General features: G+C 58.2%; 55 protein-coding genes, 2 tRNA genes, 1 rRNA gene and 1 pseudogene (2 of these 59 only partly in view). 22 read left to right on the forward strand and 37 right to left on the reverse strand.

The window, feature by feature from the left end; all coding sequences use genetic code 11:
• Positions 1-177 (reverse strand): 16S ribosomal RNA (locus tag ACR3E7_RS10520) (it extends 1,282 nt beyond the left edge of the window).
• Between the two features lie 834 nt (positions 178-1,011).
• Here ACR3E7_RS10520 and ACR3E7_RS10525 point away from each other — a divergent pair.
• The 4 genes from ACR3E7_RS10525 to ACR3E7_RS10540 all read left to right on the forward strand — a co-directional run bounded on the left by ACR3E7_RS10525 (position 1,012) and on the right by ACR3E7_RS10540 (position 4,935).
• Entirely contained in the window at positions 1,012-1,767 is a 756-nt protein-coding gene (locus ACR3E7_RS10525) for a 5-oxoprolinase subunit B family protein (protein WP_480505844.1), read from the forward strand.
• Positions 1,764-2,762, forward strand: a complete 999-nt coding sequence (locus ACR3E7_RS10530) for a 5-oxoprolinase subunit C family protein (protein ID WP_480505842.1) — start codon at positions 1,764-1,766, stop codon at positions 2,760-2,762. The genes ACR3E7_RS10525 and ACR3E7_RS10530 overlap by 4 nt, the downstream gene beginning before the upstream one ends.
• A 13-nt stretch (positions 2,763-2,775) precedes the next feature.
• A complete protein-coding gene (locus tag ACR3E7_RS10535) occupies positions 2,776-3,537 on the forward strand; it encodes a LamB/YcsF family protein (RefSeq protein WP_480505840.1) in 762 nt (253 codons plus the stop codon).
• A 150-nt stretch (positions 3,538-3,687) separates the two neighbouring features.
• Positions 3,688-4,935: a hypothetical protein gene (locus ACR3E7_RS10540; protein ID WP_480505839.1), complete on the forward strand. Its 1,248-nt coding sequence runs from the start codon at positions 3,688-3,690 to the stop codon at positions 4,933-4,935.
• 85 nt (positions 4,936-5,020) lie between these two features.
• Here ACR3E7_RS10540 and ACR3E7_RS10545 read toward each other — a convergent pair whose 3' ends face one another.
• Both ACR3E7_RS10545 and ACR3E7_RS10550 read right to left on the reverse strand, forming a co-directional pair.
• Positions 5,021-6,400 (reverse strand): D-alanyl-D-alanine carboxypeptidase family protein, encoded by a 1,380-nt coding sequence (locus ACR3E7_RS10545; protein WP_480505838.1) that lies wholly within the window; start codon positions 6,398-6,400, stop codon positions 5,021-5,023.
• A 281-nt stretch (positions 6,401-6,681) separates the two neighbouring features.
• Complete coding sequence (locus ACR3E7_RS10550; RefSeq protein ID WP_170775800.1) at positions 6,682-7,383, reverse strand: HAD family hydrolase; 702 nt, start codon at positions 7,381-7,383, stop codon at positions 6,682-6,684.
• 94 nt (positions 7,384-7,477) lie between these two features.
• Between ACR3E7_RS10550 and clpS the strand changes: the two genes are divergently transcribed.
• Genes clpS through hemF form a run of 4 tightly spaced genes read left to right on the forward strand, consistent with a single transcriptional unit; the run spans position 7,478 to position 10,533 of the window.
• The gene (gene clpS, locus ACR3E7_RS10555) at positions 7,478-7,819 is read left to right on the forward strand and encodes an ATP-dependent Clp protease adapter ClpS (RefSeq protein ID WP_170789805.1); all 342 of its coding nucleotides are present in this window, start codon (positions 7,478-7,480) and stop codon (positions 7,817-7,819) included.
• 24 nt (positions 7,820-7,843) lie between these two features.
• Entirely contained in the window at positions 7,844-8,809 is a 966-nt protein-coding gene (locus ACR3E7_RS10560; protein ID WP_480505837.1) for a class I SAM-dependent methyltransferase, read from the forward strand.
• A 37-nt stretch (positions 8,810-8,846) separates the two neighbouring features.
• Positions 8,847-9,644: an SDR family NAD(P)-dependent oxidoreductase gene (locus ACR3E7_RS10565; RefSeq protein ID WP_170775794.1), complete on the forward strand. Its 798-nt coding sequence runs from the start codon at positions 8,847-8,849 to the stop codon at positions 9,642-9,644.
• Positions 9,645-9,648: 4 nt separating this feature from the next.
• Positions 9,649-10,533 (forward strand): oxygen-dependent coproporphyrinogen oxidase, encoded by an 885-nt coding sequence (gene hemF, locus ACR3E7_RS10570; RefSeq protein WP_480505836.1) that lies wholly within the window; start codon positions 9,649-9,651, stop codon positions 10,531-10,533.
• Between the two features lie 2 nt (positions 10,534-10,535).
• Here hemF and ACR3E7_RS10575 read toward each other — a convergent pair whose 3' ends face one another.
• The 5 genes from ACR3E7_RS10575 to modA form a co-directional block, all read right to left on the reverse strand.
• Complete coding sequence (locus ACR3E7_RS10575; RefSeq protein WP_170775791.1) at positions 10,536-10,943, reverse strand: hypothetical protein; 408 nt, start codon at positions 10,941-10,943, stop codon at positions 10,536-10,538.
• 31 nt (positions 10,944-10,974) lie between these two features.
• A complete protein-coding gene (locus tag ACR3E7_RS10580; protein WP_480505835.1) occupies positions 10,975-11,313 on the reverse strand; it encodes a hypothetical protein in 339 nt (112 codons plus the stop codon).
• A 201-nt stretch (positions 11,314-11,514) separates the two neighbouring features.
• Positions 11,515-12,612 (reverse strand): molybdenum ABC transporter ATP-binding protein, encoded by a 1,098-nt coding sequence (modC, locus tag ACR3E7_RS10585; RefSeq protein WP_480505834.1) that lies wholly within the window; start codon positions 12,610-12,612, stop codon positions 11,515-11,517.
• Positions 12,609-13,301 (reverse strand): molybdate ABC transporter permease subunit, encoded by a 693-nt coding sequence (modB, locus tag ACR3E7_RS10590; RefSeq protein WP_480505833.1) that lies wholly within the window; start codon positions 13,299-13,301, stop codon positions 12,609-12,611. The genes modC and modB overlap by 4 nt, the downstream gene beginning before the upstream one ends.
• A gap of 3 nt (positions 13,302-13,304) precedes the next feature.
• Entirely contained in the window at positions 13,305-14,282 is a 978-nt protein-coding gene (modA, locus tag ACR3E7_RS10595) for a molybdate ABC transporter substrate-binding protein (protein WP_480505832.1), read from the reverse strand.
• Here modA and ACR3E7_RS10600 point away from each other — a divergent pair.
• On the forward strand, positions 14,281-15,534 hold the full coding sequence (locus ACR3E7_RS10600; RefSeq protein WP_480505831.1) for an aminotransferase class V-fold PLP-dependent enzyme: 1,254 nt from the start codon (positions 14,281-14,283) through the stop codon (positions 15,532-15,534). The genes modA and ACR3E7_RS10600 overlap by 2 nt on opposite strands.
• Positions 15,535-15,596: 62 nt before the next feature.
• Positions 15,597-15,672 (forward strand) — tRNA-Val (locus tag ACR3E7_RS10605).
• Between the two features lie 450 nt (positions 15,673-16,122).
• On the opposite strand, the gene ACR3E7_RS10610 is transcribed toward ACR3E7_RS10605, so the two are convergent.
• From ACR3E7_RS10610 to ACR3E7_RS10625, 4 genes are all read right to left on the reverse strand, one after another.
• A complete protein-coding gene (locus tag ACR3E7_RS10610) occupies positions 16,123-18,006 on the reverse strand; it encodes an amidohydrolase family protein (RefSeq protein ID WP_480505830.1) in 1,884 nt (627 codons plus the stop codon).
• A gap of 70 nt (positions 18,007-18,076) precedes the next feature.
• Entirely contained in the window at positions 18,077-19,255 is a 1,179-nt protein-coding gene (locus tag ACR3E7_RS10615; protein ID WP_480505829.1) for a carbohydrate porin, read from the reverse strand.
• The gene (locus ACR3E7_RS10620; RefSeq protein WP_480505827.1) at positions 19,252-20,016 is read right to left on the reverse strand and encodes a DUF3299 domain-containing protein; all 765 of its coding nucleotides are present in this window, start codon (positions 20,014-20,016) and stop codon (positions 19,252-19,254) included. Before ACR3E7_RS10620 ends, ACR3E7_RS10615 begins: the two co-directional genes overlap by 4 nt.
• 26 nt (positions 20,017-20,042) lie before the next feature.
• A complete protein-coding gene (locus ACR3E7_RS10625) occupies positions 20,043-21,440 on the reverse strand; it encodes an amidohydrolase family protein (protein ID WP_480505825.1) in 1,398 nt (465 codons plus the stop codon).
• Between the two features lie 143 nt (positions 21,441-21,583).
• Between ACR3E7_RS10625 and ACR3E7_RS10630 the strand changes: the two genes are divergently transcribed.
• Together ACR3E7_RS10630 and ACR3E7_RS10635 are read left to right on the forward strand one after the other, a co-directional pair.
• Positions 21,584-22,588 carry an AraC family transcriptional regulator gene (locus tag ACR3E7_RS10630; RefSeq protein ID WP_480505823.1) on the forward strand — a complete coding sequence of 335 codons (1,005 nt, stop codon included), beginning with the start codon at positions 21,584-21,586 and terminating at the stop codon, positions 22,586-22,588.
• A 505-nt stretch (positions 22,589-23,093) separates the two neighbouring features.
• Positions 23,094-24,092, forward strand: coding sequence for a LacI family DNA-binding transcriptional regulator (locus tag ACR3E7_RS10635; protein WP_170784741.1), 999 nt, complete (start codon positions 23,094-23,096; stop codon positions 24,090-24,092).
• Here ACR3E7_RS10635 and ACR3E7_RS10640 read toward each other — a convergent pair whose 3' ends face one another.
• Positions 24,093-25,226 (reverse strand): Gfo/Idh/MocA family protein, encoded by a 1,134-nt coding sequence (locus ACR3E7_RS10640; protein WP_170772348.1) that lies wholly within the window; start codon positions 25,224-25,226, stop codon positions 24,093-24,095.
• A 36-nt stretch (positions 25,227-25,262) separates the two neighbouring features.
• Positions 25,263-26,366 (reverse strand): Gfo/Idh/MocA family protein, encoded by a 1,104-nt coding sequence (locus tag ACR3E7_RS10645; RefSeq protein WP_480505821.1) that lies wholly within the window; start codon positions 26,364-26,366, stop codon positions 25,263-25,265.
• Between the two features lie 127 nt (positions 26,367-26,493).
• Here ACR3E7_RS10645 and ACR3E7_RS10650 point away from each other — a divergent pair, with 127 nt between their 5' ends.
• The 3 genes from ACR3E7_RS10650 to ACR3E7_RS10660 are packed head-to-tail and all read left to right on the forward strand — an operon-like array spanning position 26,494 to position 29,143.
• Positions 26,494-27,462, forward strand: a complete 969-nt coding sequence (locus tag ACR3E7_RS10650; protein ID WP_480505848.1) for a PfkB family carbohydrate kinase — start codon at positions 26,494-26,496, stop codon at positions 27,460-27,462.
• A gap of 8 nt (positions 27,463-27,470) precedes the next feature.
• Positions 27,471-28,307 carry a 5-deoxy-glucuronate isomerase gene (locus ACR3E7_RS10655; protein WP_170789793.1) on the forward strand — a complete coding sequence of 279 codons (837 nt, stop codon included), beginning with the start codon at positions 27,471-27,473 and terminating at the stop codon, positions 28,305-28,307.
• The gene (locus ACR3E7_RS10660) at positions 28,304-29,143 is read left to right on the forward strand and encodes a class II fructose-bisphosphate aldolase (RefSeq protein WP_480505819.1); all 840 of its coding nucleotides are present in this window, start codon (positions 28,304-28,306) and stop codon (positions 29,141-29,143) included. Before ACR3E7_RS10655 ends, ACR3E7_RS10660 begins: the two co-directional genes overlap by 4 nt.
• A 2-nt stretch (positions 29,144-29,145) precedes the next feature.
• On the opposite strand, the gene iolB is transcribed toward ACR3E7_RS10660, so the two are convergent.
• The 8 genes from iolB to iolG form a co-directional block, all read right to left on the reverse strand.
• Entirely contained in the window at positions 29,146-29,952 is an 807-nt protein-coding gene (iolB, locus tag ACR3E7_RS10665; protein ID WP_480505817.1) for a 5-deoxy-glucuronate isomerase, read from the reverse strand.
• A 48-nt stretch (positions 29,953-30,000) separates the two neighbouring features.
• A complete protein-coding gene (locus ACR3E7_RS10670) occupies positions 30,001-31,182 on the reverse strand; it encodes a phytanoyl-CoA dioxygenase family protein (RefSeq protein WP_480505815.1) in 1,182 nt (393 codons plus the stop codon).
• 47 nt (positions 31,183-31,229) lie between these two features.
• Positions 31,230-32,129 carry a myo-inosose-2 dehydratase gene (gene iolE / locus ACR3E7_RS10675; RefSeq protein WP_480505814.1) on the reverse strand — a complete coding sequence of 300 codons (900 nt, stop codon included), beginning with the start codon at positions 32,127-32,129 and terminating at the stop codon, positions 31,230-31,232.
• The gene (gene iolD, locus ACR3E7_RS10680; protein WP_480505812.1) at positions 32,126-33,958 is read right to left on the reverse strand and encodes a 3D-(3,5/4)-trihydroxycyclohexane-1,2-dione acylhydrolase (decyclizing); all 1,833 of its coding nucleotides are present in this window, start codon (positions 33,956-33,958) and stop codon (positions 32,126-32,128) included. The genes iolE and iolD overlap by 4 nt, the downstream gene beginning before the upstream one ends.
• Before the next feature lie 79 nt (positions 33,959-34,037).
• The gene (locus ACR3E7_RS10685) at positions 34,038-34,856 is read right to left on the reverse strand and encodes an ATP-binding cassette domain-containing protein (RefSeq protein WP_170789788.1); all 819 of its coding nucleotides are present in this window, start codon (positions 34,854-34,856) and stop codon (positions 34,038-34,040) included.
• 1 nt (position 34,857) lies between these two features.
• Entirely contained in the window at positions 34,858-35,982 is a 1,125-nt protein-coding gene (locus ACR3E7_RS10690) for an ABC transporter permease (RefSeq protein ID WP_480505810.1), read from the reverse strand.
• Between the two features lie 84 nt (positions 35,983-36,066).
• Positions 36,067-36,981, reverse strand: a complete 915-nt coding sequence (locus ACR3E7_RS10695; RefSeq protein WP_237215832.1) for a sugar ABC transporter substrate-binding protein — start codon at positions 36,979-36,981, stop codon at positions 36,067-36,069.
• A 163-nt stretch (positions 36,982-37,144) separates the two neighbouring features.
• On the reverse strand, positions 37,145-38,143 hold the full coding sequence (gene iolG, locus ACR3E7_RS10700; protein ID WP_480505808.1) for an inositol 2-dehydrogenase: 999 nt from the start codon (positions 38,141-38,143) through the stop codon (positions 37,145-37,147).
• A gap of 173 nt (positions 38,144-38,316) precedes the next feature.
• On the opposite strand from iolG, the gene ACR3E7_RS10705 reads away from it, so the two are divergent.
• Positions 38,317-38,508, forward strand: coding sequence for a hypothetical protein (locus ACR3E7_RS10705; protein WP_170772373.1), 192 nt, complete (start codon positions 38,317-38,319; stop codon positions 38,506-38,508).
• Positions 38,509-38,549: 41 nt separating this feature from the next.
• Here the strand turns inward: ACR3E7_RS10705 and ACR3E7_RS10710 are convergent.
• The 3 genes from ACR3E7_RS10710 to ACR3E7_RS10720 form a co-directional block, all read right to left on the reverse strand.
• Positions 38,550-38,626: transfer RNA gene (locus ACR3E7_RS10710), tRNA-Arg, on the reverse strand.
• Between the two features lie 21 nt (positions 38,627-38,647).
• Positions 38,648-39,172: a GNAT family N-acetyltransferase gene (locus ACR3E7_RS10715; protein ID WP_480505806.1), complete on the reverse strand. Its 525-nt coding sequence runs from the start codon at positions 39,170-39,172 to the stop codon at positions 38,648-38,650.
• Entirely contained in the window at positions 39,126-39,437 is a 312-nt protein-coding gene (locus ACR3E7_RS10720; RefSeq protein WP_480505804.1) for an ETC complex I subunit, read from the reverse strand. The genes ACR3E7_RS10715 and ACR3E7_RS10720 overlap by 47 nt, the downstream gene beginning before the upstream one ends.
• A 153-nt stretch (positions 39,438-39,590) precedes the next feature.
• Here ACR3E7_RS10720 and uvrB point away from each other — a divergent pair, with 153 nt between their 5' ends.
• Together uvrB and ACR3E7_RS10730 are read left to right on the forward strand one after the other, a co-directional pair.
• Positions 39,591-41,777: an excinuclease ABC subunit UvrB gene (gene uvrB / locus ACR3E7_RS10725; RefSeq protein WP_480505802.1), complete on the forward strand. Its 2,187-nt coding sequence runs from the start codon at positions 39,591-39,593 to the stop codon at positions 41,775-41,777.
• Positions 41,778-41,867: 90 nt separating this feature from the next.
• Complete coding sequence (locus ACR3E7_RS10730) at positions 41,868-42,296, forward strand: hypothetical protein (protein WP_480505800.1); 429 nt, start codon at positions 41,868-41,870, stop codon at positions 42,294-42,296.
• A gap of 121 nt (positions 42,297-42,417) precedes the next feature.
• On the opposite strand, the gene ACR3E7_RS10735 is transcribed toward ACR3E7_RS10730, so the two are convergent.
• The 5 genes from ACR3E7_RS10735 to ACR3E7_RS10755 all read right to left on the reverse strand — a co-directional run bounded on the left by ACR3E7_RS10735 (position 42,418) and on the right by ACR3E7_RS10755 (position 44,643).
• Positions 42,418-42,708: an antibiotic biosynthesis monooxygenase family protein gene (locus ACR3E7_RS10735; RefSeq protein ID WP_170772381.1), complete on the reverse strand. Its 291-nt coding sequence runs from the start codon at positions 42,706-42,708 to the stop codon at positions 42,418-42,420.
• Positions 42,709-42,918: 210 nt separating this feature from the next.
• Entirely contained in the window at positions 42,919-43,272 is a 354-nt protein-coding gene (locus ACR3E7_RS10740; RefSeq protein ID WP_170785470.1) for an MmcQ/YjbR family DNA-binding protein, read from the reverse strand.
• A gap of 14 nt (positions 43,273-43,286) precedes the next feature.
• Positions 43,287-43,712, reverse strand: a complete 426-nt coding sequence (locus ACR3E7_RS10745) for an excalibur calcium-binding domain-containing protein (RefSeq protein ID WP_237215804.1) — start codon at positions 43,710-43,712, stop codon at positions 43,287-43,289.
• Positions 43,713-43,842: 130 nt separating this feature from the next.
• Complete coding sequence (locus ACR3E7_RS10750; RefSeq protein ID WP_480505798.1) at positions 43,843-44,250, reverse strand: universal stress protein; 408 nt, start codon at positions 44,248-44,250, stop codon at positions 43,843-43,845.
• A gap of 66 nt (positions 44,251-44,316) precedes the next feature.
• The gene (locus ACR3E7_RS10755; protein WP_170772389.1) at positions 44,317-44,643 is read right to left on the reverse strand and encodes an antibiotic biosynthesis monooxygenase family protein; all 327 of its coding nucleotides are present in this window, start codon (positions 44,641-44,643) and stop codon (positions 44,317-44,319) included.
• Between the two features lie 123 nt (positions 44,644-44,766).
• Between ACR3E7_RS10755 and ACR3E7_RS10760 the strand changes: the two genes are divergently transcribed.
• Positions 44,767-45,450, forward strand: coding sequence for a hypothetical protein (locus tag ACR3E7_RS10760; protein ID WP_480505796.1), 684 nt, complete (start codon positions 44,767-44,769; stop codon positions 45,448-45,450).
• A gap of 9 nt (positions 45,451-45,459) precedes the next feature.
• Here ACR3E7_RS10760 and ACR3E7_RS10765 read toward each other — a convergent pair whose 3' ends face one another.
• The 4 genes and pseudogenes from ACR3E7_RS10765 to phhA all read right to left on the reverse strand — a co-directional run.
• Positions 45,460-47,748, reverse strand: a complete 2,289-nt coding sequence (locus ACR3E7_RS10765; protein WP_480505794.1) for a glycosyl hydrolase family 28-related protein — start codon at positions 47,746-47,748, stop codon at positions 45,460-45,462.
• A gap of 129 nt (positions 47,749-47,877) precedes the next feature.
• Positions 47,878-48,279, reverse strand: a complete 402-nt coding sequence (locus ACR3E7_RS10770) for a DUF4864 domain-containing protein (RefSeq protein WP_480505792.1) — start codon at positions 48,277-48,279, stop codon at positions 47,878-47,880.
• A 48-nt stretch (positions 48,280-48,327) separates the two neighbouring features.
• Positions 48,328-49,902 (reverse strand): lysine--tRNA ligase, encoded by a 1,575-nt coding sequence (locus ACR3E7_RS10775; RefSeq protein WP_170772396.1) that lies wholly within the window; start codon positions 49,900-49,902, stop codon positions 48,328-48,330.
• Positions 49,903-50,033: 131 nt separating this feature from the next.
• Positions 50,034-50,840 (reverse strand): annotated as a pseudogene (gene phhA, locus ACR3E7_RS10780) (phenylalanine 4-monooxygenase); the annotation flags it as partial.
• Between the two features lie 102 nt (positions 50,841-50,942).
• Between phhA and ACR3E7_RS10785 the strand changes: the two are divergent.
• Together ACR3E7_RS10785 and ACR3E7_RS10790 are read left to right on the forward strand one after the other, a co-directional pair.
• Positions 50,943-51,410, forward strand: coding sequence for an Lrp/AsnC family transcriptional regulator (locus tag ACR3E7_RS10785; RefSeq protein ID WP_170789778.1), 468 nt, complete (start codon positions 50,943-50,945; stop codon positions 51,408-51,410).
• Positions 51,411-51,493: 83 nt separating this feature from the next.
• Complete coding sequence (locus ACR3E7_RS10790) at positions 51,494-51,916, forward strand: tellurite resistance TerB family protein (RefSeq protein ID WP_170772402.1); 423 nt, start codon at positions 51,494-51,496, stop codon at positions 51,914-51,916.
• 2 nt (positions 51,917-51,918) lie between these two features.
• Here ACR3E7_RS10790 and dacB read toward each other — a convergent pair whose 3' ends face one another.
• The 3 genes from dacB to ACR3E7_RS10805 form a co-directional block, all read right to left on the reverse strand.
• Entirely contained in the window at positions 51,919-53,397 is a 1,479-nt protein-coding gene (gene dacB, locus ACR3E7_RS10795; RefSeq protein ID WP_480505789.1) for a D-alanyl-D-alanine carboxypeptidase/D-alanyl-D-alanine endopeptidase, read from the reverse strand.
• 66 nt (positions 53,398-53,463) lie between these two features.
• Positions 53,464-54,084, reverse strand: coding sequence for a nicotinate-nucleotide adenylyltransferase (locus tag ACR3E7_RS10800; protein WP_170772406.1), 621 nt, complete (start codon positions 54,082-54,084; stop codon positions 53,464-53,466).
• 32 nt (positions 54,085-54,116) lie between these two features.
• A complete protein-coding gene (locus ACR3E7_RS10805; protein ID WP_480505787.1) occupies positions 54,117-54,587 on the reverse strand; it encodes an MOSC domain-containing protein in 471 nt (156 codons plus the stop codon).
• 137 nt (positions 54,588-54,724) lie between these two features.
• Between ACR3E7_RS10805 and ettA the strand changes: the two genes are divergently transcribed.
• Positions 54,725-55,382: the 5' end (the start) of an energy-dependent translational throttle protein EttA gene (gene ettA / locus ACR3E7_RS10810; protein WP_170789775.1), read on the forward strand. 998 nt of this gene lie beyond the right edge of the window; 658 of the gene's 1,656 nt are visible here — the first part of the coding sequence; it begins with the start codon at positions 54,725-54,727; the stop codon falls past the right edge of the window.

The raw sequence follows: 55,382 nt of genomic DNA on the forward strand, positions 1-55,382 counted from the left end.
TCCCCCGAAGGGCACATACGGTATTACTCTCCGTTTCCAGAGGCTATTCCGTACCAAAGGGTATATTCCCACGCGTTACTAACCCGTCCGCCGCTCACCCCGAAGGGCGCGCTCGACTTGCATGTGTTAGGCCTGCCGCCAGCGTTCGTTCTGAGCCAGGATCAAACTCTCAAGTTGAAAGGCATTACTGCCTATCCTTGACGTTCGAACCTCTGCACATCTTTAGTGCGCTACCGCCTATTCGGCTACTTGAGCGCGAATAAGCTTCCCTCAACCCGGCTAGGCCAAGGAACGCACCAAAAGTCATCTGTTTGTGTGCCTCTGGTTTCATCAGAAACCGAAAGCCGTACAAACAGTGAAGCTGACACTGGATCATCGGCCGAAGCCTACCAGCGCGATATACAGACATTCAATCCGTCGAAACGAACCAAACCGCCCACATATCTCTTCAGTTATCCATCAATGTCAAAGAACAAACACCCAGAGCCAAAAACCAGACCGTTGCGCCAATCCCTCAGCGCGCCCGCCTAAACCTCAACCTCAGATGCCCCCAGTCTATCCTGAGCGTCTCAACCGTCTTTCCAGTCCGTCAGCACCGTCTCCAGCGCCCCAGCACCGCCTCAGCAGCGCCGGTGAAGGGGGTTCTAAGGTTTACCGATGGCCTCTGCAACAGCAAAATGACAAAAAGCGAAATTTTTTTGCGAAACTCTTTTTCTTTTATATTTCTCAAATACTTAGGCTGCACTTCGATGACGGAAACCTGCGTCCACCCATCGCAATCACCTAAGTACGCAAACGGCGAACCTCCAATCCAGTCTATATATAGTGGATGATACCTGTTTGGCCACAATAACCCCCGAGTCGAAGGGTGGATTCGACTCGGAATCCGCCCACCCAAAACCAAGTGGACCGCGCCAAAAAAACCAATTTCAACCGAACAGCCCCAGCTTAACCTTGCGCAATCTGACCTAATGGGGTCAGGTCGCAGTCAGGATAAGCGCGCATCATGAAATGACCTCTAAATACGCTGACACTTTTCCCTGTATTCGCACCGTTGGCCTCGACGGGCTGCTGATCTCATTTGCAGATACCATGGCTGAACCTTCCAACAGGGCGGCATTGGCATTTCGGGGGGCAATCGATGCGTTAAACTGGGCCGGCGTTCTTGAGACATCGGCCTCATTGGCGTCGACCTATGTTCGTTTTGATCCGGCCGTGCTGCCGCATTTTGACATCAAGGACCGGTTGACACACCTGTTAGCACAACAGGACTGGTACAAAGCGGCGATGCCTGCGGGTCGCAGGCTTTGGACCGTCCCTACTGTTTATGGTGGTGAGCTTGCGCCGCAGTTGGATGACGCCGCCCAGGCCGCTGGTCTGGAACCGGCCGAGGCTGTGCAGCGCCTCAGTGCCACGCGGGTGCGGGTACTGACCATTGGTTTTGCCCCTGGGCAACCTTACCTCGGGCCGCTTGGGCCGGAATTCAACATTCCGCGCCTCAAGGATCTGACCCCTATGGTGCCTGAAGGTGCCCTGGTTCTAGCCATATCGCAATTCGTTCTGTTTTCGGGGCCTACACCCACGGGCTGGCGGCATGTGGGGCAAACGGCGTTCCGATGCTTCCGTCCAGATGCGCCCGACAGCTTTGCCCTAAGACCCGGTGACGAGATGCAATTCGTTCCCATATCTGCCGATGAGTTGAACGCCATCCGCGCAGACAATGGAGACGGGATGGGCGGCGCGACGTGTCAGGAGATCGAAGGATGAGCCTGTCAGTTCTGCGCATCGGTCCCGCCTGCACCATTCAGGATCAAGGCCGCACCGGATATCTGGATCAGGGCCTGTCGCGTTCGGGGGCTGCGGATATCACCGCCCTTCACGAAGGCGCAGCGCTGTTGGCGCAAAGCCCGGACTTGGCTGCGTTGGAAATGGCTGGAATGGGTGGCGAATTCGAAGCTACTCTGGGCACTGATATCGCCCTGACCGGTGCACCGATGCAGGCCAGCATTGATGGCAGTCCGGCCATGTGGAACGCCTCGCACAGGTTGGAGCCAGGTCAACGTCTGTCCATTGGGGCGGCCACGCATGGCACGTATGGCTACCTCCACCTGAGCGGCGGGATTGATACGCCTCTGTTTCTGGGGTCTCGCGCGGCCCATCTGACCGCCAAAGTCGGGCGGGCCGTTCAGGCCGGTGATCAGTTGCCTGCCAAAGGCGGGGCTGGACGAGCGGGTATGAAGCTGCGGCCCGATGATAGGTTTTCCGGGGGGCGTCTTCGCGTTTTGGCCAGCTTCCAGACTTCTCTGTTCGATCAGGACACGCTGGATCGGTTCGCGCTGACCAGTTTCCAGCGGGGCGCGCGAGCGAACCGGATGGGGATGCAGCTTGAAAGCGCGGGCGAGGGCTTTGCCGCCAATGGGCAGCTCAATATCCTGTCCGAGGTTATCACTCCCGGAGACATTCAGATGACCGGCACGGGCAATCCTTTCATCCTGCTCCCCGAATGTCAGACAACGGGCGGCTATCCCCGCATCGCAACCGTGCTGCCCTGCGACATCGCCCGCGCGGCGCAAACCCCGGCTGGGGGAGAGATACGGTTCGAGTTTGTGTCTCTGGAAGAGGCTATCACCCTGCACGCCGCCTATTTGGCCGACCTGGAGCGGCTACCCGGCCGTGTTGAGCCGATGATTCGCGATCCACACTACATCCCGGACCTTCTGTCTTACCAGTTAATCGGCGGAGTGATCTCAGCCACCGAATAAAGGAGAATTGCCGATGCCCAGCGTCGATCTGAATGCGGATATGGGGGAAAGCTTTGGCCCCTGGAAGATGGGCGATGATGACAGCCTGCTGAAGATCATCACCTCGGCCAATATCGCCTGCGGCTTTCATGCCGGCGACTGGGACGTGATGGCGCAGACGATGACGCTGGCCGCAGAAAACGGCGTTGGGATCGGTGCGCATCCCGGCTTTCCCGATCTACAGGGCTTTGGTCGCCGCAACATGAAAATACCACATGCGTCCCTGCGCAATCTGGTGCGCTATCAACTGGGGGCCGCGTTGGGTATGGCGCAGGCGGTTGGTACCAAAGTCCGGCATCTGAAATTGCACGGCGCGTTGGCCAATATGTGCTCGGTTGATGTGGATATGGCGCGCGCCTGCTATCAGGGTGCGTTGGACGTGGACCCCGATATCATCATCATGGTGCTGGCCGTCACCAAACAGGAAGAAGCTGTACGCGACCTTGGCTGCAAATGGGTCGGAGAGATTTTTGCCGACCGCGCCTATAATGACGACGGAACGCTGGTGGATCGCAGCCTGCCCGGAGCGGTTATTCACGACCCAGAACTTGCCGGGCCACGCATCCTGAACATGGTGCGCGAAGGAGCCATCATCACTGAATCCGGCAAACGGCTTGAAACTTCGATCGACACCATCTGCCTGCACGGAGATGGCCCAACGGCAGTGCAAATCGCAGCCTCGGTGCGCGAAAACCTGATTGCAGGTGGGGTCGAGGTGACGAAGTTCATTCGCTGATCAGATTGGCTTAAGACGAAGCGGCTACACCCTTGGTGTTGCCGGGGTCAGTTTCAGCCCCTAGCATGACCACAAGTCCATGTTCTGAATACCACAATCCCGGCAACACCCTGTGCCAGCTGCAAGGCGCAGGAGCAAGGAGATAGCTTAATGTCTTTCGATCTGATGTCTTACCAACCGCGTGGCGACAAGAAAAACTCGAATTTTTTCACCGAGTATCTGCCCAAAATCTACGAACGCCGCACCAGCTCGGGCGTTGCCGATCTGGTCGGGGCGATGAAGGCAATCGTGATACAGGTGGAAACTGATGCGCTGTTTGACACTCTGGTCGAGCTCTACGTGATGACACCCTATCGCCACACGGCCAGCTATCTGGGGCACACACATAAATTCTCGGTTCTGCACTCGCATCCCGACTATCCGGCGCTGGTTGTGATGGCGCCACTCAATCCATCGTTCGAAGACTTTATACCCCGCATCAACCGTATGTATCCGCTGGCGCGGAAGACCCCGCAGACCCGCTATGTCGGAGAGGTTTTTGCCGCTTCCGACCTGACTGCGCTGACCCAAACGCTGCAAGATCAGAATATTCGATTCGAATATTCTGGGGACGCCGAAAACCCGTTCTACACGCTGGATGGCCTGCGCTTCACAACCCCGTCGGATTTCACCTGCAACCGGGTGGGCTATTCGACGCTGGATTTCAACGACACCGACAGCCTGGGCCTAGGCGACCGGATTTTGCTGAGCGACGACAAAAAAGCCCGTCTGGATCAGGCCGCCGCATTTGGTGCGGACAGCAAGATTGCACCGCTGATGCTGGGCATTGACCACCTCGCCACGCGGGTTCTGGCCGGCGAGCGTGAGGACGCGATCCTCGAATTTCTGACCATGGTGCCCTACTATTTCTGGGGGGCGTACAACATCTCTGAGATGAATTCGTCCACCAATGTGAACCGAAACCCAAACGTAGATGACGACAAGAAATCGCCTGCCAAAGTGTTCACCGCCAACAACACGCCGTCCTTCGTGAATTCCTTCGCCAAGCTGCCGATGCCGACCGAGGATTTTGTCCGCAATTTCGGCCGTCGCCTGCATCACATGGCGGTCGAAGTTCAGGATGGCGATCACGGCGCGGGTGAAAAGAACGTGGATTTCGTGGTGAATACGCTCAAGGACAAGGGCGTGCCATTTCTGGCCCATGTGGTGGGTGAATGTAAGGATGATCCGAACCTTAAGCAGATCTTCTCGAAACACTCGAAAAACACGCTGCTGATCACCGAATATATCGAACGTTGCCACAAATATGATGGCTTTTTCACCAAGGATAATGTCGCCGCGCTGACCGCCGCGGCCGGGCAGGATGAGCAATATCAGCACGGCCATGTGTTCGACTGAAGCGCTGATGTCCTGTATAAAGCGCCAAAAAAAGGCTGCGAGTTTCCTCGCAGCCAAATCCAACCAGGAGAGAGAATGTCGGGTCTTATGACGGCCCGATCATGAAACAGGTGACGTTGCGGGCCTGCAGCCTGCGGCACGCCAGATCGGCCTGTTCGCGGGTCATGCCCTGAAACGTCGCATCGAAGCCGCGCGCGCTTTGGTTCACTTTGCGCAACGTGCCTTCCAGAGTGGTCATTTCCGCCAGAGCGGTTTTCAACAGCACCTTCTCGGCCTCGTATCGCGTTGTGTAGCGACCCACATTCACACCCCACAAATGTCCACCCGACGTCGACAGACGGGTGACGATTTCGGGCTCGGGTTCTGGCTGCACATTCGGGTCGGTCGAGGCCAGAACCAGGCTATCCGGGCGCGCTGCGGGGCGCGGTGTGTCCCCCGTTGGAGCCTGCACATCCGCCTGCGCGATGGCTGCGGCGATCCCATTCTGTATGCGTGTATCATGCTGCGCAGCCGTGGCCGCGACGGCCCCGGCCAACTGCACAGTCGCCGCGCTTGGGCGCAAAACCGGACGCAGGCTGGTGGTCGGGGCACCGACCAGTCGCGCAATCTGCACATTCAGCCCTGCATTGCCCGCATAAGCCGGACGCGAAGGCTTGCGAATGGGCGCGCGCGACGGAGCGCGGCGGAAGCCCATATCCAGCAATTCTGCCACTTTGGCATTGCGCGATGCACCCGATTTGCCGCCAAAGACGGTAGCGATGATCCGTTCATCCTTGCGCTTGGCCGAGGCCACAAGGTTGAAACCCGCAGCCCGTGTGTAGCCGGTCTTGATCCCGTCCGCGCCTTTATACGCGGCCAGCAAGCGTCGGTTCGTATTGGGAACTGTCTTGATCCCGGCATCGGTCGAACGACGCGAGAACAGGTTGTAATATTGCGGGTAATCATACAGCAGATGCCGCCCCAGCGTGGTCATGTCTCGCGCCGTGGACAGGTGGCCCGACTCGGTCAGGCCATGGGCGTTCTTGAAGGTCGTGCGGCTCATACCCATTGCTTTGGCAGTGCGGGTCATGCGGCGGGCAAAAGCTGCCTCGGACCCGCTGATGGCGATCCCGATGGCCGTCGCCGCGTCATTGGCAGACTTCACCGCCGCTGCGCGGATCAGATACCGGAACGCTATCCGCTGCCCCGAGCGCAAACCCAACTTGGACGGAGGTTCCGCCGCCGCGGCCTTGGTGATGCGAACTTGCGTGTCCAGCTCGATCTCGCCATTCCGAACGGCCTCGAAAGCTATATAGAGCGTCATCATCTTGGTCAGTGACGCAGGGTGCAGCCGAGTGTCAGCATTGCGCGAATGCAGCACCTCGCCCGTACGTGCGTCAATCACCATCGCTGCGTAAGGCGCGGCAACCGATTGCATCGGCACCAAGGAAAGCAGCCATACGAATGCTATAAGAAATAAGCCCATTCGGGCCGGAACTGTCCGCCGAACCTGCACGATCTTTGCCTCTGTCTACCTCGGGCCGCCGGGTTTTCCCGGTCAGCAAATCATTTATTTTATTGCCCACCAGCGTAACACAGAGGTCGCGCGAAAGAAACCGAAAGCTGGCTAAATCGTCGTTTGTTTCAAGGCGTGTCGCACCACAATATGTAGAACAGAACCACCGCGCACCCACTAGATCAGCGCCTGACGCAGCGCCTCCACGCCCCTTGGCATCATTTTTTTGTAACTGGGGCCATTCGGCAACATCAGGAAAACGTGTTGATGAACCCCGACAACTCCCCAAGATCCCGCAGCTCTTTGTAGCGCTGTGAGGTGGATGGGACCTCGGCTTCTTCGATCTCCCATATCAGCCCGTGGGGTACATAGACGCCCCAACACCCAGCCTGAATCGGGGCGACCACATCGGACCGCATCGAATTGCCAACCATCATCGCATGTTCCGGCCCATCCCCGTGACGCGCGAAAATTTCGGTGTATGTCCCCGCGGTCTTTTCCGAAACGATCTCGACCTCATCAAACAACTCGCCCAAACCTGATTGGGCCAGCTTACGCTCTTGGTCGATCAGATCACCTTTGGTGATCAAAACAACCTTGTGAGTCGTCGCGACAGCCTCGATCGCTTCGCGGGCATGGGGCAGCAATTCGATAGGGTGGGCTAACATCTCTTGCCCAGCTTCGATCAATTGGCGAATGACCGAGGCAGGCACTCGGTCTTCCGTCACCTCAATGGCTGTCTCGATCATCGATAAGGTGAAGCCTTTGATTCCATAACCATAATGGCGGATATTACGCTTTTCAGCGGCCAGAAGGCGGTCCATCAGATGATCCCGCTCGGCGTGATCTACCAGAAGGTCGGCGAAATGCGCCTGTGTCAGTTGAAAGAAACGCTCATTGTGCCACAACGTGTCATCTGCATCGAACCCGACGATGGTCAGCTTGTTTTCCATTGCATTTGCGTCCCGCTGGCTCTTTTCTCTGGCCCCTTGGACGTTATATAACCGCTCAGATAAACCGAAGCCTGAATCGGTATAGGTGCGCGCAATGTTTGAAAACCAATGGACAATGTCCGACAAATCGGATGACGAGGGTGACTCGTCTGTCCTGGTCGAGACGCGCCCAAAGACCAAACGCCCGCCGCTGTACAAAGTCCTTCTGCTGAATGATGACTACACCCCGATGGAGTTCGTGGTTCATGTGCTTGAACGTTTCTTCGGCATGACCCACGCGCAGGCGTTCGAGATCATGCTGACCGTGCATAAGAAAGGCGTCGCCGTCGTTGGCGTCTTCAGCCATGAGATTGCCGAAACCAAGGTGGGTCAGGTGATGGATTTCGCCCGCAGGCACCAGCACCCCCTGCAATGCACCATGGAACGCGAAGAGTAACCCTACTCTTCCCGTAAATCGCTGATGTCCCCTCGTCTTGATCTTGCCTTGAACAGCGGCCTTGCGCTGTCACAGCCGCTGACAGTGATCGGTCCGACACCAACCCACGACCTGTCCGCGATGCCGCGCGAGGCGCAGGTGGTGCAGTCGTTCAAACCATTCCACGACCATTTTGAAGCGCAGGGGTTTGACGTCACACCCGAGGCCAGAGAGGCGTGTCAGGACGCAGTGATCTTTCTGCCCCGCGCCAAGGCGCTGGCCCGCAGCCTTGTGCATCAGGTTTGCTTGCGGGCTAAAGGCTTAGTCGTTGTGGACGGAGCCAAAACCGACGGGGTGGACAGCCTGCTGAAGGACATTCGCAAACGCGTTCCAGTCGAAGGGCCGATTTCCAAGGCGCATGGCAAGATATTCTGGTTCACCTCGGATCCTGCGGCGTTCGCCGATTGGGCTGCGCCCAAGTCGCAAGTGGTGGACGGGTTTACAACGGCCCCTGGTGTGTTCTCGGCGGACGGAGTTGACCCGGCCTCAGCCCTGTTGCTGGACGCATTGCCCGCTAAACTAGGCGCGAGGGTGGCTGATCTGGGCGCGGGCTGGGGTTTCCTGTCTGCAAACCTGCTGCAAAAACAAGGGCTGCGCAGTCTGTATCTGGTTGAGGCAGACCACATCGCCCTGACCTGCGCCAAGACAAACGTCACCGACGAAAAGGTATCGTTCCATTGGGCGGACGCCGTGACGTGGCGTGCGCCCGAGGGGCTGGACGCGGTTGTTATGAACCCGCCCTTTCACACTTCGCGCAGCGCAGACCCCGCGCTGGGTCAGGGCTTTATTCAATCCGCTGCGCGCAATCTGGCGAAGCACGGAGAGCTGTGGATGGTGGCCAATCGCCACCTGCCTTACGAAACAACTCTGAACGACACATTCGCGCGTGTCGAAGAAGTGACCGGAGACAATCGGTTCAAGGTGTTCCACGCCTCTCGCCCTCGGCGATGATCCCGGTTAACCTGCGCGCAACTCAGGGAGGTTCCGCATGTCCTTTTCCATAACAGGCAAGACCGCCATCGTGACCGGCGGCGCCAATGGCGTTGGCCTGGCAATCGGTCGGCATTTTGCGGATGCAGGCGCCAATGTGATGTTCGCTGACATGGACGAGAAGCGCCTGGCCGAGGAACTGGGCGAACAGGCCGATGACAGCAACATCCGCTTCTTCGCGGGCGATCTGCGTGAAAAACTGACCATTGCAAACCTACTTTCGGCCACGATAGACGCCTTCGACCAAGTGGATATCCTGATCAATGGCTCACGGCAGGTGATCCCGTCGGACCCGCTGGATACCGATGATGACTCGGTCAAAACCTTGCTGAATCAGAACCTGATGCCTGCTCTGCGTCTCAGCCAGGTTGTGGCCAAGCGCATGATCAAACAGGCCGGTGACGGCGACGCGCCCGCCGGATCGATCATCAACCTTTCCTCGATTGCCGCACGCCGTACGCACCCGGACCTGATGGCCTATTCGGTCTCGACCGCCGCGTTGGATCAGATGACGCGATCGTTGGCCGTGGCCTTCGCCCCGCATCGCATCCGCGTAAACTCGATCGCGTTGGGGTCGGTGATGAGCGCCTCGTTGCAGTCCACGCTCAAGGAAAACCGCGATTTCCGCGATGATATCGAGAAACACACGCCGCTGGCACGCATTGCCGCCCCGACCGAATTGACCGAGACGGCGCAGTTCCTGGCCTCGGACGCGGCAGGGTTCATCACCGGACAAATCCTTACCATTGACGGCGGTCGCACCCTGCTAGACCCCGTCGCAGCCCCGGCCCACTAAGCTTATGTTCGAGATCGAAAAATCCACCGCCTCTGCCTGGTTCCGCCAACTGCGCGACGACATTGTAGTCGCGTTTGAAGCGCTGGAAGACAGCCACGACACCGGCCCCTTTGCCGCAGATCAACCCGGCCGGTTCGAGGTCAAGGAAACCAAGCGCCATTCGGATGATGGGTCAGACGCGGGCGGAGGATTGATGTCGGTCATGCGCGGCGGTCGTGTGTTCGAGAAAGTGGGCGTCAACGTCTCGACCGTTTACGGCACGCTGGGCGAGCGAGCGCAGCACGCTATGGCAGCGCGCAAGGGCATTCCGGGCATGACCGAGGACCCGCGGTTCTGGGCTTCGGGCATTTCGTTGGTGGCGCATATGCAAAACCCACATGTCCCGGCGGTTCACATGAATACCCGAATGTTCTGGACCCCGCATGCCTGGTGGTTCGGCGGCGGGTCGGACCTGAACCCGTGTATCGAATATGAAGACGACACCGCCCATTTCCACTCCGTCCAAAAGGCGCATCTGGACCCGCATGGGCCGGGACATTACCCGCGCCTCAAAGAGTGGGCGGATGAGTATTTCTATATCCCCCACCGCAAACGCGCACGCGGTGTGGGCGGGATATTCATGGATGACTATTGCACCGGCGACTGGACGGCGGACTTTGCGTTGACTCAGGATATCGGCCGCGCGTTTTTGCCTGCCTTCCTACCGCTTGTTGAAAAGCGCCGGGTGCAGGGGTTTGATGACGCAGACAAAAACACCCAGTTGGTGCATCGCGGACTCTATGCGGAATACAACCTAGTCTATGATCGGGGCACCAAGTTCGGGCTGGAAACCGGCCACGATCCCGATGCTGTGCTGATGAGCCTGCCACCTTTGGCAAAGTGGGTTTGAGGTCAGAACCCAAACTCCAGGAAATTGTCAAAGCAATACCCCTGCGCCGAGGCTGCCGACAGATTTTCGCCCACACGTTTGACGGTGACGGAATAACTCGTGCTGGTATCCGCGCCCTCCGGCGGCGTTAGGGAGAACTGCACGGTGCGGGTCTGTTTTTCGTAGGCGCGGTAGATATAGATGCGCTGTGTCGCCTTGGTTCTGAGCGTCCGAATAGCATAATCGCCAATACCACACCAATAGGCCACCGGCGCCGACGTTCCCCGCGTCGAGACTTCGTAAACGCCATTGCCCTTGTCTGCCACATTGATCCGAATGGCCGGGTTCAACCTGAACCCCACCCCAACAGCCTGTGCCAGGCCCGGCACTACAATAGCGATTGCCACAATCGCCGCTTTCCATGATGTCATCTGCGTCCTTAATCGGGCCGAATTGGCCGCGCTATTTCTTCCTTCGGAAATCAATAACGCTATCATAGCACAGGTTTTCGGCCCGCGACGCAGATAAGTTTTCCCCCACGCGGTTAACAGTGAGCGAATAGCCAGGGGTCGTGTCGATGTCCGCCGGAGGATCGAACGAGAATTTGACGGTGCGCGCACCCGGCACATAGGCTTCGGCGATGTAGATACGCTGAGTTCTTGCCTTGCCCAAGGTCTGAACCGCGTAGTCCCCAATACCACACCAATAGACCGGGGCCGACGAAATGCCGACCGGTTCCACCCTGTAGACGCCACCCTTCTCAGGCGTGACAATCACTTGGAACGTGGGGAAAATCCCCACCCCCGGTCTGTTTGACTGCGCGGTCGCGGACCCTGCGACGACGACCAGAAAAATCGCGGCCAGAATAGCTTTTACGAAAATACCTCCGTCCTAAAGGCCTGATGCCACTGGGCTTAGGTCCATAAGACGAATTGAATTATTTAGTTACAAGCGCACGCTCGACCACGATTGCGTTACCCGATTGATAACAAAAGCCAGAGGTTAGCTTTGATTCACTCGTCCGCCCACGTCATGCGGGGCAAGCGCAACTGTCTTGATGACCGCATAACATTGCATCCCGGTTTGCAGACCCAGCGCATCGACCGAACGGCGCGTGATGCGGGCCAGAACCGGACCGGCAGTGGTTTGCAGCGACACGATAGCGCCCGGCCCGTCGCCTGCGCGGATCGTGTCGACCGTGCCAGACAGCACGTTCAGGGCCGAAAGCCCCTCGGGCGGTTTGTTCGACAGGATGACCTCTTGTGCTGGGATGCGGATACGCAGGGTCTCGCCAATTTGATGCGGAATACGCGGCAGAAACAGGCTGGCCCCACCCGCATCCAATTCCGTGAGGCCATCCACATGGTGCTTCGACACCCGAACCTGCAACACCGCGCCAACCGCCCGGATACCCGCAGGCGCAACCGACGGGTCGGCCAGAACCTCGGAGGCTGGTCCGTGGCGCACCGCCTTGCCGTCCTGCAAAGCAACGACCGACGTTGCCAGCCGCGCGACCTCAGCCGCAGAGTGGGTGACGTAGAGGATTGGGACCGAGACCTCATCCCTGAGCCGTTCGAAATAGGGCAGAATCTCACCCTTGCGCGCATCATCCAGAGCGGCCAGAGGCTCGTCGGCCAGAATAAGGCGCGGGCTGGCCAGCAAGGCCCGGCCAATCGCCACGCGCTGTTTCTCACCCCCCGACAGACCCGCAGGGCGGCGGTCCAGCAGATGGCCGATACCCAGCATCTCGATCACTTTGTCCGGGTGTTCACGCCGCGCGCCCTTGGGTGCGAACCAACGCCCGTAGGACAGGTTCTGGCGCACGGTCAGGTGGGGGAACAAGCGCCCTTCCTGAAACACATAGCCCAGGCGGCGTTTATGCGGCGGCAGCCACAAGCCCTGTTCGGTGTCAAACAACTCCCATCCGTCCACGGCCACGCGGCCCGAGGCAGGTTTCAGCAACCCGGCTACGGCATTGACGACAGTGGTTTTGCCCGAGCCAGACCGCCCGAACAGCACCGTCACGCCCGAAGGTGCATCAAAGCTGAGATCCAGTTTGATATGAGGTAGATCGTGCTGCAACCGGACGGAAAGGCTCATGACCCGGCCACCCTTGCCGCAACTCGGCGGCCAATGAATTCCGACAACAAAAGCGCGCCCATGGCGATGATAATCGAGATCACGACCAGTCGGGTCGCCGCCGCCTCACCGCCCGGCACCTGGAGAAAGGCATAGACTGCCGACGGCAACGTCTGGGTTTGTCCAGGGATGTTCGAGACGAAAGTGATCGTGGCACCAAATTCGCCCATCGCCTTGGCAAAAGCCAGAATAGCGCCCGCTATCACGCCCGGCAGGATCATCGGCAGAGTGACGGTTGCGAAGACCATCAGGCGCGAGGCCCCAAGCGTCGCCCCCGCCTGCTCCAGCTTTGGGTCAACCGCCTCGATCGACAGACGGATCGCGCGCACCATCAGCGGAAAGGCCATGATGCCGGCGGCCAGCGCAGCGCCGGTCCAACGGAATGCGAAAACGATGCCGACCTCCGCCAGCACGCGTCCTAGCGGCCCATGCAGCCCAAAGGTCAGCAACAGCAAATACCCGGTGACAACCGGAGGCAAGATCAAGGGTAGATGCACCAGCCCGTTCAATACCTGCCGCCCCGGAAACCGCCAACGTGCCAGCGCAAAGGCCACGAATATCCCAAACGGCAGCGTCACCAGCGTCGCCCAGAATGAAACGCGCAGCGACAGTCGCAACGCCTCAAGCTCATCTGGTCCCAGCCAACCCATGCGTTACTGGCCCGGCAGGGAAAATCCCTGCCTCTCGAAAATCGCCTGCGCGGTCGGGGATTGCAAGTGATCCAGAAAAGCTTTGGCCTTTGATCCCGCTTTTGCGGTCAACGCGGCTGGATAGATGATAGGAGGATGCAAGTCGTCCGGAAAAGTCGCCATGACGCGGGCCCGGTCCTCGACCGTAGCATCCGACCGATAGACGACACCCAAAGGCACCGCACCTGCCGCGACAAGGGCCAGAGCCGCGCGCACATTGTCAGTCTGCGCCACCTTGCCCTGCACATCGTCCCACAGGCCCAAATTGGTCAGAGCCGCTTTGCCGTAAATCCCGGCGGGCACCGCATCGACCAGCGCCATGGCCAGATGCCCGTCTTCTAATGCCGCCAGCAGATCAGTCTCGACCGCGAACCCGTTCAGCCCTGGGACCGTTGGGCCACCAATCAGAACCAACCTATTGCCCAGCAGATCAACCCGTGATCCGGGCGCAATCAGGCTGCCCTCCTGCAACACATCCATCCACTCGGCATTCGCCGAGATGAACAGGTCTGCCGGAGCGCCCTGCTGAATCTGGCGCGCTAGAACCGAAGAGGCCGCGTAGGACACCGTGACCTCTTGCCCGGTCGCGTCCTCGTACTGGATGGCGATTTCGTCCAACGCGTTTTTCAGGCTGGCGGCAGCAAAGACCAGAACGCCGTCGGCCCCCGCACGCATCGGGGTCAGCATCAGGACGCAGAAAGTGAAAACCGTGACCAGCGCCCGGCGCAGATGTGACAGGATCATTCCCAGCCCGCCCGTTAGATCAACATCCCCTCGGGGATATCTGAGGCAACAGGGCGCACGCAAGTACCGATGCACTTCGACCCCGTCCAGACGCCCGAAATTACGCACAAAAAAGGCGGTGCCGTGTCGCAAAGAGGATTGATCTGCCCGACCGCTGGAAGGATGCTGCGCTGAGCCACAGAACAGGACCACCGTCATGCTGCACACTACTCCCGGTCTGATTGATGCGATCCGCGCGCGCTTTGCCCATGTTGAAACCTGCCCGTTTCAAGGGCCCCGCATCTTCTTTGAAAACGCCGGCGGCGCGCTGACGCTCAATTCGGTGGTACAGACCTCGGCCAAATTCGCCGCGATCCCCGACAATCAGGGCCGCGACAACGTGGCTAGCCATGCGCTGGTCGATATCATCAACACAGCCAAGGCCGATTTGTCGGTGTTCATGAATGCGTCTTCGGGTCAGTTCTTTGTAGGCGAAAGCGGGACCGAACTGCTGTTTCGGATGATCCGCACCGCCTGCGTGAACGCGCCCAAAGGCAGCAAATTGATCGGCAGCTCGATCGAGCATCCCGCTAGCCGCAGCGCCGCCCGACGCTGGGCCGATATTGCGGGGCTGGATTATGTCAACGTCCAGCACGATGACGAAACGGGGCTGGTCACCGCCGATGCCTACCGCGCCGCAATGACCCCAGACGTCCGTGTGGCCACGATCGTTCACGCGTCGCCCGTGACCGGTATGGGTATGGACGTTGCCGCCATCGCGCAGGCCATCCGCGACGTTTCGCCTGACTGTTTCATCATTGTCGACGGTATCCAGCACGCAGCCCATGGGCAGTTGGATATCGACAGCTACAACGTCGACGGCTATGCGATTTCACCCTACAAAGTGTTCTCGCGTCACGGCTATGGCATTGCCTGGATCTCGGACCGGTTGACCGCCCTACCCCATGACCAGTTGATCGACGCCCCCTCAGACGGGTGGGAGTTCGGAACCCGCGACACCGGCTCTTACGCCACCATGTCCGATGTCGTGGCCTATTTCGACTGGCTGGGCGCGCAGGTCTCGAACGCCACGGACCGCCGAGCAAGGATCGAGGCCGCGGGCCGCGCCATCTACGCCTATGAAACTCATTTGACAAACACCATGATCAACGGCACTGGCAACCTGCCCGGCCTGCGAGATATGGAGCATATCTTGGTCCTGGGTGGCGCAGATAATCCCGCGCGCGAAGGGCTGGTGTCTATCGTTGTGCACGGGATGCCCTCGGCCGAGGTCGTGACCCGCCTGAACGATCAGGGCATCCGCACCCATATCCGCAAAGCCGATCACTACAGCGGCAACGTTCTGACCCCGCTGGGCTTGAACGACTGCATCCGTATATCACTCTGCCACTATAATACCGAGCAGGAAGTAGCCCAACTGCTGGCCGCATTGAACGAGATGACGGACTGATCAAAGAATTTCTGTCCAACCCTCTTGCGCCCGCGCGCAGGCTTGGCTACATGCACCGTCACGGGTGATTAGCTCAGTTGGTAGAGCGCTTCGTTTACACCGAAGATGTCGGGAGTTCGAGTCTCTCATCACCCACCATCCTTTCCCCACAATGTATCATGGTCTTTCGCGACTAGTGCCTATTGTTGTGCTGCGCGAAAAACTGTGTCCGCTGCGCTTAGACAGAAAAGTTGTCTCCAACACAGGAGAGATAGGCCATGGCAACAATCATAAAACGGCCTACCGAAAAGTGGCAGGCGACGGTCCGGAACGACGTCAATCCCGATCCAAGACCTTTCAAAAGCGTGCTGATCCAGCGAAGTGGACGTGAGAGATTGAGGTGCGCGCCAAGGAGGGTCGTTCACGGAGACAAACAAAGCGGTTATTCAGCCGCGTCGCGGCATTCGGCACATTGGGCTCAGAGTGGTCATTCTGATCTGACGGACAGCTGCCATGCGGACAAAGCTACCCAAAGCCGACTGTTTGCTGATGATCGTTCTCCATTCTAAAGCAGACTTTGTTTTTTTCGCTACTCCGAGGCTCCGCGAATTAGTTTGCTCTTCGTTGTTCTGACTGATTGGGTTTGGATCTGCCTGTTTTGGACATCATGGCCTTCGCGTAGTCGCGTTTTGCCTGCGCAGGGTCCTCGAAGCGAGCATGTACGACGCAAAAATATAGGGTACTGTCATCTCGTCCGTTGCGAGGTGTGAACCAATCAAAGGGATCGCTCGGCTTTACCGATGCAGTCTGATTGGTTGGTGAAGTCGCAGGTGCGACACTGGCTTCACTATTTGAAATGTCATCAAGCAGTGTTGGTCGGGCAGTGCCAGTATCCGGCGTAAGAATACCCATGATCTGCTCGCGACCAGCCGGAACAAAGCGCCCACTTTCTTCAACTGGAAACCGGATTGGCTGCCCAGCATAAACATCTCGTTGGACTTCGCTGTTCCGAACAACAATCGTGCCGTTAACAAGCACATACGGAATGCCCTCTGACGGAAGACCTTGCTGACCGAGGGTATAGTTCGCCTTTTCGGTCACAGTCTCCGGATCAAAGATCGTAATGTCTGCGACCATGCCTTCCTGCATACGCCCACGCACCTCCATTGCGCGCAAGCCCGTATCTCCCAATCGCTTCGCATGTATGTAGCTTAGCTGTGTGAGCGTAAGCATCAGTGGCACATTCGCTTCGCGGGCCAATCTGAGGACAAGCGCGTGGCTACCTGCTGACCGAGGATGCCCGGCATAGTCTTCGTAGGGTGCATCCCAACTCATCAGATTGCCCTGGATATCCAACCCGGCCATACCGTCGCCCGAGATGCCATAGCCTGCGATGGTGATCCAATCATTGAGCCATTGCTCTCTTGGAGGGCTAAAAACAATGGCTGTCCGTCCCGGTTCATTCTCGGCAAAGCTCAAGAACTCGTCTTTGGTCACAAAGCGATCGAGTTGGGGATCAAAGATAGTGTCTTCGTATTTGTACCCCATCGAGCCTTCCCAATTTTCGGGGGCGATGATGGAGGCTCCGTAGTTTCCCGATCCGGCGGTCCAGGGATAGTAACTGGACCAGACGTTGTAGCCTTGGTCGCGGGCCATCTGGAGTTTTTCCTGATTTTCCCACCACCCATAATCGTTGTCGTGATGAATGTGCAGCGGCGCGTCGAGCACCATCGCATTGACTAGGATTTCGTTGACGCCGGTTTGTGTCTCAGTGGGTGTCGAGGCACTGGGATGAAACCGGTGATGCACCGAAGTTAAACGCCCATAACGCGCCGCAGCCCGCTGTGCTTCGAACATCTCGTAGGTTGTGATGCCTTCGCGGGCGTAGCCGATGGTCGATCCCACGCCGAGTGCTCCAAGACGTAGTCCTTCATCCAGTTGGGCAGTGATTTCGTTCATCTGCTCGCGGTTGCTTGGAACCGACGACCACCCTTCGACGCCGTCTTCCACAGATTGTGCCCGCAGTGCGAAAAAGTTCCGGAAGTCTATGTCCCCACCTTCCAGCACAAGGCCGTCATGCACCCGCATCCGCGCGAATTCTTGTCCAACGACCGTGCCATAGTTTGCCTGCGTCACGCCTTGGCGCGCTGCGTACCAGTCGTCGATATTCGCGGCCCCGACCTCAAAATCCATTTGCGTCGTAACACCGTCGCGAAGGTTGACCTTGATACCCCAAGGATCCAGCCCGTGTTGTTCAAGGTCGATAAACCCGGGCGCCACAACGTGCCCTGTCGCATCGATGGCTTCGCTGCCGCCGATGTCTTCGTCGGTAATCGCAGTGATCCAGCCGTTGCTTATTCCAACATTAGCGATCTGGTCGAAACCGGTTTCCGGATCCATTACCCGACCATTGAGAATGACCACGTCGTACGTCTGCGCGACACATAAGGTCGAACACACAGACAATGTCCCAGCCAGAAACAGGGTACGCATGGTTAAGTCCTTTCTTTGGTCAGCAATTCGGGATGTTTCGTAATTTCTTGGCGTCTGCTTTCGCGACACATCAGAAAACAATCCGGGTTCTGAGGCTGAACATTGCAATGCTGTCCTGCATGGGATTCAGCAGAGGGTTGGAAACGTATTGCAGGGACGGTGTGATCTGCAGTCCGGGTGAAATCGAGAATCGGTAGAAAGCTTCGAGCGTGAACTGGTCACCGTTTATGCCTCTTGCCTCGGCCCAATTCAGGCCCAGGCCGGCCAAATCGGTATTGCGACCATAGTAGCCCAGACCCGCAGAGACCGACCGGTCATAAAGAGCGGCGGTCCCTCTTGAGGCCCCTGCCCGAAAGAATGGCATCCACTTATTGTCAACAAACCATGCGGCAGAGAACGCAGCGCCGTAATCTTCCGCTCGACTGCCATCGTCAGCCGCATCCGCATGCCAGAGGGTCAGATGGATATTGTCGAAGTAGATGCGATCAAAGCCGGAGGTGTAACCAAGTTCGAGTGACTTGAAGAGATTGCCGTCGCTAAACACATCAAAGTTTGGATCGGACGGGTCGGCGTTTGCGTCTGATACGCTGGCAATGGCGTAGAGGTTCTCGCTCAGCTTTACCCCACCGGCAATACCAAGGCCTTGGTTGGGCGTGTTAATTGTCGGATTGGTATTGAAAGACAGGTTTTGAAAACCGCTATAGGGGCTTACCAACCCATAAATATCGACAAAGTCCGTTACATCAATCTGCCCGAATTGCAGCGTCCAGGACCCATTCTCGGCCCTTTGGGTCCAGAACAGGTTAGTCAATAGCAGACCATTGTCGTTGAAGGCTGTTCCCGTGATTGAAAGGGCTCCGCCATCCAGCCCGAGAAACTGCGGAGCAACGTCAGTATAACTGTGCCGGTCTTCGATCTTGAATGTTAGAGAGCCCCGTTCAGTTGCCTGCCAACTGCCGTAGAGGCGTGCAATTCCACTTGCCGCTTCACTGGCTCCCAGATCAGCGTTCGTGGTTTGACCCAACGCCAAGTAATCAATGTTGAACCGAAACCCGCCCTCAGCCAGTCGGTCTTTCCACTCAAACCAAGCCGGCGCGATGTTGCGCGGAAAATCGGAACGGTATCGTGGGTCGGTCAGGCCGTCTCCGGGCTCTAGATCAGCTTCGACCGAAGATGGGCCGGATAGTCCCTGAGCCGACGCTGCGTCAGCAAAGGCAATGCTCAATGCGGCAACCAAAAGTCTTATCATTCAGGCGCCCTTGCTCCGCCGGTCTTGCGATTTCCCGCCGCCCGGATGCGATCAGCGGCACGCTGCTTCCATTCCAGCCTATCTGCTTCAGTTTCCAGAGTTTCGACACGTTCCGTCTCTAGCTGGAAGGTCGCATTCATCGGCATGAGACCATCCACAACCATCATATTTTGAACGGAAGGATCGATAGTCAGCTTACCGGTCAGCCGAACGGGTTCGTGGACATAGCTGGGCGTCCAGTCCCCGTTCAACCGCACGCGGATCATCTGGTTCGGCGGAGGTGGAGGCATATGACTGCACATCCCTCGTTCCGGCACTAAATACGCGACAGGCCGCCCGTCCGGATCATTCGGAGCAGGAATGGCAAAGCCCGCCAGTGTGATTGTTTGGCCGTCTAATTCCGGATTTCCGTTCGTGCCAGCCTTTCTTCGACGTTCCGTTACCACCTCTCGCTGATCGAGTAGCCAGTCGACATCAATTCCATCAGACGCCAAGGCATCCTCAGTCTCGGTCAAAAGCATTTGCCACTTTTGCCGCTCGTCTTCACTGCCATCATTCTGCTGCAGCCTGCCACGCAATCGCACGACGTAGAGGACATCGTCGAATTGTTCGGGACTGAGATCACGGTAAGGGTCTTCAAAGATCTGCGAGGATGGGTCCGGCAGGTCTGCCCAGTCCAACGCGGTATCGGGCGTCGCCATGGCAGACTGTCCACACCAAACCAACCCTGCCAATACTACGGTGCGAAACACATGGTGCATAGATGCTCTCCGGCTCTTTAGAGGTGTCAATCCAGTGTGTTTTTGTAGATGACGCCGTCCTTCATGATTAGGCGGATCGTCTCGGGGCTTTCGGGCCTCGGGTCGGCACCGAACCACTGATCGCCCGTACCAACGACCGAGAAATCTTCGAGCGGGTTACCGTCGATCAGCAGGATATCCGCATAGGCACCTTCTTCGATCACACCCAGTTTCCCGGCGGTATACGGGTTCATGAAGTCACCTGACAAAGCGACCACCTCGCCACCTGTCGATGTCAGCGTGACCATAGATGTGTAGGGCCCAAAAAACTCGTTGTTCAGGTGTTTTTCATAGGCAATCTGGATATTGCAGGCCTCGACCGAACCAACACAGTCGGTCTGGAACCCTCGCTTCACCGGACATTCCTTCATATTGTCGATGTAGCCTGCAAACGTGGCCGAAGCGGACTTGGCTTTGGCAAGGCTCGACGGGACGTTTGCTACCGCAGGAATATCGAGCAGTCCGGGATCGAAGGCCGTCAGGTTGGTGGTGATATACGCCCCTTTTTCGTTCATGATTTGGGCAATTTCACAGTCAAACGAAAAGCCATGTTCGATGGACATGACACCTGCGTCCAGCGCACTCAGGATCGCTTCCTTGCGATAGGAATGCGCCATGACATAGCTGCCGTATTCATTGGCCACTTGCACGGCGGCCCTGATCTCCTCGGGCGATCCAGCCAGCAATTGCCATGGGTCGAAGGCCGAAACGACACCCCCGGATTGCATGAACTTCAACTGAGTCGCACCCATGCGGAAGTTGTTGCGCGCGAACCTGTAAACGTCGTCCACTCCGCTCACCTCCTGCGCCAAGTTCAGACGGCTCATGTTTGTCTCTGAACCCGGAGGAGCGGTGAAATTCGCAAAGTCAGCGTGACCGCCGCGCGTTCCGATAAATGCACCGGACGGAAAGTAACGCGGTCCGTCAATTTGGCCTGCGTCAATTGCGCGGCGTAACCCGCCATTGGCCCCACCCGCGTCCCTGACTGTGGTGAAGCCCTGCATCAAATACATCTCGGCCATCCGCGCACCGTGTATGGCAAAGTCTTCCCACGTTGTGTTGGCCTCCATCGCGGGCAAGGTCGGCCCCATCAGCATCAGATGCGCGTGCAGCTCGATAAACCCGGGGGTCAGTGTCCGTCCCTCTCCGTCAATGACCGTGGCATTGGGGGCATCGATCGCATCAGTTGAGACGGCCTTGATAAGGTTGCCCTCAACCAGAACGCTCGCATTTTCGATACGCTGTTCATTGACGCCGTCGAAAACATGCACGTTGGTGAAAAGCGTTTGGGGTTCTTCCTGATCCTGAGCGTGCGCGGACGCAGAAAAAGAAAGACCGGCAGCGGCGATTACCGCCGAGAAAAGCGACATTCGTAGATCGGACATAGGTACTCCCTTCATATTCTTGTTTTACCAACTGTAGTCCGGAAAACTTTACCGCGGTTGCCAGTTTCGAATTATAATGTTCGAATGTGATAGTAAAAATGGCCACTGAACAGCGCATTCAATCCTAGAAAAAGGTGACGAGATTGCCTTTCAACACCACCTCTCAAGAGCATAGCGAGGGCTTTATTCGCCTCTCTTTGGCTGCCCCGTTTTTGCAGTATCTCATCGACCGCGAGATCGATCCGCAACCAGCTTTGGATCAGGTCGGGTTGAAGGCCGAACTGTTGTCTGACCCATCCGTGTTCGTTCATTCAGAGTTGGTCTACGGGTTGGTTAATACCTTCTCAGAAGTTTCAAGGGATCGGTATCTTGGACTGAATGTTGGGGAGACGTTTGACCTGCAAGCATGGCCACCTTTCGCCCAGGCCTTGCAATCGACAAAGACATTATTCGAGTTTTTTACCCGATTTGTCCGGCTTGTGCCGCAGGAATCCAATTCTGTGCGGCACAGCCTTGTCATTGAAGCGGACAAAGCGACCTATCGTATCGAAAGGCAGCAAGAACCGACTGTTCCACCCGTTCAGGTGACCGGCTTTGGAGCCGCAATCTATGTGCGCCTATTGCAGACCGTCGTCGGCGATTCCTGGGATTCTTCGCGCGTGCGATGGGAAAGCAGATACATCAATGGTCTACCTATCGACTATAAGGGGATCGAGGTTGGCTTGGGAACCTATCCCGGAATGCAAATTAGCTTTCCTGTGGAATGGTTGTTTTTGCACCATGTCTCTGAGTGTTCTGGCAAACCCGTAGCCGCACCGCGACAAGATGAAGAAGTAACCGTGGTGGCAGCTTTGCGATCTGTTTTACGTGACAAGCTAGATGAAACCGATTTGGGACCAAATGTAGTGGCTGGGTTGCTGGGGATACAGCCGGAACGGTTTCTGAAGGCCCTTCAGCAACAAGGCACAACGCTACCCCGCGAAATCAAGCGGCTGCGTGTCGATGTGGCAAAGGAGCACCTAAAAGAAGACCAGATGACAATTGCAGAGATCGGTCTGATGCTCGGCTATTCTGACAAGTCCCATTTCACTCGCTTTTTTCGAAGTCAAACCGGAATGACACCGACCAAGTTCCGCCTTAGTGCATAATTGCTGGACTGCTTTTCCACTACTTTACAAGTAGGGACCAACAAGTATTCGCAACACATTTTTTGAAGCCCCTATCTTAGGATCGCAGGGGGTCAATTTCCCCATAGCCCCTACGGCAGCTCTTACAGTGCTACGCCTCCGCTTCAGCAAACCTCTGATTAAGTTCGATCGGCAGCAATTCTGATTGAAGCAAGTTGTCATGCGCTATTGAACCGTTGGGGAAACGGTGCGACCCCCAAGCCACTGACAACGCAAGGCATCTCTCCAAGATAGCACTGGTCGCGGCAGAGGAAAACAACACCTTATTGCACGTGCGGTTTGAGTTAAAACGCTTCGTTGGCTCCGAATTTGCCGGAAGGCCGTGTCTTTCATCACCCACCATCCCCTCAATCCAGGCCTGCGGCGATGCGACCTTGTTGCAACCGATTGCAAAATGGGTGCAACGGGGCATAGTATTTGCCATGAAAATGACGAATACCACCTTACTTGCTCACTGGCCCCGTTCATGAGTGTCACGCTAAAAGACGTTGCCGCACTTGCTGGGGTTTCACGGTCCGCCGTGTCGCGCACCTTTACCGAAGGCGCGTCGGTTTCTGCCAAAACCCGCAGCAAAGTCGAAAAGGCTGCAGCCGAGCTGGGCTATAGCCCGAACGCGCTGGCCTCCAGCCTGACCACCGGGAGGACCAAACTGATCGGGCTGATCTCGAACAACTTCCACAACCCGATCTTCCTGGAGGTGTTTGATCAATTTACCCGCGCCCTGCAAGAACGCGGCTTGCGCCCGTTGATCGTGAACCTGACGGATGAGACCGAGCCCGCAAACTCGGTCAGAATGCTGCGGCAATATTCGGTGGATGCCGTCATTGTGGCCTCATCTACCCTGCCGCCCAGCTTTGCAAAGGCGTTTCATGATGCGGGCGTTCCGGTGGTGCACACATTCGGACGGTCGGCCACCTCGCCCGAGGTTCATGTGGTCGGGATCGACAACGTCGAATGCGGGCGGATGGCGGCGCGGGAATTGCTGGCGCGGGGATATCGGCACGTCGGCTATCTGGGTGGTCCCAAGGATGCTACATCGGCAATGGATCGCTATCACGGGTTCATGGAAGAGGTTGAAAAACACCCAAACCTGAAAGTCTCACATTCTTTCGCGACCGGATATTCGTTCGAGGCTGGCCGCGCCGAAATGCTGCGCCTGCTGGCCGGCACCCCGGCCGAAGGGTATTTCTGCGGCGACGACATCCTGTCGATCGGTGCGCTGTCGGCCCTGTCCGACCACGGCCTGCAACCCGGCAAAGATATTGGTATCATTGGTCTGAATGATATGGAGATGTCGCGCTGGGAAAGCGTCGATCTGACGACGATTCACCAGCCGATCAAGCAGATCATTACCGCGTCTGTCGATCTGGTCGAAGAGATGCTGAAAGACCCCGAGCGTTACCCCGAGGCCCGTATCTTTCCCTGCCGGGTGATTGAGCGGGGCACATTGCGCCCCCGCCCCTAATCAGCGAAACATTGGCGGGCGCGCGTCGGTCCAGGCACCATGATTCTTGGACGACGCGACCGCCGCGTGAACGGCGGCAATCGACCGCACGCCGTCGGCGGGGGTTGGCAGCCCGTCTCGGACCTCTCCCTGAATGGCATCGGCCAGATCGCAGTATATATTGGCCACCGCCAGCGGGAATCCTTCGGGGTGAGCAATCGCTACGCGCGACAGGCGCTGCGCGTCGTCATGCAACCCGCCTTCGCCTTTTTCGATGATCTGCGTGCGCCCTCCGACCGGGGTATAGACCAACTGATTGGGCTGCTCGGACGCCCAGCGCAGACCTCCGGTTTCACCAAAGACCTGAATATCGAACCCGTGCTGTCGCCCGATAGCCACAGATGACGTCCACAGCCGACCAACCGCGCCGCCCTCGGTGCGGAAGTTGATCATGGCGTCATCCTCCAGCTCACGGCTGACGATGGTCGAGGCCATGTCGGCAGACAGGGTTTTTACCTCATCGTCGCTGATGAAGCTTGCCATGTGCAGCGCGTGGATGCCGCAATCGGCGAACTGCCCGGATACGCCCGCCATCGCTGGATCATAGCGCCAGCGCACACGAGGGTTATCCGCGTCGGTCGCGTCACCGTGGTGGCCATGGCTGAAATTTGTCACTACCAGACGCACCTTGCCAATATCGCCCGCCCGCACCATCGCACGCGCCTGCCGCACCATCGGATAGGCGGAATAGCAATAGTTCACCGCGCAGATTTTGCCCGATGCTTTGGCCACACGCACGATCTCCTCGCCCTCTTCCACGGTCATGGTCATCGGCTTCTCGCATAACACGTGGAAACCGGCCTCGAGAAAGGCTTTGGCGATCTCGAAATGGGTCGCGTTCGGAGTGGCAATCGTCACTAGATCAATTCGGTCGGGGCGGTCTTTTTCACCAGCTAGCATCTCTTGCCAATCGCCATAGGCACGGTCCTGCGCCACGCCCAGACGCTGCGCATATTCTCGCCCGACTTCTGGGCGATGGTCCAACGCGCCTGCGGCGAATTCAAACATCCCGTCGGCCAGCGCACCCAACCGGTGGGCGGGCCCGATCTGACTGCCCTCGCCGCCACCAATCATGCCCCATTTCAGCTTTGCCATGATCTTAGTCTCTCTGTTATCTTGTCGTTTGTTCGGTCAGAATTGACTGACGTCCTGCCATTTCCGCTGGTCCGAAGACGCATGCACCGCCGCCAGAACACGGTTCACCTCATGCCCGTCGCGGAAGGTCGGCCAGATGTTTTCACCCGTGTCGATGGCGTGCAAAAAATCCTTCGCCTCGATAATGATCTGGTCCTGATAGCCAGTTCCATGACCCGGTCCCTGACAGAAGGGTTCATAATCCGGGTGCGCGGGTCCGGTCAGGATCTTGGTGAAACCCCGCGACGCCTCGGGGCCTTCCCGGCGATACAGCCACAGGGCATTCTGATCCTCTTGATCAAAGCGGATCGCGCCTTTGGTTCCCGTGATCTCATAAGCATAACCCATCTTTCGTCCCGTCGCGACGCGGCTGAAATAGAGGTTCCCCATGACGCCGTTTTCGAACCGGCACATCATCTGGGCATGGTCGTCATTCGTAACCTCTCCGCCCGGCCTGTGCCGGTGGACGGTTTCTACATCGGCCATCACCTGTGCAATAGGCCCGATCAGGGCCATCGCACCGTTGACCATGTGTGGGGCCAGATCACCGATCGTGCCGTTTGCCATGCCCGTCGTGCGCCAGGTCGCTGGGGCTTGGGGGTCGGCGTAGAAATCCTCGGTATGTTCCCCCCGAAACCAGGTGATGTCCCCGATCTCTCCATCCGCGATCAACTGCCGTGCATATTGGCTGGCAGGTGTTCGGATATAGTTGAAGCCAACCATGTTGATGGCACCCGCTGCTTCGGCGGCCGCCACCATTGCGTGGCTGTCCTCCAAAGAAGCCCCCAAAGGTTTTTCGCACAGCACCGGCTTGCCCAGCGCAAAGGCCGCCTCGGCGATCTGACGATGCGTAGACTGGGGCGAAGCGATCACGACCGCCTCGACCTTTGGGTCGTTGACCAATAACTGCCAGTCATCCGTCGCACGAGCGAACCCGTAAGCTGCGCGATAGCGTTCCGCACTGGCAGGGGTCGAGGCGCAGATCATCTCAAGACGCGGGCGTAAGGCTGTGTTGAACACGGCGCCAACAGCGGCCATCGCAACCGAATGGGCCTTGCCCATATAGCCGCCACCGACGATTCCAATTCCGATTTCAGGCATTTGCAACGGCTCCGAACAATATATTTGCAACCGGTTGCAAAATCAGTATCGTGAGAATCGATTTAACGCAAGGACCAACGATCCCTGCCCGCCCCTTTTCGCCGGAGGACAAGACGTGAGCACTTTGATGGATGGGATCAAAGGAAACCGATTTGCCGTTTTCGGACGCGCAGGCATGGATATGTTTGCCGACCCCATCGGCACCAAAAGCGAACACGCCGAAACCTTTCGCACTGATCTGGGCGGCTCGTCCGCCAATATCTGCGCCGGGCTGGTCAAGCTGGGCAGCCAGGCGTCGCTGATCACTTCGGTCTCGGATGACGCGGTGGGGCGGTTCTGCCTGAACCGGCTTGCGCATTACGGCGTGGATACCTCGTTCATTCGCGTGATTGGCGGTGAATATCGGATTTCGCTGGCGGTCTATGAAAGCTGTGTTGAGAATTTCCAGAACGTCATCTACCGCAACGGTGCGGTCGATTTTCAAGTTACCGAAGAGGACATGGACCGGGTGGACTATGGCCGATTTTCCGCCGCGATTTCGGCCGGAACAGTCTTTGCCGCCGAACCCTCGCGCAGCGCGACGTTCCGCGCGTTCGACAATGCGCGCGCCGCAGGGCTGCCGATCATCTTTGACATTGACTACCGACCTTATAGTTGGCCCTCGCCCGAAGTGGCCGCTGACGTGCTGTCCCGTGCGGGCGAAGCCAGCGATCTGATCGTGGGCAACGACGAAGAGTTCGGATTCATGGCCGGCGGTATCGAGAAAGGCTTTGCTAAAGCTCAGGAATTGGCCCGCAAGCCAGGGCGCGTCGTCATCTATAAAATGGGTGAAAAGGGTGCGATCACGCTGGCGGATGGGCAGGAATACAAAACCGGCATCTATGCCGTTGACGCCATCAAACCCGTGGGCGCAGGCGACAGTTTCATGGCCGGTTTACTGGCATCGATCGCGGCGGGCCATTCGCTGCGCGACGCGGTGATGCGGGGATCAGCCTGTGCATCCATCGTGGTCTCGCAACCCGGCTGTGCGCCCGCCATGCCCACCACGGCTCAACTGGACGCCTTTCTTGCGTCCCACCCCGGTCCGACGACCTAGGAGGTTCAATGCATATCGCCCCTTTTGACAACCAGAACAAACCCATCGTGGATGTCGACGATCCGACGGTGCCGCTGAACTATTTCAACATCGTCAAACTGAAAAAGGGCGAGGCGTTCGAATACCAGGTGCCCGGCTATGAGACCTGCATCGTGCCCGCCACCGGTAGTGTCGATATCGAGGTCGAGGGCGTACAATTCCCGGCGCTGGGAAACCGGGGCGAGGATGTTTGGGACGGCGAGCCCGAAGGGGCCTATGTGCCGGTAGGCGCCAAGGCGCAGATGGTCTGCCTGTCCAATAGTGCTGAGGTCTTCGTGGCCGGAGCCAAATATGACAAGGTGCTGGACCCGTTCGATGTGCGCGAGCATGACCTTGTGCAATATGGCAGTGACGACACCAAAACTCATCGCAAGATCAAGCACATTCTGGGTCAAAAGCAGCACGACAAAGTGGGCCGTCTGTTGGTGAGCGAGCTGTTCACCGTCGGTCAGGGCGGCTGGTCCGGGTTCCCCAGCCACAAGCACGACACCAACCGCCTGCCCGATGAGACGCGGCATGATGAGACCTATAATTTCCGATTCAAACCCAACTGGGGCTCGGGCCTGCAGATGTTGCAGCGCGAGGATAACGAACCGGGGGATGCTTATCACATCGTCGATGGCTCGACCGTTTGCATTGATACAGGGTATCACCCCTGCTGCGTCCTGCCGGGCTATGAGATGTATTATTTCACCATCCTTGGCGGTCTGACCCAGCGGTCTCTGGTGCAGTATTTCCAACCCACCCATGCCTATCAGATTGAGACGATTCCGGGCATCAAAGACATGATCGCCAAGTTCAAATGACCCTCGTTACGCTGAAAGACGTCCTGCAACCGGCCTACACGCAGGGTTATGCCGTCGCCGGGCTTGTGACGCTGGGATGGGAGGACATGCGCGCCTATGTGGGCGCGGCCGAGGCGGAAAACGCCCCGGTTATTCTGCAGGCGGGCCCAAGCTGTCGTGAGCACACCCCTTTGCCCGTTCTGGGCAAGATGTTCCGGCATCTGGCGGAAAATGCCTCAGTCCCGGTCGTGGCGCATCTGGATCACGGCTATACGTATGAGGACTGCAAGATCGCACTGGACAGCGGCTTTACCTCGCTGATGTTTGACGGCTCGCGCAAGCCCTTGCAGCAGAATATCGATGAGACCGCTGCCATCGCCGAAATGGCCCATTCCGCAGGGATTTCCTGCGAGGGTGAGATTGGCTTTGTCGGTTATTCTGGGGGTGAGAGGTCAAACGGAACCGATCCTGCCGAGGCCGCCCAATTCGCCCGGCAAAGCGGTGTCGACGCGATGGCAATCTCGGTCGGCAATGTGCATCTGCAACAAGACAAAGAGGGCGGGCTGGTTGAGGCCCGTATCGCCGAGATTGACGCGATGACCGAGGTGCCGCTGGTGATCCATGGTGGTTCGGGCGTGCCGGTCGAGCAACGCGCGCGCCTAGCCCGCGAGACGTCGATCTGCAAGTTCAACATCGGAACCGAGCTGCGCATGGCCTTTGGCGCCGCCATGCGAGAAGCCGTGAACCGTGACCCGGAGCGGTTCGACCGCGTGACCATCCTGAAAGAGACCCATGACCCGGTCGAGGCCGCCGCTCGTACCGTCATTCGGGCCTTTGGCGCACCACCTCAGCGCTAAGCTCAGGCGTCGCGTTCCATGATCCATTCGACCTCAGGGGCCGGGACAAAGCGCCATTTGCGTAAGGGCCCGGCCATGACGTTCAGATAATACATCTCGAACCCATAGGGCGCGCCGCAGGGATGGTGGCCCCGAGGGACACAGACCACGTCGCCATCTGAAACGGCCATGGTTTCATCCAATTGGCCGTCATCTGTGTAGACTCGCTGAATGCCAAACCCGTTGGCGGGGTTCAGGCGGTGATAATAGGTTTCTTCCAGATAGGTGATGCGGGGATAGTCATCCTCGTCATGGCGATGGCTTGGATAGGATGACCAGTTGCCGTTTGGCGTAAAAACCTCGGTCACAAGCAGGCTGTCGGCGTAGTCTTCCGCCTCCATCGCGATGTTGTTGATATGGCGCGTGTTGGTGCCCTTGCCCCGTTCAGTCAAAGTAATGCCGTCCGGCCCGATACGACGCGCTTGATGTCCGCCTTGACCGGGGGCAGAACACACGGCCAGAACGCAATCAGTTTCCGCAACCGCCTGCCAATCGGTCCCGTTGGGCAAATAAAGGCAATGCGGAGGGGTCTTTTCGAACACATCCATCCGGTCGCCCAGCACGCCCCAATCCTGCCCCGCCCCGGTGATCTGCGCCTTACCTTCGACCATGACCAGGATGACCTCGCGATCACCGGTCACCTCAGAAGCTGTGTCGCCCGCGCGAAGATGATAGAGACCAAACCCGACATAGCGCCAACCGGCACTGGCCGGGGTGATATCGTGCACCTTGCCGCGCGTGCCGAAGGGTTTTTTCAAAAGGTCCGCCATCTCGTGTTCTCCGTGTGGGGCGGGCATGTTCGCCCGCCCGATATTGCCTTATGCTGCCTGTCGGGTTTCCAGCGCTGCAAGCGCCTGTGCCAGTTGTTCTTCTGTCCACCCTTCGGATACCGCGCTGCGCAGGATATCGGCTTGGCTGGCGGGGGCGTTCCCGCCAACCGGTGGGTCCGTATCCAGATTGGTTGGAAACGGATACCCCTCGGCGGTGGCCGCGATGGCCGCGTCCAGCTCAGGCCCCGACAGATCGCCACGCTGCTTCAGCGACACCAGCGCCGGGAACGCCCTCAGCGACATGGCACGTCGATCTATGGCCTCCATCGCGCGCCCAAAGGCTGAAGAGACCTGGAGCAGGTTCGCCATCCTGTTGATATCCCCGCTGCAGTTCTCGCCCGCCGCATGAAACAGCGCTGGGTTGAAGAAAACAGCGTCACCTTTGTCCAATGGCAACTGGATATAGTTGGCTTCGAAATGGTCGCGATGCGCCTCATCGTGAAACGCCAGATAGCCCCGAGCATAAAGCTGCGAAAACGGCAACAGCTTGGTCGGACCACTTTCGACCGGCATATCGCAATGAGCCACCGCGCCCTGCAAGGTCAGAGTCGCTGTCACCAAATGCGCATGGGCCGGATACCGAGCGGCGCTTTCCGCGCTTTGAAAGCCTAGGTGATAATCCCGATGCGCTTGCTGTGCCTTGCCGCCGGGGCGGACCTGATTGACCTGTGCGGTCATCTGATAATTCGGTCCCAGCCACGCCTCACACACGGCCGCAATCGAGGTATTGCCAAAGTAGAGCGCAAAACCTTCGGGATCCTTCATGCATTGCTTTTGCAGCGCATTCCACACCCGGTCATTGGCACCCGAGGCCGCAAAGTGATCGCCTTCGCCTGCCCCGCCTTCGCGCTCTTCGTCGATGATCTGTTGAAACACCTCCGTCGCCCGGTCGATCACGGTGGTATCCGCATAAGCACCTTTCAGCGCGATCACCCCGGCCGAGCTGTTCAACACCTGCCCCAATTCCGCAAGCAGAGCTTGACGCCGCGCGCCATCCTCTAGCGCAGGCCGCAGGGCACTCATGTCATAAACGGGTACGTTCTTTTCAATGCCCGCCGCATGCGGCACCGCTGACGCCTGTAGGGCCTGAGAGGTCAACACCTTGAATTCATCCAGATCACAGGATTCCCGGTCAAAATATCCGACATATCCAAGCTCTTGGCTTACCATGATTTTCTCCTTTCTCATGGCTTTGGTGTTGCCCATCGGGCGGTGAGTCATGCAGTGATCGTCAGCCCAGCCTCCTCACAGACTTCGACAATGTGTTCGTAACCCTTCTTCGAATACTCGTAGGGTGGCGCTTTGGCGGGGTCCTGTTCGGCCTCAACCACGATCCAGCCGCGGTAATCCATCGTCTTCAGCGCGTTTGCGACGGCTTGGAAGTCGATGCAGCCATCACCGGGCACGGTGAAGGCGCCGGCAATGACGGCATCCAGAAAGCTGCCATTGTTCTCGCGCGTTTCCTGCACGACCTGCGGGCGGATATCCTTGAAATGCACGTGATGCACCCGGTCGCCCCAACGGTTCAGAGTGGCCAGCACATCGCCACCCCCGAACAGCAGGTGACCGGTGTCAAAGCACAGCTTCACCTCGGGGCCCGACCCTTCCATCAGCCAGTTCACGTCATCTTCGCTTTCGATGATCGTGCCCATGTGATGGTGATAGGCCATTGGCATACCCTGATCCGCCATCCACTTGGCCAATTCGGTGATCTTGGCGGCGTAGGCCAGAACCTCATCCTTCGACAATTTCGGGCGGTCGTTCACCGGCGTTCCGATCTGACCCTGAACGGTGTTCGAGCATTCGGCGTATACGATACAGGGGCTGTTCAGCGCCACGAATTGTTCGACCTGTTCGCGCACGGCCTCGCGTTCGGTGGCAAAATCATTCACCAGCGACGCGCCCGAGCACCAACCACCGCAAAGCGCAATGTCATTCGCCTCAAGATAAGCGCGCAGACCTTCGGTATCGCCGGGCATCCGCTGGCCGCGTTCGACGCCGGTATAGCCAATCTCACGCGACTCCTTCAGCGCCTGCTCCATGGTGTACGCGGCCGTCAGATCCGGCAGATCATCATTCTGCCACGCGATCGGAGAGATTCCGATTTTCACGCTCATTTGGTATTTCTTTCCTTGATCGCCAACTCGTAAGCCGCGCGTTTTTCGTTCACTTCAGGGCGGATGCTGACTTCGGGCACCGCCACTTCCCACCACGTGCCACCATATTCGGTCGAGGGGTAGGGATCGGTGTCGATGACAACCACATACGGCCCCTTGATATCGGCGCGTTTGGCAAGCGCGTCCTCGAGCTCGGCAATCGAGCCGGCCTTGACCGAAGTCGCCCCCATCGCTGCCGCATGAGCCGCAAAGTCGATACTGGACGGGTTCTCATGCACCGCGTGGTCCAACAGGTTGTTAAACTCGGCTCCACCGGTGCCCATCTGCAGGCGGTTGATGCAGCCAAAGCCCCGGTTGTCGGTGATCACCACGGTGAAGGACACGCCCATCATCGCGGCCGAGGCCATCTCGGAATTGGCCATCATATAGGTGCCGTCGCCGGTAAAGCAGATCACGTCGCGCTCGGGCTCGGCCATCTTGATGCCCATGGCGCCCGCGATCTCGTACCCCATGCAGCTGAAGCCGTATTCCATGTGATATGCGCCAGGGCGCGGGGCTTTCCACAGTTTGTGCAGTTCACCCGGCATGGTCCCGGCCGCGCACATCACCACCGTATCGTTATGCGAGGCGCGCTGGACTGCGCCCACCACCTGCATATCCGTCGGCAGAGCATTCCCGTCGCCGGGCGCGTCCGTGAGCTTGTCGACCTTACCGTACCAATCCGCCTTGAGCGTGTCCGAAACAGGATCGGCGCGATAGCCTTGAAGGGCAGCGCCCAGCTCGGTCAATCCGACTCGCGCGTCCGATTGCAACGGCATCGCGCTGTGTTTCTCAGCGTCATAGGCGTTGGTGTTCAGACACACCATCTCGCGATCCGGGTTCGAGAACAGGCCCCATGATCCGGTGGTGAAATCCTGCAACCGCGTCCCTACTGCCAAAACCAGATCAGCTTCGGCGCAGACCTCATTGGCCGGTTCGCCCCCGGTCACGCCAACGGGGCCCAGGTTCAACGGATGGTCCCAGGCCAACGCGGACTTGCCCGCCTGCGTTTCGGTGACGGGAATGTTGTGCATTTCAGCAAAGCTTTGCAACGCTTCTGTCGCATCCGAATAGTGCACGCCGCCCCCGGCGATGATCACCGGCCGTTTGGCCGCCTTGAGCGCCGCCGCCGCGCGGGCCAGCTCACCTTCATCCGGGCGGATGCGGCGCTGATACCAGACTCGGGGCTCAAAGAAGCTTTCGGGATAGTCATAGGCTTCGGCCTGCACATCCTGACAGAAGGAGAGTGTGACCGGCCCGCAATCGGCGGGGTCCGTCATGGTGCGGAAGGCGCGCGGCAGGGCGGTCAGCAGGTGTTCAGGCCGAGTGATGCGGTCGAAATAGCGGCTGACCGGGCGGAAGCAGTCGTTGGCGCTGACTGTACCGTCGCTGAAATTCTCGGGCTGTTGCAGAACCGGATCGGGCCCGCGCGTCGCAAACACATCACCCGGCAACAGCAAGACCGGCAGCCGGTTCACATAGGCCAGCGCCGCCGCCGTCACCATATTCGTGGCTCCCGGCCCGATCGAGGACGTCACCGCCATCGTCTGCGTCCGCCGCTTTTGCTTGGCATAGGCAATCGCGCAATGGGCCATGGTCTGCTCGTTGTGGCCGCGATAGGTGGGCAAGCTGTCTTTGACGGCATGCAGCGCCTCGCCCAGCCCAGCCACATTCCCATGGCCAAAGATGGCCCAGACGCCTGCGATAAACGGTTCTCCAGCCTCGTTCATCTGCGCGCCAAGATAGCGGACCAGAGCCTGCGCCGCGGTCAGTCGGATTGTCTTGCTCATTCGTGTTTCCTTTCAACACAAGGCCCTTATGGGCGATCCGTTGAATTTCAGTTTTACCAATATGCGTGACGGGTCCGTGTCAGACGGTCCCGCCCAGCGACCCTTCCAGTTCGGCCAGTTCCTGTCCACCGGCCATGAGATCCTGCAACTCTTCGGGCGAGATTTCACCGCGTTTAGCAGTACCAAGCGTCTGTCCCCTGTTCAGCACAGTGAACCTGTCGCCAACCGCCAAGGCATGGCGCACGTTATGGCTGATGAAAACAACGCCGACGCCCTGACTGCGCACCTTGTCGATCGTGGCCAAAACATTCGAGGTCTGGCGCACCCCAAGGGCCGAGGTCGGTTCGTCCAAAATCAGAATCTTCGCGCCGAAATGCACCGCACGGGCGATGGCAACCGTCTGGCGTTCCCCCCCTGACAAGGTGCCGACCGCCTGATCAGGCCCACGCAGGTTGATGCCCATCTTACGCATCTCCTCCATGGTGATCTCATCGGCCAGTTTCTTGTCGAAGAAATTGATGCCCGCGACTTTCTTCGTCGGTTCATTGCCCATGAAGAAGTTTCGGCTGACGCTCATCAGCGGGATCATGGCCAGATGCTGATGCACCGTCGCGATCCCCGCCGCAATCGCATCGCGCGGATCTTCGAAATGCATCGGCCTGTCTTCGAAAAAGATCTCACCCGCCGTTGGTTTATGCACCCCTGACATGGTCTTGATGAAGGTCGATTTGCCTGCACCGTTGTCGCCCAGCAGGCAATGACACTCACCTGGCCTCAGATCGAAGCTGACCCCGGCCAGAGCGATCACCGAGCCAAAGTGTTTCTGGATATCGACCATCCGAATGATTGGGGCCCGTTCCTGCGCGTCGCCGTGATGGAATTTGGTATCTTCGGTCATCTCAGCGTTCTCCTGTGATGATGCGGCGGATATAGGTGTTCAGGATCACCGCACCCAGCAGGATCACACCCAAAAATACCCGGAAGAGTGAGCTTTCGACCCCCGCAAAGAACAGCCCCTGCTGAACAACGCCAAAGATCAGCGCGCCCAAGGCCGCACCCAGCACCGAACCGTAACCTCCGGTCAGCAGCGCGCCGCCAATGACCACGGCAATGATCGCCTCAAACTCTTTCAGCAAGCCGCGATCCGCCCCGGCTGATCCGAACTCCATCACCTGACAGGTGGCGAAAACCGTGGCGCAGAAAGCGGTGAACATGAACATCAGAATCTTGACCCGGTTCACCGGTACACCAGAATTTCGCGCCGCCTCGGCATCACCGCCCGCAGCAAAAATCCAATTGCCGAACTTTGTCTTGGTCAGAAGGATGTGACCAAAGAGGATGATGGCAAGCGCCCAAATGACCAGCATCGGAATGCCGTCGACCACAGGCTGACCGGCACGCGTACCGCGCTCGAAGGTCTCGATAATGCCCGCATCGCCCAACCAGACGAACAGACCCTGCCCGACCTTGCCACCAAAGACTGCAGCCAGCCAATCGCCCTCGGCCACGTCGCGAATGCCACCTATGATGGTTTTACGCTCAATGGTTTGGGGCAAGTAGATGGTGAAGCCACGCAGAATGAACAGAAAGGCCAGCGTTACGATAAAGCTGGGCAATCCCGTACGCACAACGATGTAGCCGTTCACCGCACCGATAAAGATGCACAGCGCGAAGGTCACAATGATCGCCATCCAGACCGGCCAACTGAGCGTGACCGAGAAGATTGCGATCATCATCCCCGCGAACCCGATCATCGAGCCTACGGACAGGTCAAACTCACCTGCAATCATTAGTAGGCAGGCGCCCACGGCAATGATCATGAATTGAGCCGAGACAATTGACCAGTTCATTACGCCCTGCGCGTTGAACATCCCACTGTCAAAGGCGAATAGCAGGAAGAATGTGAACACGGCGACGGTGCCGACCATGCCACCCAGTTCTGGACGGATCAGGGCACGACGCAACGGCGAGATCTCTTTGATCCGTTCGTCACCGCCCATTGCGGATTGCGCTGATTCAGCCATAGGTGCCTCCCCTCGCGCTCTATAGAATGCTTAGATTTTGCTAGGGTGCGGACGCAGCAACCGCGTCCGCACCGAAATTGAAGATCAGCGGTATTCGCCCGCGAACTCTTCGATTTTACCTAGACCGTCTGCGGTCACGAAACCGGGGCCCGAGTTGATGTTGTTACCCGGCAGAACGCCATAGCGGTGGTAGTTGGCCATCACAACAACCGGCAGATAGGCCTGAAGGAAAGGCTGCTGGTCGATGCCCCACTGGATCACACCGCTTTTGATACCTTTCACGATCTCACCACCCAGATCGAAGGTGCCGAAATAGATGTCACCGGCCATGCCGTTCTCTTCCAGCGCCAGAATGGTCGGATCAGCCGAGGTCGGCCCCAGCGTCAGCACGGCATCCGTATCGGGGTTGGCCGAAAGATAAGCCAGAACGCGGTTCTTGATCTCGGCCGGGTCCTGACCAGCGTCGATCATCTGCTCACCCAGTTCGATCCCCAGACCGTCGGCAAAACCCTGACAACGCTCCTGGCTGGAGGGCTGCACGATATAATGGTTCACACATAGGAACGAGCCGATACCGTCGCCCTTGGCGCGCAGACCGGCGGCGTAGCCTGCGTCATATTCAGGCTGGCCGACATACATCAACGCACCCACTTCGCGCGCCTTTTCCGGCGTGCCGGTGTTCATGATGATAACGTCGATTCCCGAATCCACGGCAGCTTTGATCGGGCCTTCCAGAATGTCGGGGTCCGCCAGCGTCGTGATAATCCCGTTCGGACCCGAAGCAGCGGCCTGATCAATGATCCGCGCCATGTCGGCCAAGTCACCGGTAGGCGGATTGCGATATTCAACCTCGACACCCATCTGCTCGCCCGCCAGAGCGATCCCGTTCTTGATGGTGTTCCACCAGCTGTCACTGTCCGGAGCGTGGCTGACCAGAATGTACTTCTCGCCCTCGGCCGCAGCGCCAGTGACGCCCGCGAACGCAACGGCGCTGGCCATCAGCACGCCCTTTACAAACTTCTTCATTTCCATTCCTCCCAATAGAACAGTCAATCTGTGTGCCGGGTTTGCCCGGCCATTCGGTTAAACCGAATCTCCTCTGCCCCGGTTCGGCACCGGGCTTTCCTCAGTTTGAGGATATCCGGCAATTTTGCAACCGGTTTCAAAACACATCCTCCAAAGCGACCGGTTGCCTGGTTTTTGCCGAGCGGGTCGCAGCCTCGGCCATTGCCAAGGCGGTCACGCCATCCTCCAACGTGACGGGCATCGCCATGCCGGTTTGCACCGCGCCGACAAACGCATCCCATTCGGCCCGGTAGGCTGGCATGTAGCGCTCCAGGAAAAAATACGTTGGCTTTGCTCCAACCACGCCATCGACCGTGGATTTGACGACCGTGTTTTCCAGAACGTTATGGGCCTGAAGCAACCCAGCGGCCCCAAGCAATTCAACCCGCTGATCATAACCATAGGCTGCACGCCGCGAATTCTTGATCACCGCGATGGCACCATTGGCGTAAGTCATTGTGGTTACAGCGGTATCCACGTCTCCAACAGCCCCGATTTCGGGATCCACAACCGAGGATCCAACCGCAGAAATCGTGATCGGCGCCTGCCCCATAAGGTAATTCGCCATATCGAAATCATGGATCATCATGTCCCGAAACAACCCGCCAGAGGTTTTGACATAGCTGACGGGCGGCGGAGCTGGATCGAAAGAGGTGATCGATAATAACTCGGCCTTGCCGATATCTCCGCTGGTGTAAGCCTGCTTCAAAGACGCGAAACTGGGATCGAAGCGGCGATTGAACCCGACCATCACGGGCTGACCCGTTGCGGCCGCGACCTGTTGGCAGGAAATTGCCCGTTTCAGGTCCAGATCAACCGGTTTCTCGCACAAAACCGCCTTTCCGGCACGGGTCGCCGCTTCGATCAGGTCCGAATGGGTGTCCGTCGGTGACGCGATCAGCACCGCATCAATCGCCGGGTCATTGATCACCGCCTCGGAGGTGCATGCCTGCGCCCCATATGCGCTTGCCAGAGTTTCGGCGGCCTCGGCCACAGCGTCAGACACGGCGCTCAACTTGGATTGCGCATGCCCGGCTATAGCCTCAGCATGAACACGGCCAATCCGTCCCGCGCCAATCAATCCGACGTTCAGCATGAGGGTTCCTCGAATCCTTATTCCAAGCCACAGTGTTGGTTTTTGCAACCGGTTGCAAGAATTTTTTTGCTGTTGCGTATTCCAGTGTCAGCACCCGGTTCGACCGACAGAGGATTTTTCTTGGGTTTCATGATAAGATGCAGCCCTGTTTGCGAGTTCCGGGGGGTGTTGCAATGGTTGAATATGGAATTGCCACGGGTACGGTTGGCGGTTCTGTCGGCGGTGGCGGTGGCTACCGCGGCGGAGGTGGTGGCGGAGGGTCGAATATCTCGTACTGGGTCGGATATTTCGAACAGAACCCCGAGATCATGATCGCCGCACTTGTCGGCATCTTTCTGGTCGCGCGGTATGTTCTGGCGCGGTGATCGCGCGATGCTCGGGCCTGTCGGGCCAAACCGGTGAGAAATGGCGATCCCTGAAGGACTCGAACCCTCAACCTGCTGATTAGAAGTCAGCTGCTCTATCCAGTTGAGCTAAGGGACCGCTGCGCCCTTCTTGCGGTTTTTATGCGCGGGGTTCAAGGGCCAAGCGCATGAAGGCACTGTTTGGGTCTTCGGAGTAACCAAAGATCGGGCCGCAATAGGAATAGCCCAGCGCCTCGTAAAGCTTACGCGCCGCGTCATAGTCGGGCAAATGGGCTGCCCCGGTTTCCAGAACCAGTGCCTGCATCCCTTCAGACCGCGCGACATCCGCCAGATGGGCCATCATGGCGCGCGCCAGACCCCGGCCACGCGCCGCTGCGACGATATGCACGGATTTAACTTCGGCCGTGCCATCCGGCAACGCCTTGAGCGCACCGCAGCCGATGGCCTGTTCGGCGTCAAACATCGCCCAGAACCGGATACCAGGCCCCGCAAGACCGCTGGCATCCATCGTATGATTGCTTTCCGCCGGTCCCGCAGTTTCACTATGGGCAAAATGCGCCTCGATCACCGGGCGCAGCGCGTCCGATGTTGGGTCAGCTTCGCGGATGTCGATCAATTCAGTGCGTCCAGGGTGCGCGCCGGTTGGTGGCGAAATTTTCACCATAGCCGCCTGCTCGAACGTTGGGTTTGCGCTTATGCGGTTCGCTGACCTGCACTTCAATTCCATGGTCCTTGGCGTAGTCCAACGCCTCTTCCTTGGTGTCGAATTTCAGGCGCACCTGAGTTTGCGTGTCGCTGGAGGACGTCCAACCCATCAACGGATCAACCTCACGCGACGAAGCAGGGGCATATTCCAGAACCCACTTGCGGGTTTTGGCCATCCCCGAGGTCATCGCATTTCGCGAAGGCTGGTAAATCCGTGCGCGCATGTCGCCTCTCCGTACTCACTTGGCTGGGCATGTTTATGCGCCAGAGCTGCTGCGCGGACAAGTCCGTAAATGTCGCAACTTGGTGTGATTGAAATGGCCTCTTGAACAAGAACAAAAACAGATCAAAATCAGGCCCGAAAGGAATCTCCCCTTATGGCCTATGCACATTCCGACAAGACCCAGCTGACTGCCGAAGACGTCCGTGCCCGCCTGAAACTGGAAGGCGGCAAGGCGTTTGTCATGCATACCGATTTTTCCCCCGCAGGGGATCAGCCAACGGCCATCAAGGAACTGGCAGGCGGCGTTCAGGACGGCGAGCGGGATCAGGTTCTGCTGGGCGCGACCGGCACGGGCAAGACCTTCACCATGGCCAAGGTGATCGAAGAAACCCAGCGTCCTGCCATCATCCTTGCGCCCAACAAGACGCTGGCCGCGCAGCTCTATGGTGAGTTCAAAGGCTTCTTCCCCGAAAACTCGGTCGAGTATTTCGTCAGCTACTATGACTACTACCAGCCCGAGGCCTATGTGCCGCGCAGCGACACCTACATAGAAAAAGAATCCCAGATCAACGAACAGATCGACCGGATGCGCCACTCGGCCACCCGCGCGTTGTTGGAGCGTGATGATGTGATCATCGTGGCGTCGGTGTCTTGTATCTACGGCATCGGCTCAGTCGAAACCTACGGGGCGATGACGCAAGACCTGAAAGTCGGCAGCGAATATGATCAGCGGCAGGTGATGGCAGATCTGGTGGCTCAGCAATACCGCCGCAACGATCAAGCATTTCAGCGCGGGTCCTTTCGGGTTCGTGGCGATTCCTTGGAGATCTGGCCTGCCCACCTTGAGGACCGTGCGTGGAAGCTGTCATTCTTCGGTGAAGAATTGGAACAGATCACCGAGTTCGACCCTCTGACCGGTGAGAAAACTGATACGATGGAGCAGATCCGGGTCTACGCCAACTCGCACTACGTGACGCCCAAGCCCACGATGCAGCAGGCGATCATCGGCATCAAAAAAGAGTTGCGCATCCGGTTGGACCAACTGGTCGGCGAGGGCAAATTGCTGGAAGCCCAGCGTCTGGAACAGCGCACCAATTTCGATCTGGAAATGCTTGAGGCGACCGGCGTTTGCAACGGGATCGAAAACTACTCGCGCTATCTAACCGGCCGCGCGCCGGGCGAACCGCCCCCGACCCTGTTCGAATTCATCCCCGACAACGCCATCGTGTTTGCCGACGAATCTCACGTGTCTGTCCCGCAGATCGGAGGCATGTACCGGGGCGACTATCGGCGCAAATTCACACTGGCCGAACACGGGTTCCGCCTGCCGTCCTGCATGGACAACCGCCCCCTGAAGTTCGAAGAATGGGACGCCATGCGCCCACAATCCGTCTTTGTTTCAGCCACCCCGGCGGCGTGGGAGCTGGACCAATCGGGTGGCGTTTTCACCGAACAGGTCATCCGCCCTACCGGCCTGCTGGACCCCGAGGTCGAAATCCGCCCCGTTTCGATGCAAGTGGACGACCTGCTGGATGAGGTGCGCAAGGTGGCCGCCGATGGCTTCCGCACGTTGGTCACGACCCTGACCAAACGCATGGCCGAAGACCTGACCGAATACCTGCACGAACAGGGCATCAAGGTGCGCTACATGCACTCGGATATCGACACGATCGAACGGATCGAAATCCTGCGCGACCTGCGGCTGGGCGCGTTTGACGTGCTGGTCGGCATCAACCTTCTACGCGAGGGGCTCGACATTCCCGAATGCGGGCTGGTCGCCATTCTGGACGCCGACAAGGAAGGCTTCCTGCGGTCCGAGACCTCTCTGGTCCAGACCATCGGCCGCGCCGCGCGGAATGCCGAGGGCCGGGTTATCATGTATGCCGACAAGATCACCGGTTCCATGGAACGCGCGTTGAACGAGACCAACCGCCGCCGCGCCAAGCAGATCGCCTATAACGAGGAACACGGGATCACCCCCGAGACGGTGAAAAAGAATGTCGAGGACGTTCTGGCCGGGTTGTATGAGGGCGACGTCGACATGAACCGCGTCACCGCCACCATCGACAAACCGATGCACGGCGCCAACCTTGAGGCCCATCTGGACGGGTTGCGCGAACAGATGCGCAAAGCCGCCGAGAACCTTGAATTCGAAGAGGCCGCCAATATTCGGGATGAGATCAAACGTCTGGAGGCGGTCGATCTGGCCGTCGCCGACGACCCCATGGCGCGCCAATGGGCGGTCGAGAAAGCGTCCGAGGATGCGGTGAAATCGCGTGGTCGGTCAACGGCTGGACGTCCGGGGCAACGCGGTGGGAATGTGAAGCGACGGAAGCGTTAGACTGTTGGCGACGCAATACAAAGTTGCAGCACATGGCGTTGTTTGCTTCAGCCGCCTTGCCTAACCGCATTCCGTGGCTAGGTTCAAAGTATGCGAGCCGTTCTGATATCACTGATCCTTAGCACGCCTGCCTTTGCGTGGGATGCAACCGTTGGTCAAATTTGCACGCTTTCGCACGAGACTGACGCAGCGAAAATATTTCTCACCTACGACCCGTCTAAACCGCTTTATTCAATCACCGTGACCCAAACGAACTCTGTTTGGAAACAAGCCCCGTGGTTTGCAATGCGTTTTGAAGGCTCGTCACCGATCGAGATTTCTACATCGCACCATGTTCTTTCCAACGGCGCAACGTCTTTGACCGTCACGAATACGGGCTTCGGAAACGTGCTTGATGGGTTGGAGTACAACCAAATAGCCTACGCATTCACGCAGGATCATGTGGCCACATTCTCGCTGGTCGGCGCTGCTGACCCAGTGCGGGTTTTTCGCGAATGTGCGGGAGCACAACTATCCTAAGTCATCCGGAACGCAACCATCCCTGACATAGATTTCACCGCGTTTTCACGGCAATGTGGACTAAGTGAGCAAATCTCAATCGTTTTGAACCCGAGCGAGTTTTTCTCGCTCACGTCAGCGTTCACCCCTTATCCCAATGGGCAATCACATCATACCCAACCGGTGTCGGCGGCCCTTCCATGAACTCGGCGAAATGGCCCCACAGTTCGGCCACTTTCGGGGCATTCGCGTTCGAGGTCGCCTCGCTCTCGACCACCGAGATCACATAGCCCGAGCCGTCTTCGTTCATCACATTGGTAAAGCTGTGCATGCCGGGCATGCCCATGATTTCTGACTTCAATGCGTTCATTTTCGCCGTCGCGGCCTCGCGCGTGCCTGGCTTCATTTTGAATTGAGTAATACGCGCAAACATAATGTTCCTCCCTCGTCTGGCGAAATTGCCGTAGGGCGCGATCAAAGAAATCCCGCCGCGCAGACGGTAGCATGGCAGGCACAAATCTCGTATTGATACTTACGAATTCAGCACATTTTCAACCTCGCGCCTTACCCGAGCATCCTGACTGACACTCCAAAGTTGCAACCCAGCGCATAGAACCGAGATGTTGCAGGGCTGCCGCCTAGGTTAAACGCCCAACTCCGCCCGTACCTTCTTGGTCAGCTTCGCCACCACCAAGTCATAAGACGTCACGATATGCTCGCGCAGCGAGGCATCGCTCATCCCGCGTTCCTCATAGACCTGCAACCACTTCATCCCGCGTGAGGCCAGATAGGGCGCGGGGCGGATGCCGGGAACGTCGCTCAGGACCTCAAACGTCAGATCGGTGGCTTTAAAGGTGACGGCGTCGCGCCCTTCATGCCAGCCACAGATCGCAAACACCTTGCCGCCTACCTTCCACACATCCGCATTGCCCCATTGCACCACATGGGTTGTGGCTTTGAGGCTGGCGCAGAACGCGTTAAACGCATCTCGGGTCATCATCGCGGATTGAACTAGGGCCGCAGGAATTTGGCGCTGCCGACAGAGCGCTCGACCGGTTGCGCCAGTTGCGGGGCTTCGGCCGTGACCGGAACGGCAAGCTGCTGAGGCGTTTCGCAGGCAACACCATTCCCATCGGGGTCGTTACGCAAGTGATAGCCGAGCTCACCCGCATAATAGGGGCCGGGAATCACTTTCAACGCTGTCGGACATCCAGCCATGGCAATCAGATGCAGCACCGCCTCTTCCTGTTCGAAATCCGAGGTGCGCAAATAAACACTGAATCCAATCACGGCGGTTGTCACCGGCAGCATCAGGATCATCAGCAGGATACGTATCGGAGACAGCGCCCGCCTGCGCAGCGCCTCAGCCCGTCGGATGCGGGCCGGTGCATTCGGATCAGTAAGAAGTGGACGCCGCTCAGGCGCATGTGTTGACATAACAAAAGGCTAATACCGTTTTGTGGCAATATCGAGACCCGAGTTCCCGCCCTCACGTATCTGCGCGGAATTCCGCGTCGAATACGGTCGATTATTTCGTCCGGACGGATATGCCCGATCCGCGGCGCAGCTAGCGCACCACATGCACCGCGCAAGCGGCGTGCCTAACCACATGGTTGGCCGTCGATCCCAACAGAAGGTCCTGCATCCCCGGACGATGCGACGCCACGATGATCAGGTCGGGCTTATGTTCTTCGGACCAATCCAGAATGGTGCGCCCGGAATGCCCTTCGACAACCACACCTTTGGCATTGGGAAGTTTGGCGGCCAAGCTGTCCAATTCGGTTTGCAGAGCCTTGCGGGCTTCGCGCAGATATTCGGGCGGCATATAGGAAATCGCGTAGTTCGGGATATGCTCGACCACATGCAGCAGCGTGACCTGTGCATCCGGGGTTGCCAACACCTTGGCCAGTTTCAGCGGGCCGGAAATATCCCGCTCTGCATCAAAGGAAATCGGGACCAGAATATTGTGATACATGACGCGCACCTCCGTTCATTTCGCGGTCAGGATGCGCCAATTCGCAAGGCACGGCTTTGATTTAGGTCACGATCCGCTAAAAGTTTCGGCAACATCATACATCACCGGTTCAAAGCTTTTGCACAGCTCGTTGATCTTGCGATTCCGGTCGCGCATTTCCGGGGTGCGCAGCATCGCCAGAAAATCCTCGCGCCGTTCCCATTGCGAGTAATTGGCGATCCGCGTCTGAGCGTCATTGACATGCAGCCCCGCCGCCACAAAGCCGGGCTGCTTCGAGATGAAATCGGCATAGGCGTCAGTCAGCGCCTCAAGCAGGTCTTGACAGGTACCGGGCGTCATCTCGAAGGTCGTGATCACGGTTTGGACGCTGGTGTTCTTGGCAATGTTCGGCATCTGGAATCTCCTGTTATTGAGCCCAGCCTAGCATAGGATTTCCAAAGGTCCCGCCTTTGTTGGCGAATTCAGCACTTTGCCACGGCTGCGGGAATTCGTCATTTCACTAACGATCCGTTAACCATGCTGACCGATGCTGCGCCCATGTACCGGGCTCTTTACCTTTTGTTCATTATCCTGTTGGCCTCGCCTGCGTGGTCGGGCGCATGGTTGCGCGGCAAGGATTCCGCTTTTGCGGCGGCGTCGGTGACGGTGTTCAAGGAACCCGACCCGGGGTATGACTATGCATCCGCGCTTTATGCCGATTGGGGTACTCGGGACAATCTGACAATTGGGTTCGATTTTGAAGAGAACCGAGACCTCTACGGTCATGCGACCGTCTTTGCCCGCATCCCGGTTGCCGATTTGCAGCAAAAGGGGCGGTTTGCCGCAGAGTTCGGGGTTGGTGTGCATCACCGCTATCGTGGAGCATGGGCGCTATACAAGGCAACCCTGTCCTATGGAAAGGGGTACTCGACCGGATGGGGCAATGGCTGGGTGGCCCTGGATGCATCATTGGAATACCGCACCCACGACGCGCTCTATCGCAAACTGGACCTGACAACGGGCCTGAATTCAGCGCGGCTGATCAACCCTTTGCTTCAGGTCGAGACCGCTTATCGCAGCGGAAGCTCTCTGTTCTGGCGGGTCCGGCCATCGGCCATGATCCGGTGGCAGGACAGCCCGACAACCTGGGTTCTGGGGCTGGAGCGGAAAGATGCCCGCAATGACACGGGCATCAAACTGGCAATCTGGTCCGAGTTCTGACGCCGCCGCTCAGCGCTCCATTCGGATGATGGTCGAGACTGATCCGCGCAAGGATTGCGCCCAGCGCAGGTTAATAACGTCCTTCCCGCTGCCCTGTTCCAGCTCCACATAAGGTGTGTCGTGGATAGTCCCGCCAAAAGCGTTCTTCAATGGACCCAACACCGTAACCGCGTCACACCCACGGGCTTTTCCGCCAAATGGAAGACGCGCTTGCGACCCAATACTCCAGACCGACGAATTCGAGCTTTGCGCGTGAACCAGACGCAGCGGGTTTTCAACCTTGGCCGAGATGCCATGAAACGTGTTGTCCCTGAAACTCACGTTCAGATGCGCGAAATGGTTGAAATCCGCGAAAGTCGTATCCACCCGCTCGGCCCGGTCGATCGCGCCGTTGACGGAGCGAAATTTGTTCCCAGCAACAACGACACCATTCAGGAAATGGCCAGGCCCGTGCGGCCGAATGACAATATTGCTGAACCAGGGTGCGACCTCGTTACAGTAGAATATATTGTCGGTTATGGTCATCGCGCTGAACGAAAATCCCGCCGTGTACGCCGGATTGGCGTCCCGCTCATTAGTCCACTGCAAAAAGCAATTATCGACATAGTTCTCGGAAATGGTCGAGCTGTTATAGGTCCCGATCATAACCAACCCGGCGCTGCGCACGCCCTGAGCAATGCTGTCGCCCTGGAAGAAGTGGTTGCCCAGCACCAGGTTGTTCGTCCCACCCAGAACGGCAAAATGCAGGAACCTGACAGCACGATTGTGGCGCAGTTTGATATCATTCGCTGTCGCGTTCAGGGCGATGGATCTGCGATCCGAGACGTTGAAAGACTCCTCAGCCGACAGGAACTGGCAATTGTCGATCAACATCCCCTGACAGCCGGTACCGATTGAAGTAATCCCGCGATCCTTCGGACGGCTGACAAAGCAGTTGGTAATCGCAAATGTACTGCCAGACGGTGCCAGACGGATGCCGCTGCATCGCCCGTTGCACTGAAACTCGATCTCTTCCATGCCAAATTTGCGCAGGGTGCTGAAACCCATGAAATCCAGCAGGTACTTGAACGAAAAAAACGAGAACGACTGCGTGCCCGCCGCATCATAAATCGGGGCGTTCAGAGTGATTTCGCCCGCACCAACATTCTTGGACCGCACGTAAATCTCGCGCCCGACACCATTGCCCCCTACCAAGGACCCAACCGGAATATTCGCAACATTGGCGACATTGGTCAGCCGAGTCGGATCGGATGGGTTGTAGGTTGCGACCGAAGTGAAGGTCTCGGTATCCCAGGCTGCATTGTCTTTGACATCGAACTGGCCATTGCGAATGACGCGACGGGTGGAGAAACCACTCTGCCGGTTCGGAACGGCTGCGGCCATGTCAATCGGGCCGTTTACCGATATCTTGCGTCCACCCATGTCCAGGGATTCATGGTCCGCATTGTTCAAAAGCGCCTGAAATGCCTTTTTAAATGCCAACTCCTCATCCCCGAACGCGTTGATATAAGCTGGCAGGTCGAAATTCTTGGTCAACAGCAGCATCTTATCGTCAGGCATCGTGACGGTGCCCTCAAACTCGATCTCGGACGCGATGGTGGTATTTTCAGTCAGCAGGTAAGTGCCTTCAGACACAAAAACCCGGCGTCCACCCGCAGCCTGGTCCGCCGCGACAAAGGCGGACGTGTCATCTGCAACCCCTTCACCGACCGCGCCAAAATCGCGTACATCCACAAGGCTAATCATGTCGCGCAGAAAAACACCGGTCACATCCGTGATCTCGATATCATCCACCCGCACGATCGAGCCATTCGCTCCGATCAGATCAAGTCCGAAATGGCCATAAATCGCGGTCACGCCCCAGGGCATATCCACGCCGGTGCGCTGCCCCGCCCCGACAATCGCGGTGATTTCATGGACGGCGCCATAGCCCGACAGTTGGGTTGCGGGGCCTTGCTCGATCACCCCATCCAAATGTGTCTCACCCGCGCCACCAGCCCAGGCCGCGATCCGAACCTCGGGCAAAGGCCCGCTGATTGCCTTCACCCGCGCCTTGATCTGAAGATAGCACCCCGGCTGCAACGGGGTCTGCCCCATATAACGCAGCTTTTGCGTGGCGCTGACTTTGAGGATTTCAAGGCAGCCGCCGAAATCCGCATCCGCCGGAACAAAAGCGCCGGTGCCCGAGCCTTCATAGGTCGGCGAGCCGGGTGTTCCGTCGCCGCTGGACCAGACGTTCAGGCCGTTTGCAAAAGCAGCCGGCATGAACACGATGCCGTCGGTGATTGCCTTATTCATAGAAATCCCTTTCCCAATCGCACCCATCAGCGCGCATTAACCCAGGGCTCGGGGCCACCCCGAGCGCAAAAGCCTGAGTACAGAAAGGGTGTTAATCGCTGCTCATGTCACCGTGACGTTGGTGTTGCGTCACGCCGCGGGGTCCGAGTTGCCCAGCAACTGCACGCCATTGATCTTCCAGCCATTTTCTAACTGAATCATCTGATAATCCAGAATGTGAGTTTGTCCGGCACCATCAACGATCAGAACCTTTTGCCACAGCGCGCCCGCGATCTCGCGCAGTTCCAGAAACCGAATATCAGCGGGTCGCCAGACCATAGGATAGCCGTTGCGCACCATGTTCCCGAAATTCTCGGGCGTGCGGAAAATGCTCTGGATGTTGGGGCTTGCAAAGGTAAAGGCGGTGGCGAAATCATCCGCTTTGAACGCCTGTATCTGCGCCGCGATATTGGCTTCGATCTCGGTGCTTTGGGCAAATGCACCCGTGGCCAAACAGGCACTCAACGAAAGGGCAAGCAAGATACGACGCATGGGGCTACCTCCTTTGGCAAGGGTAGCCCCACATCATGTCAGGTCAAATCAGGCAAGCTCTCCGGTCAAAGCCTTGTCGATCAGCGCAATCGTTTCGGGCACACCGTAAAGGGCAATAAACCCACCAAAGCGCGGCCCTTGCGAGGCCCCCAGCAGCACCTCGTAGAGCGCTGTGAACCATCCGCGCATCGGGTCGAATCGCTCGCGCCCGATGGAGTAAACCACTGATTGCAGCGCCTCGTCCTCAAGCGGGCCATCATAGGCTTGCAACGCGGCCTTCAACGCTTCCAGTGCCTCACGTTCCTGATCAGTCGGCGCGCGGTGCTGTCGGGTGGGTTTGACGAAATCGTTGAAGTAGCGCACCGCAAAGCCCGCCGCCTGATCCAGATCGGGATGCGTTTCTGCGGTCGCCTCGGGCGCATAGCGGCGGATGAAACCCCACAGCGCTTCTTTGTCCTCGGCACCAGACACTGATGCAAGGTTCAGTAGCATCGCAAACGGCACCATAAGCGTGGATGCAGGCACGTCACCGCCATGGATATGCCAGACCGGGTTGTTCAACTGCGCCTTCAATTCCTGCCCCGGATAGGCGCGCAATTGCTGGTGATACTCATCCACCGCCTTGGGAATGACGTCGAAATACAGACGTTTGGCGGTTTTGGGCTTTTGGTACATGAAATACGACAGGCTTTCGGGGGCGGCATAGGTCAGCCACTCTTCCATCGACAAACCATTGCCCTTGGACTTCGAGATCTTTTGCCCCTGCTCATCATTGAACAACTCATAGCTGAGCGCTTCGGGCGGCTGCTTGCCCAGCGCCCGGCAGATTTTCGACGATTGCGTGACGGAGTCGATCAGGTCTTTACCCGACATCTCATAATCCACGCCCAGCGCGGCCCAACGCATGGCCCAGTCGGGCTTCCACTGCATCTTGACGTTGCCGCCCGTAACCGGGATTTCGACCCTTTCGCCATCAGGCTCCTGATAAACAATCGTGCCCTTAGCCACGTTGCGTTCAAGCGTCGGCACCTGCAGCACATGACCGGTTTTCGGGCTGATCGGCAGGAAGCAGGAATAAGTCTCGCGCCGCTCGGGCCCGAGGGTCGGCAGCATGATTTCTTGTATCTTGTCGAAGCGCTCCAGCGCGATCAGCAGCGTCTCATCAAACTTGCCGCTGGTGTAGTAGTCTGTGGCCGAGGCGAATTCATACTCGAACCCGAAACTGTCCAGAAAATCGCACAGCATCGCGTTGTTGTGCTGCGCGAACCCTTCATGCGTGCCAAATGGGTCGCGGACTTTGGTGAGCGGCAGATGCAGGTCTTCTTTCAGCTCGTCCTGCATCGGCACATTGGTCGGAACCTTGCGAAAGCCGTCCATATCATCCGAAAAGCAGATCAGCTTGGTCGGAATATCGCTGATCTGTTCAAACGCATGCCGTACCATCGAGGTCCGCGCGACCTCGCCAAAGGTGCCGATATGCGGCAGGCCCGACGGGCCATAGCCGGTCTGGAACAGAACATATCCCTTTTCCGGCGCACCTTGTCTGTAGCGTTTTAGGACCCGGCGCGCCTCTTCGAAAGGCCAGGCCTTGGACGACATCGCGGTTTCACGCAGTTCAGACATGTTCTCAGGTGCTCCATCGGGAAATACAGCGCCGGACGCCCTTTGCGACCCGACCGACCCCTCCTATTGTGCCGGTGCAGCATGAGTCAATAAAGCGCGCTGTTTTTCTGAGCGGAAACCCCGGTTGCGGTTTATTCGGCTGCCGTCACTTTCGGCGGGAACTTGTTCGGCAGCAAACCCATTCGCTGCGCCTGATGCACATCGGCCAGCAGATCCCGATCGGCAGCGGCAAACAGCTCTTCGGGATCGTCCAGCACGAAATATCCCATCTGATGCATGTCGATCCGATACGGCGTACGCAAGATCGTCATCACGTCGAACGGGCCCCGGTCGGGTATGTCACTTTCCACGGCATAAACCAGCTCTGTAGGTGAAGACGCCAGCCCCGAGCCCAGCGCCTTGATCTGCCCATCCTGACGGCGCAATCCGAATTCAATCGAAAACCAATACAACCGGATCAGCCAGGCATAATCTTTATCCCCCGCCTCAACCCCGGCCTTGCCGATCGCATGGCTGAAAGCCGCAAAACGCGGGTCGCTCAGCAGGGGCGTGTGACCGAAGATTTCGTGAAAGATGTCGGGTTCTTCAATATAGTCAAAATCCTCGCGCGACCGGATGAACGATGCAGCAGGAAAAACCCGGTCCGCGAGCATGCCAAAAAAGGTCTTGAACCCGATCAGCGCCGGAACCGGCTGAACGCGCCACCCGGTCAGGTCCAGAAGACGCTCGGATATATCCGCGCAGGACGGCACGTGGGTCTTGGGCATCTCCAACCGCTTCAACCCGTCCAGATATTCCCGCGCCATGTAGCGCTGCACATTTTCCTGCTGCGCCGCATAAAGGTCCGCCCAAACCGCGTCCTCCTCGGCGGTATAAGCAATATGGCCGCGCGCGTCGGCCTGTTTGGCCACGTATTTGGTGGATTTGGGCATGGAACGTCCTCCTTGATAGAATTTTAGCCCTTACTCGTGGTAAAATTGACTTAATGGCGTGAGGAATTGTTGGATTTTTGGCCCAAACATTTCAATAATGTGCTGATTATGACCCAAACCCTTCAACCTGCTGACATCGCTATCCTGCAAGAGCTTCAGTCAGACGGACGTCTGTCCATGCAGGATCTCGCCGACCGGACCGGGCTGTCGGCCTCGCAATGCTGGCGGCGAGTACGAGATCTTGAGGCAACGGGTGTCGTCTCCGGTTATGCCGCGCGGGTGCCCGCAAAATCGGTGGGGCTGAATGCGATCGCCTACGTTCACATCGCGTTGAAAGACCACCAAGAGGACAGCATCGCGTCCTTCCTGCGCCTGGTTGAGACCGAAGCCCAGATCGTCGAATGCGCCTCGATCACCGGGGATCACGATTTCATCTTGAAGGTCTACGCGCGCACCCCCGAGGACCTTGAACATTTCATCATGCAACGCCTGTTGAAATCCGGCCTTGTCCGCGACACACGCAGCAATTTCGTGCTGCGCCAGACCAAAACGCGTGGGCCGTTGCCCATCCTGTGACGCTTTGGCCGCCGAAATCCGTTGAACCCGATCCCGGTCCCTCCTATCGTGCGCGTTCAGAACAGCTCTATCAGGACCACGCCATGACCGATCAAGTGCCTCACCCGATGTCTCCGCAGGATTGCCTTGTTGCGATCATGGTGGCGATCTCAGCATCGGACGAAACCATTCGCACGGCTGAACTGGTCAAAATCGAAGCCGCTGTGAACATGCTGCCGGTCTTTGCCGAGTATGACATCGACCGCACCCGCCGAGTCTCGCAGATCGTGTTCGACCTGTTCGAACAAGAGGACGGGCTGGATGCGCTGTTTGGTCTGATCCGGGAAAACCTGCCCGAGCGGCTGAACGAAACCGCATATGCCCTGGCTTGCGACGTGGCCGCTGCGGACGGATCCCTGGCCGAGACCGAACTGCGCCTGCTGGAAGAAATCCGCTACGAATTAAACGTCGACCGCCTGCACGCCGCTGCAATTGAACGCGGCGCACGGGCACGTCACACCACCTGATCCTAGCTGCCGCTCAGCGTTCCCCAACGTGCGATCAAAGCGCGCTGCAACCTGCGCGACCGCGCGTTCCAACTGCGTGCGCCCGCCGGGCGCTCCCGGTTCGCACGCGGGATCGTGGCCCGGTGGTCGACATCTGCTGTGAAGATAGCAAAGGCCAACTCGGACCCGTCCGGCGTGGTGATGAATCCTCCCAAACCCGAGACGAAATTCAACGTCCCTGTCTTGGCGTCCACCTTGATCGGGTGGTCTTTGACGGGTCTTCCCTGACTGTCCAACAACCTGAAATTCTTCAATAAAGGCCGCAGCGCTCCGGCTTCCTGCGCTGCGATCAACACCTTGACCAGATCACCCGGCGCGACCCGAGACGCATCCCCCAGCCCCGAATGATCAACCATCTCAATGCCGTTGACCCCATATGCCTCGGCGGCCCAGCGATTCATTTCGTCGGCCGAGTCTTGCAGGGTGTGCAGATCAGCACCACGCGCCTTGGACGCCGTCATGCCCACCAATTCCGCCGTCACATTGGTCGAATATTTCAGCATTCCCCGCAAAATATTGTCCAGCGTGTCACTATAATGCGTGACCAGCAAACTGCCCTGTGGCGCTTGGTTCGCGACCTGCACGCGGCCTAGCACAATCCCGTTCGACCGCGCCAATGTCCGAAACACATCCCCGGCGTAGAGCGCCGGTTTGCGTACCGGCAACCACCGGGCGCCACCTTTGCCCAGCGCCCCGCGGGCAACGGTCCAGCGATCTTGCCGCGCGCTTGGCTCATAGGTGTAGATCGGGACTTTCCTGCTTTCGACCCGCATAGTTGCCACATCTACAGCCGGCTTGTAGCGCGCGCTTCGGGCATCCATCGTCACGGTATAATCCGTGCCCTCGCGCTTCCATTCAAAGTGAACCCGGTTGAAGTTCAACGCAATCCCGCTCAGCGCCGGGCTGTATCCCAGATGATCCGGCTGACCGGCATCAATGCTGAACACATAGGGCAACGCTCCGTCATAAACCTTGAACGCGCCACGCACCTCGGTGATCCCGGCCTCTCGCAGATTGGCCGCCATTGTGGCCAGCGCATCCGTATCCAACAGCGGATCACCGCCGCCAACGAGGATGAGATCTCCGTTCAGAATGCCATTCTCGACCGGCCCATCCGCGATCAACTTGGTTTCAAAGCGATAGTCTGACCCCAGTACGTCCAGCGCATAAAGCGCGGTCAGAGCTTTCGCCACACTGGCCGGAGGCAACCCGAGATCTCCGCCCACCGCCTCTAACTCGACACCGGTCTTGACGTCGGCCACGGCAAAAGCCACTTCGCCCCGCAGCCCCGCCGATTGGATCAGCCGTTCGGCCCCGTTTTTCTGTGGTCCACGGATCTGAGGCCGCAACGAAACCAAGGGCGCATTCGCCAGCGCAATGCCGGGGGTCACAACCGCCCCAAGGCTTGCAAGAAAACCACGTCGTGAAAAACGATCAGCCATGGGTCAATAAAATCCCAGAGGGTTCAGGCAAACAACCAGTCAAAAAGGATTATGTGCGCACGAAGGTTATTCCGGCAACACCCCATTTGCCCAGATGCCGCGATTGCGAAGATCAGTTGAACTGACGTCAACCATCGGCATGTTGACGAAACACCATGCCGGGGCCTCGGCCCGCCCCAGCAAATGCCGCGCCTGCCCGTCGATCCTGTAGCTGGAATAGACCCGTGCCGCCGGTGACATTCGGGCCGAGATGCGATCTCCCGGCCGCGCGACCACGCCCACCGGGATGCTGTCCATGATCAACCGCCAGTCTTTCCAGCGATGAAACTGCGCCAGATTGTCAGCCCCCATGAGCCACACGAACCTGACCCTCGGGTATAACCTGCGCAGCGCCGCCAACGTATCCGCGGTCGCGCGCGTCCCCGTCAGAGCTTCGATATCCGTCACCTCGACCCTGGGATGCTGCATCACATCCCGCGCCGCCTGCACCCGCTGGGACATGGGTGCAGGCCCGCGCTCCTTCAACGGATTTCCCGGAGATACTAGCCACCACACGCGATCCAACCCAAAGGCCTTCATCGCCTCACGCGTGACATGCACATGGCCCTGATGCGGCGGATCAAATGATCCCCCGAACAGCCCAATCACCTGACCGGGCCGCGCATATGGTATCGCGTAACGCTCCATACCCTGCTGATGTTCAGAACTGGGACGGCTTGTCAATCAACCGGCTGCACGACATCACCCAACCTAACCCATCCGGGTTTGACGACCTCAGCGCACCACCCCCCATGGCCGCGCACGGCGGAATAGCCACCTTTACCAAACGCTTCCTCCATCCGGCTGCACGGCGCACAGATCACGGTAAAACGCAAAATCGCCTCGCCCACCTGCACCTCACGTCCTTTAAGCGCAGCCAGATTGATTCCCGACACGACCACGTTGCGCCGTAAGACTTCAGGCGTAACAGGCCCCTGCCCCAGATAAGAGCCAATCGCCGCCAGATGTTCTTGTTGGATCAAAGTCACCGCTCGCTTGCCCGCACGGGCGCGATCTCCGTCCAAACCTTCGGCAGAGATCATAACGGCATCGACCGGTTGAACCTCGGCCCTGCGATCAGGTCGCAGACCAATCCATTCCAAACGACCCGGCTCGGCCCATCCTGCAATCAGTGCCGCCAAATCCGCCATGCTTCCCCCTTTGCTACAATCGGACAACTACCGCCGCACATCCGAATGCAAAATTCACAAAACCACCAGCTTGCCCCGCCCGCCCCGCTTGGATATCAAGCGGATCAACCCAATTTCCCCGACCCAGAGGACGCGACATGGCCGCCTATCAATATGTCTACCACATGCAGGGTGTCTCAAAGACCTATCCCGGTGGCAAGAAGTGCTTTGAAAACATCCACCTGAGCTTTCTGCCCGGCGTGAAAATCGGTGTTGTCGGCGTCAACGGCGCGGGTAAGTCGACGCTGATGAAGATCATGGCCGGCCTCGACAAGGATTTCTCCGGCGAGGCCTGGGCGGCCGAAGGTGCCAAAGTCGGTTACCTTCCGCAGGAACCAAAGCTGGACGAAACCCTGACCGTGCGCGAAAACGTCATGCTGGGCGTGGCGGAAAAGAAGGCGATCCTCGACCGCTATAATGAACTGGCCATGAACTACTCGGACGAAACTGCCGAGGAAATGGCCAAGCTTCAGGACGAAATCGACAGCCAGAACCTCTGGGATCTGGACAGCCAGATCGACGTCTCGATGGAGGCGCTGCGCTGCCCGCCGGACGATGCCAACATCGCCAACCTTTCGGGGGGTGAGAAACGCCGCGTTGCGCTGTGCAAGCTGCTGCTGGAAGCGCCCGACATGCTGCTGCTGGACGAACCAACCAACCACCTGGACGCCGAGACCATCGCCTGGCTGCAACAGCACCTGATCGACTACAAGGGCACCATCCTGATCGTCACCCACGACCGCTATTTCCTGGATG

Source organism: Ruegeria sp. BK1 (assembly GCF_056535645.1).

What these genes read in the sequence shown, in the direction of transcription:
- ACR3E7_RS10645 (WP_480505821.1), bottom strand. Translation starts at nt 26,366, where the DNA reads ATGCCTGAAATCGGAATTGGAATCGTCGGTGGCGGCTATATGGGCAAG.
- ACR3E7_RS10705 (WP_170772373.1), top strand. Translation starts at nt 38,317, where the DNA reads ATGGTTGAATATGGAATTGCCACGGGTACGGTTGGCGGTTCTGTCGGC.
- ACR3E7_RS10775 (WP_170772396.1), bottom strand. Translation starts at nt 49,902, where the DNA reads ATGTCTGAACTGCGTGAAACCGCGATGTCGTCCAAGGCCTGGCCTTTC.
- ACR3E7_RS10740 (WP_170785470.1), bottom strand. Translation starts at nt 43,272, where the DNA reads ATGACCCGAGATGCGTTTAACGCGTTCTGCGCCAGCCTCAAAGCCACA.
- ACR3E7_RS10715 (WP_480505806.1), bottom strand. Translation starts at nt 39,172, where the DNA reads ATGGTGAAAATTTCGCCACCAACCGGCGCGCACCCTGGACGCACTGAA.
- ACR3E7_RS10735 (WP_170772381.1), bottom strand. Translation starts at nt 42,708, where the DNA reads ATGTTTGCGCGTATTACTCAATTCAAAATGAAGCCAGGCACGCGCGAG.
- ACR3E7_RS10525 (WP_480505844.1), top strand. Translation starts at nt 1,012, where the DNA reads ATGACCTCTAAATACGCTGACACTTTTCCCTGTATTCGCACCGTTGGC.
- ACR3E7_RS10730 (WP_480505800.1), top strand. Translation starts at nt 41,868, where the DNA reads ATGCGAGCCGTTCTGATATCACTGATCCTTAGCACGCCTGCCTTTGCG.
- ACR3E7_RS10760 (WP_480505796.1), top strand. Translation starts at nt 44,767, where the DNA reads ATGCTGACCGATGCTGCGCCCATGTACCGGGCTCTTTACCTTTTGTTC.
- ACR3E7_RS10790 (WP_170772402.1), top strand. Translation starts at nt 51,494, where the DNA reads ATGACCGATCAAGTGCCTCACCCGATGTCTCCGCAGGATTGCCTTGTT.
- modA (WP_480505832.1), bottom strand. Translation starts at nt 14,282, where the DNA reads ATGACGGTGGTCCTGTTCTGTGGCTCAGCGCAGCATCCTTCCAGCGGT.
- ACR3E7_RS10640 (WP_170772348.1), bottom strand. Translation starts at nt 25,226, where the DNA reads ATGGCAAAGCTGAAATGGGGCATGATTGGTGGCGGCGAGGGCAGTCAG.
- clpS (WP_170789805.1), top strand. Translation starts at nt 7,478, where the DNA reads ATGTTTGAAAACCAATGGACAATGTCCGACAAATCGGATGACGAGGGT.
- ACR3E7_RS10625 (WP_480505825.1), bottom strand. Translation starts at nt 21,440, where the DNA reads ATGTCCGATCTACGAATGTCGCTTTTCTCGGCGGTAATCGCCGCTGCC.
- ACR3E7_RS10690 (WP_480505810.1), bottom strand. Translation starts at nt 35,982, where the DNA reads ATGGCTGAATCAGCGCAATCCGCAATGGGCGGTGACGAACGGATCAAA.
- iolB (WP_480505817.1), bottom strand. Translation starts at nt 29,952, where the DNA reads ATGGCGGACCTTTTGAAAAAACCCTTCGGCACGCGCGGCAAGGTGCAC.
- ACR3E7_RS10785 (WP_170789778.1), top strand. Translation starts at nt 50,943, where the DNA reads ATGACCCAAACCCTTCAACCTGCTGACATCGCTATCCTGCAAGAGCTT.
- uvrB (WP_480505802.1), top strand. Translation starts at nt 39,591, where the DNA reads ATGGCCTATGCACATTCCGACAAGACCCAGCTGACTGCCGAAGACGTC.
- hemF (WP_480505836.1), top strand. Translation starts at nt 9,649, where the DNA reads ATGTTCGAGATCGAAAAATCCACCGCCTCTGCCTGGTTCCGCCAACTG.
- iolE (WP_480505814.1), bottom strand. Translation starts at nt 32,129, where the DNA reads ATGAGCGTGAAAATCGGAATCTCTCCGATCGCGTGGCAGAATGATGAT.
- ACR3E7_RS10560 (WP_480505837.1), top strand. Translation starts at nt 7,844, where the DNA reads ATGTCCCCTCGTCTTGATCTTGCCTTGAACAGCGGCCTTGCGCTGTCA.
- modC (WP_480505834.1), bottom strand. Translation starts at nt 12,612, where the DNA reads ATGAGCCTTTCCGTCCGGTTGCAGCACGATCTACCTCATATCAAACTG.
- ACR3E7_RS10750 (WP_480505798.1), bottom strand. Translation starts at nt 44,250, where the DNA reads ATGTATCACAATATTCTGGTCCCGATTTCCTTTGATGCAGAGCGGGAT.
- ACR3E7_RS10660 (WP_480505819.1), top strand. Translation starts at nt 28,304, where the DNA reads ATGACCCTCGTTACGCTGAAAGACGTCCTGCAACCGGCCTACACGCAG.
- ACR3E7_RS10600 (WP_480505831.1), top strand. Translation starts at nt 14,281, where the DNA reads ATGCTGCACACTACTCCCGGTCTGATTGATGCGATCCGCGCGCGCTTT.
- ACR3E7_RS10620 (WP_480505827.1), bottom strand. Translation starts at nt 20,016, where the DNA reads ATGCACCATGTGTTTCGCACCGTAGTATTGGCAGGGTTGGTTTGGTGT.
- ACR3E7_RS10670 (WP_480505815.1), bottom strand. Translation starts at nt 31,182, where the DNA reads ATGGTAAGCCAAGAGCTTGGATATGTCGGATATTTTGACCGGGAATCC.
- iolG (WP_480505808.1), bottom strand. Translation starts at nt 38,143, where the DNA reads ATGCTGAACGTCGGATTGATTGGCGCGGGACGGATTGGCCGTGTTCAT.
- ACR3E7_RS10545 (WP_480505838.1), bottom strand. Translation starts at nt 6,400, where the DNA reads ATGGGCTTATTTCTTATAGCATTCGTATGGCTGCTTTCCTTGGTGCCG.
- ACR3E7_RS10805 (WP_480505787.1), bottom strand. Translation starts at nt 54,587, where the DNA reads ATGGCGGATTTGGCGGCACTGATTGCAGGATGGGCCGAGCCGGGTCGT.
- ACR3E7_RS10800 (WP_170772406.1), bottom strand. Translation starts at nt 54,084, where the DNA reads ATGGAGCGTTACGCGATACCATATGCGCGGCCCGGTCAGGTGATTGGG.
- ACR3E7_RS10530 (WP_480505842.1), top strand. Translation starts at nt 1,764, where the DNA reads ATGAGCCTGTCAGTTCTGCGCATCGGTCCCGCCTGCACCATTCAGGAT.
- modB (WP_480505833.1), bottom strand. Translation starts at nt 13,301, where the DNA reads ATGGGTTGGCTGGGACCAGATGAGCTTGAGGCGTTGCGACTGTCGCTG.
- ACR3E7_RS10685 (WP_170789788.1), bottom strand. Translation starts at nt 34,856, where the DNA reads ATGACCGAAGATACCAAATTCCATCACGGCGACGCGCAGGAACGGGCC.
- ACR3E7_RS10535 (WP_480505840.1), top strand. Translation starts at nt 2,776, where the DNA reads ATGCCCAGCGTCGATCTGAATGCGGATATGGGGGAAAGCTTTGGCCCC.
- ACR3E7_RS10550 (WP_170775800.1), bottom strand. Translation starts at nt 7,383, where the DNA reads ATGGAAAACAAGCTGACCATCGTCGGGTTCGATGCAGATGACACGTTG.
- ACR3E7_RS10720 (WP_480505804.1), bottom strand. Translation starts at nt 39,437, where the DNA reads ATGCGCGCACGGATTTACCAGCCTTCGCGAAATGCGATGACCTCGGGG.
- ACR3E7_RS10610 (WP_480505830.1), bottom strand. Translation starts at nt 18,006, where the DNA reads ATGCGTACCCTGTTTCTGGCTGGGACATTGTCTGTGTGTTCGACCTTA.
- ACR3E7_RS10770 (WP_480505792.1), bottom strand. Translation starts at nt 48,279, where the DNA reads ATGCGTCGTATCTTGCTTGCCCTTTCGTTGAGTGCCTGTTTGGCCACG.
- ACR3E7_RS10755 (WP_170772389.1), bottom strand. Translation starts at nt 44,643, where the DNA reads ATGCCGAACATTGCCAAGAACACCAGCGTCCAAACCGTGATCACGACC.
- iolD (WP_480505812.1), bottom strand. Translation starts at nt 33,958, where the DNA reads ATGAGCAAGACAATCCGACTGACCGCGGCGCAGGCTCTGGTCCGCTAT.
- ACR3E7_RS10565 (WP_170775794.1), top strand. Translation starts at nt 8,847, where the DNA reads ATGTCCTTTTCCATAACAGGCAAGACCGCCATCGTGACCGGCGGCGCC.
- ACR3E7_RS10615 (WP_480505829.1), bottom strand. Translation starts at nt 19,255, where the DNA reads ATGATAAGACTTTTGGTTGCCGCATTGAGCATTGCCTTTGCTGACGCA.
- ACR3E7_RS10575 (WP_170775791.1), bottom strand. Translation starts at nt 10,943, where the DNA reads ATGACATCATGGAAAGCGGCGATTGTGGCAATCGCTATTGTAGTGCCG.
- dacB (WP_480505789.1), bottom strand. Translation starts at nt 53,397, where the DNA reads ATGGCTGATCGTTTTTCACGACGTGGTTTTCTTGCAAGCCTTGGGGCG.
- ACR3E7_RS10650 (WP_480505848.1), top strand. Translation starts at nt 26,494, where the DNA reads ATGGATGGGATCAAAGGAAACCGATTTGCCGTTTTCGGACGCGCAGGC.
- ACR3E7_RS10635 (WP_170784741.1), top strand. Translation starts at nt 23,094, where the DNA reads ATGAGTGTCACGCTAAAAGACGTTGCCGCACTTGCTGGGGTTTCACGG.
- ACR3E7_RS10540 (WP_480505839.1), top strand. Translation starts at nt 3,688, where the DNA reads ATGTCTTTCGATCTGATGTCTTACCAACCGCGTGGCGACAAGAAAAAC.
- ACR3E7_RS10765 (WP_480505794.1), bottom strand. Translation starts at nt 47,748, where the DNA reads ATGAATAAGGCAATCACCGACGGCATCGTGTTCATGCCGGCTGCTTTT.
- ACR3E7_RS10655 (WP_170789793.1), top strand. Translation starts at nt 27,471, where the DNA reads ATGCATATCGCCCCTTTTGACAACCAGAACAAACCCATCGTGGATGTC.
- ACR3E7_RS10695 (WP_237215832.1), bottom strand. Translation starts at nt 36,981, where the DNA reads ATGGCCAGCGCCGTTGCGTTCGCGGGCGTCACTGGCGCTGCGGCCGAG.
- ACR3E7_RS10745 (WP_237215804.1), bottom strand. Translation starts at nt 43,712, where the DNA reads ATGTCAACACATGCGCCTGAGCGGCGTCCACTTCTTACTGATCCGAAT.